The organism is Psychrosphaera algicola, assembly GCF_028401425.1.
In the GTDB taxonomy this organism is placed as follows: domain Bacteria; phylum Pseudomonadota; class Gammaproteobacteria; order Enterobacterales; family Alteromonadaceae; genus Psychrosphaera; species Psychrosphaera algicola.
Window position 1 is genome coordinate 749,730 of sequence record NZ_JAQOMS010000002.1, and the last position, 57,671, is coordinate 807,400.

A 57,671-nucleotide genomic window follows, 5' to 3' on the forward strand; every position below is an offset into this window, starting at 1 on the left:
GGATCAGACACTTTCATCATTGTCGCTTTTAGATGAGCGGAGAACAAAACACCAGACGCTTTAGCATCTGCAATTTCTGCAGTTAAAAATTCTTGCAGTTTTTTAACACTTAAAAACGTGCCGTCGACAATCTCTTTCGCTAATACAGGAATAGACTCTTTTAAAACAGTGACGGAACCGTCTGTTGCGACAAGCTCGACTTTCAATGAACCGTCATTAGCAATTGTTGCTGATTTTTCATTTTCGAAAAAATCGCCATCTTTCATATGTGCAACATGTGATTTTGAATCTTTCGACCAAGCCCCCATCGAGTGTGGGTTTTTCTTAGCATATTGCTTAACAGCACCTTGGTGCTCTGCGGTCCGAGTTACCTTCACGTAAAACAGGATTTACCGCTGAACCTAATACTTTAGAATAGCGAGCACGGACATCTTGCTCTTGCTCTGTTTTTGGCTCTTCTGGAAATTCAGGTAATTTATAACCTTGCGCTTGAAGTTCTTTAATTACCGCTTTCAACTGAGGAATAGATGCTGAAATATTTGGCAATTTGATAATGTTTGCTTCAGGCGTTTTTGCAACTTGACCTAAATAGGCAAGTTCGTCTTCAATTCGTTGGTCTTCTGGCAAATATTCTGCAAAATTAGCGATGATACGGCCCGCAAGTGAAATGTCGCGAGTTTCTACGTCTATACCAGCAGTCGCACTAAATGCTTCTACAACTGGTAAGAAAGAATAAGTCGCCAAAGCCGGCGCTTCATCTGTTTTTGTATAGATGATTTTAGATGTCATTGATTTTCCCTACATTTTTTGCAGTCGAGTGTCGGTCGCAAAATTTCGGACGACTAATCCGTTTTGTTGTGTTTAAACTACAAAACAACTGAGACCGACAAGTTTAACAGTATGAAAATCGTTCAATATTTGTTCAATACTCAACGAAATCAATTTTAGTCTGAAATTTGGGTGTGAATACTATAAAATACTGGCCATTAATGAAAGAGTTTTATCAGATTAGGTGTTATGTATTTTTCTAATAAGTCCGACACAAGAAATATAAAGAAACCTGCCAAGGGTGTTATCCGTAAAGCATCTTCGGGAAATAAAAGTAAAAAACCAAACCAATTTGGTGCAACTATGGCTCGGCGGAAAACAACCAAACCTAGTAATGCATCAACCAAGGTTGAGCCGACAACAACTAAAATAATATTGTTTAACAAACCTTTTAATGTGCTGACCCAATTTACCGATGCTGATGGCCGTGAAACCCTAAAAAATTATATCGATATACCCGCGGTATATCCGGCGGGAAGATTAGATAGAGACAGTGAAGGCTTGCTTGTTTTAACCAATAACGGAAAATTGCAAAATAAAATCTCCAGTCCTAAATTTAAAACAACCAAATGCTATTGGGTACAGGTCGAAAACATTCCAAATGATGAAAAATTACAACAATTGCGTGATGGCGTAGAGCTTAAAGATGGCTTAACTAAACCCGCCGAAATTAGGATAATTGCGCAACCTGAACTAGTAGGGCCAAGAAATCCACCAATCAGAGAGCGGCAATCAATACCAACATGTTGGTTAGAAATCACCATTAGTGAAGGTAGAAATCGTCAAGTCAGGCGAATGACCGCTCATATTGGACACCCTACGCTAAGGTTAATTCGATATCGTGTTGGAAACTGGACGTTGGACGGTATTGAAACAGGTACATTCAATGTTATTGAACAAAAGTAATACCGTTTTCGGTTTGGTATTCCACTTTATTTTATGCGGTTTTAAAAATATGTTGTAAATACGATCAACGGCTCCAAAAAAGAGAACGTACAAAAATATTGAGACTAGAAATATTGAGGCTAAATAAAACTGATTAAAAGCATGATTAGCAACGACATTTAGAATGTCCATGCCCAAGGCACTCTCATCCAAATAATATGATGCCTCCGCTCTTCAAATATCGTTAACTAAATCAGGTACAGCACCAACACAAGTCCCACCTTCGTAAAAAAATTTAGGTTGGTAATTGCGGCAATGCGCTGTAAATTCGGCAACAACAAGATTGTTGGGTAAAAGTGCAATTACAAAAGCCAATCAGTGGCCAATTTGTCATTCTTACTGTATTGATAACGTGTTGGATACGTTCCAATGCAAATCATTTTTTCAGAACTAAACACGGAATTAATATGCGATTTTTTAAGGCTACTTGTTTATTCATTTTGAGCTTAACTAACATTTTTGCGGTTCATGCGAATGAAGAATCGGTACATTATGAAGTTTTCTTTTCGAAACAACTAAACGAAGAGCGCAGAATACTAGTTAAGTTACCCAAAAACTATTTTTCAAATACTGAAAAAACATACCCAGTTATTTATCTGCCGGGGTCAAAAGATGACTTGTCATTGTTAACAGGTTTGTTAAGCAGGCTTGTCGAACAAAATGCGGCGCCTGAAGTCATAATTGCCGTCATTGAAAACACTGACAGGACTAGAGACTTAACGCCAACGGTAAACCAGGATCCTAGAGGCCCTGTCGGACAAGGGGTGGTGGCGACAAATACCTCAATTTTGTTGAAATGGAATTGATCCCGCGCATGGATAAAACTTACCGAACACATGATTATCGAATTTTCTCTGGTTCGTCTATTGGTGGGCTTTTGGTCATACACGCTTTGCACAGCAGACCTCACCTATTCCAAGCGCATTTAGCGTTTAGCCCAGCGGTTTGGTGGGGCGCGAGAACAACCGTACAAGAGGCTAAAAATTCATATCCAAAACAAAACACTTTGATAACTATTTATATATGAACATCGGCGAAGAAGGTGGGGAAATGCGCGAAGTTTACGATGACTTTCATTCATTTTTGCAAAATAACAAACCCTCTGATTTAAAATTGGTTACCGATGTTTTTCCAAATGTGGCACATGCTTTAACCACCCCAGCAGGGTTATTTAATGCTTATCACAGCTTGTTTTTACCTATGCAGATGCCAATGAGCGCATATATCGGAAATCCAACTTCTATTGACCTATATTACAAGCGCCTATCGTCACAGTGGGGCATCGTCACGATACCACCAGAGGCAAATGTCAGGCAAATTGGCTATAACCTCATTAACCAGCAAAAATTTGAATCCGCTATTGAAGTATTTAAACACAATATTAAACTTCACCCTGATTCCGCAGATGCACAATACGGGTTAGCCTATGGTTATGAAATGAATGGCAACCTACAAGCAGCCCTGAAACAAGCCAATATCGCTTTAGAGGTGGTTGATAAAGAACATCCATATTTCAGTTTTTTTGTAAATGCGCAAGCAAGACTCAGATCAGAAGTTGCTAAACCTAAATAAATAACACAATAAAAGTACAGTAAACTTAACTACAGTGGTTGAATTTGTTCTACAAATGCGTGTTTTTTGAAAAACGTCATAGATGCTTTAAACACAGCTTTTGCTTGTTTGGGACGAGAATGACTTAAGCTATGTTCACCCCCTCGACTTCGATGTATTCAAATTCATGACCGCTGTTTTTTAATTCAAGTGCAAAATCTCGTGTCATTTGTACAGGTACAACATTGTCTGCCGTACCATGGACGAGGAAAAAAGGTGGGTCTTGTTTATCTAGATACGTTATTGGTGAAATGGCTGCGAGTGCAACCTGTTTATCTATTTGTTCGCTGTTGGCAAAGCGCTCAACTAATACAAAATCTTGGTACTCCTTGCGCCTAAAGTCGGCAAGACTTCCTGAATACGCGATAACAGCTCGTACCGAAGCATCATAGTTTGGGTAAATGCCATGATCATCAAATCCTTCTGCATTCCCTGTTACCCCAACCATAGTTGCTAAATAGCCACCCGCTGATATTCCGCTGACAATGATCCGGTTTGGATCTAGGTTGAATGCTTCTGAGTGTGCCTTTAAAAACGAATTGCAGACTTTACATCTTCAATAGCCGCAGGAAAACGATACTCAGGTGCTAGTCGATACATTACGCTTGCTGCAACAACGCCACGTTTTGCCATCTTTTCTAGATGTTTGTTAAATTTACTTTTATCCCCCTTGATTAACCCGCCGCCATGAATAAACACCATTACCGGAGATAGCGTCTTATTTTGCCGCGCTGGCAAAGCAATATTTATACGCAGTATTAGGCCATCGACCTTGCCGATGGGGATATCCGTTGTAAGGCCCGCAGGCAAATCTTCAAGTGGAAGACTAAATGAACTTGAACTTATAAAAATCAATGAAATCATGAATAAACGCATGGGACTCCTACAAATTTAACGGGTTTAATTTTTTAGCTGAAAACAGAACACCTGCGAGTCAATCTACCTTAAGGGTGATTTAAGTTAAAACCTAGTTAAAAGAGAGATTAGCACTTAATACCGCACGATTTTATCTTTACAAAGTTAAATATTTTGTTGATTTAGATCAATAAACAATTTAAGGTTTCAGAAATTACTGAACACTCTAAAACTACAAAACAAAAATAGGCACATTGACATGAGAATGACATCTAAAATCGAAGCATTTGTAATGCATTGTGGTGAAATGGGCAGTCGTTGGGGCTTTAATCGTACTATTGGTCAAATGGTCGGGTTGCTTGTCATAAACGAATCACCACTCACAGCAAATGACATTTCCGAAACCCTGAACATTTCTCGAGGCAATGTCTCTATGGGGATAAAAGAGTTGCAGTCGTGGCGATTAATTAAAACCCATCATATTCCCGGTGATCGAAAAGACTATTATGCTCCGGACGGATCTATTTGGGACCTTGCTACTCGCGTATTTGAAGAGAGACGAAAACGTGAAATGGACCCGACATTATCGTTACTAAGAACCGTAATGTTAGAAGAACCAGCCAACCAGCAAGAACAATTCGCACAGGAAAAGATGTTTGAAATCCACGAATTGCTGGAAACCGTGACTGTTTGGGCAAACGAACTTCAAACAATGAAACCGGATAATCTAAAAACGTTAATGAAACTCGGAGCCGGAGTCGGCAAAGTTTTAGATATGAAAGACAAAATTCTTAATAACAAAGTCGCAAAATAACTAAACAAGTCAATTCTTCTACCTAGGAGTATACGCCATGATTGATGTCGAGATTTTGTCGCGCATTCAATTTGCAATAAACATTAGTTTTCATATTTTATTTCCAACGATCACTATTGCGATGTGTTGGTTTTTAGTGTTTTTTAAAATACGATTTGATCAAACCGGCGATCCAGTCTGGATGAGAGCTTACCGATTTTGGGTCAAAATATTTGCCTTAACGTTTGCATTAGGTGTGGTTAGTGGCATTACCATGTCATTTCAGTTTGGAACCAATTGGCCCGGATTTATGGAGCGGGTTGGTAATGTTGCCGGACCTTTATTAGGTTATGAAGTATTAACGGCATTTTTCCTCGAAGCGACGTTTTTAGGCATTATGTTATTTGGCATAAAGCGGGTGTCTGCTCGTGTACATACGCTCGCCACCTGTATTGTTGCCTTTGGCACCACAATGTCAGCATTTTGGATCTTGTCGCTTAATTCTTGGATGCAGACTCCTCAAGGACACAAAATTGTCGATGGTATTGTCTATCCAGTTAATTGGATGGAAATCATCTTTAACCCTTCATTTCCATTTCGATTTTTTCATGTGTTATTGGCTTCCGCAATCACAGCGTCATTTTTAATTGCAGGGATCAGCGCCTATAGGATCAAACGCGGTGATACCAAAAGAGCGCCGTTACTCACGTTTAAAATAGCGGTTATTGCAGCGATGGTACTAACACCCATTCAAGCATTTGTTGGGGATTTACATGGCTTAAATACGTTGGAGAATCAGCCACAAAAAGTTGCTGCAATGGAAGGCGTTTGGGAAACGACAGAAGGGGCGCCTCTTTTGTTGTTTGCTATACCTGACGAAAAAATAGAACAAATAAATTTGAAATAGGGATCCCAAACTTAGCCAGTCTTATCTTAACCCACGATAAAAATGGCGAAATAAAGGGTCTTAACGAATTTGGAGAAAACCACCCTCCTGTTTTACCTGTATTTTTCAGTTTTCGTGTCATGGTTGGCATGGGTCTACTCATGATATTGGTTTCTTGGTTAGCCGGAAGTTATATCCTTCGCAAAAAAGCAGTCCCCAACTGGTTAACAACGACCTTTGTATGTATGAGTTTTAGCGGTTGGATAGCGACACTTGCTGGCTGGTATGTGACTGAAATAGGCCGTCAACCTTATATCGTTTCAGGCATTCTAAAAGTAAGTGAAGCTGTGACTGACTTGCCTACTGCACATGTTACAACAAGTTTGACTTTATATATTTTAACTTATGTGGGACTACTCGCGGCTTATCTACATACCATTTTTGTTATGGCTCGACGTGCGGTCGAAATAGAAGAAATAGACATTAGTGAGACTATTGTTTTAAAACAGCCGGCGTCAAATACATTGGAGAATCAGCATGTTTGATCAACATACCCTTGCCATAATTTACGTATGCTTAATGGGCCTCTCCGTAATCTTGTATGCAATTTTGGATGGTTACGACTTAGGAGTTGGCATGTTATTACCGTTAGATAACCAGTCAGAATCTGACATTATGGTCGCGAGTATTGGCCCATTTTGGGATGCTAACGAAACCTGGTTAGTTTTAGCGATTGGCTTACTATTAATCGCCTTTCCACAGGCACATAGCTTGATATTAAAGGAATTGTATATACCCGCTTCTGTTATGTTAATTGGGCTCATACTCAGAGGCGTGGCATTCGATTTTAGAGCTAAGGCTTCGTTTGGCCACAAACCTTCATGGGACAAAGCGTTCAAATTTGGTTCTTTTATCGCCGCGCTGTCACAGGGATTTATGTTAGGACTATTTGTTACGGGTTTCGACAAAAGTTTAGTCGGATACAGTTTTGCTATATTAAGTGCTTTAGGGGTTTGTGCGGCCTATTGCTTTATCGGTGCTATGTGGCTAACCATGAAGGCTGAAGGCGAGCTACAAATACGATCCATTAAAAACGGCAAAAAGATGCTTATCGTAACCTTTATCGGTGTAATTGCAGTATCGTTAACCAACTTAGCTTTAAATCCACAAATCTATTTAAAGTGGTTTACTTGGCCAAACTCAATATTTTTGGTCCCTATCCCGGTAATTTGTACCATTTTATTTGTTTTAACTTATATGTATCTGAAACACCTACAAAAATTTAAAGACCAGTTCCTAGGTCTGCCGTTTATCATGACAGCGCTCATATTTGTATTTAGCTTTGCGGGTTTAGGTTACAGTTTTTTCCCGTATATCGTACCTCAACACCTCACTATATGGGAAACAGTGGCGGCGCCAGAATCTTTGAACTTCTTATTATATGGTGCAATCGTTGTTGTACCAACGATATTAGCGTACACAGCTTATTCTTATCGAGTATTTTGGGGAAAGTGCAAGAACTTAGGTATTATTAAGCTATAACGTAAATTCCCTTAATATCAGGCTGGCTGAGTTCTCTCCAGCCTTTTATGATCGCTTTTCCACTAAATAAATATTGCTAATCAATAACAAAATTAACACCCCAAGCGATACATTTTTAATGTCAGCTGTGGTAAAATCCGCGCCAATTTTAAGCGTATAGGTTTTTTGTCCCAATTCATGTCTGAAAGTTTCTCTGAGAATTCGACTAAAAAAGTCATCGTAGGTATGTCTGGCGGCGTAGATTCGTCGGTTTCTGCGTATTTATTGCAAAAGCAAGGTTATCAAGTTGAAGGCCTTTTCATGAAAAATTGGGAAGAAGACGACGACTCAGAATATTGTTCTGCTGCTGAAGATCTTAAAGATGCGCAGGCAGTATGCGACAAACTTGGCATTGAACTGCATACCGTTAACTTTGCGTCAGAATACTGGGATAATGTTTTTGAGCATTTCTTAGAAGAATACAAGTCGGGTCGAACACCAAACCCTGACATTATGTGCAATAAAGAAATTAAGTTTAAAGCGTTTTTGCAATTTTCCGCAGAAATTTTATCTGCTGACTATATTGCAACTGGCCATTACGTCAGACGGACAGCGGATGACAACAATGCCCAAATGTTACGTGGACTTGATTCTAACAAAGATCAAAGTTACTTCTTATACGCCGTAAATCAGGCACAAATAGGACAAACCTTATTCCCTGTTGGCGAGCTAGAAAAACCAGAAGTTAGACGTATTGCTGAAGAACAGGGTTTAATAACAGCAGATAAGAAAGACTCGACTGGCATTTGTTTTATCGGTGAACGCAAGTTTAAAGACTTCTTACAACAATACTTACCAGCGCAACTATAGGTGACATTGAAACGCCTGAGGGCGAAGTTATCGGTCAACACGAAGGGTTAATGTATCATACGTTAGGTCAACGAAAAGGCCTGCTAATTGGCGGTTTAAAGGAATTTAAAGATCAACCTTGGTTTGTTGTCGATAAAGACGTCGAGAGAAACGTGCTTATCGTTGGTCAAGGTAAAAACCACCCTTTGCTGTTTTCTAATGGACTACACGCATCACAATTAAATTGGGTCGATAGCAAAGGTCCACAGGTCGAATCTAGGTTAACCGTTAAAACAAGATACCGCCAAGATGATATCGAATGTACCGTTTTCCCTGATTTGGAAAATGGCACGATTAAAGTGATATTTGATTCACCTCAACGAGCGGTAACGCCGGGGCAATCAGCAGTATTTTACGATGGTGAAGTGTGTTTAGGTGGCGGGATCATTGAGAGTTATATTCGATAAATGATGGAACAATCGCAGCGCGCCCAAACAATCGCATTATCGGCCGTTTGCCTGTCGGCTCAGTTAATTCAACTATTGGCCAAAGGCAAACCTTACGATAAAACTAACTTTAATGCGCTTTTAAGCGGCATTATGATCACCTCACCTAAGACTGTATTTGATGTATATCCGTCTATTGTTGAGCTAAGTGATGGTTGCGACCTGCTCGTCCATCAATTGTCAGGACAAACAACAACACGCGACGTAGAAGTTACGCGCTATGTTGCAGGTATAATGTCTTTGGCAAAAAATTATTAAAATCAAATTCAGCACTAAATCAATTGACAACATCACTTGAAAACGTTGAACGCCGTTTAGAACATTTTGAATTAACCTCGCCTTCTGTTGTGCAAAACTTTGCAGACAGTTATCGCGAAATTATCAGTCCAATCGGGCAAAAAATTCAAATCATTGGCAACCCAGACATATTAAAACAACCGGACATTCAAAATAAAGTCCGAGCCTTGTTATTAGCAGGCGTACGCGCCGCTGTTTTATGGCGTCAACTAGGCGGCCAAAGAAGACACTTTTTATTGAATCGCAAACGCATATTGCAAGACGCACTATCGTTTAAAAATGAATTAACATCCATTAGTTAGGAATAGAGGAAAGCAACGTCATGCAACTATCTGCACTTACTGCAATCTCACCAGTTGACGGCCGTTACGGCAATAAAACTGAAGAATTACGTCCAATTTTCAGTGAATTTGGTCTGGTAAAATACCGTGTTATCGTTGAAGTACGTTGGTTACAAAAGTTAGCGAAAACGGCTGCAATCCAGGAAGTACCTGAATTTTCTGCAGAAGCTAATGCTCTTTTAGATGCAATCGTTGATAACTTTTCAGAAGCCGATGCCCAGCGTGTTAAAGACATTGAAGCTACAACAAATCACGATGTAAAAGCCGTTGAATACTTTTTAAAAGAAAAGGTTGCTGACAATGCAGAATTAACTGCAGTTAACGAGTTTATTCATTTTGCTTGTACCTCTGAAGACATAAACAACCTTTCACATGGTTTAATGTTATCTGCTGCTCGCAAAGACGTTGTTTTGCCTTACTGTGACAAAATTCTGTCTGAGTTAAAACGCTTAGCAAACGAATACAAATCTATGCCGATGATGTGTCGTACACATGGTCAACCGGCAACACCATCTACTATGGGTAAAGAGATGGCAAACGTTTATGTTCGACTACAACGTCAACGTGAACAAATTGCTAACGTTGAGATGTTAGGAAAAATTAATGGTGCTGTTGGTAACTACAATGCACACATTTCTGCTTACCCAGAACATGACTGGCATCAACACGCTGAAGAGTTTGTAACCTCACTTGGTTTAACCTTTAATGCGTTTACTACCCAAATTGAACCACATGACTACATCGCTGAAATCTTTGACGCAATGGCGCGCTTTAACACGATATTAATCGATTTTGATCGTGATATCTGGGGTTACATTGCAATGGGTCACTTTAAGCAAAAAACCATAGCAGGCGAAATCGGCTCTTCAACAATGCCTCACAAAGTTAACCCAATAGACTTTGAAAACTCTGAAGGTAACTTAGGAATTGCTAATGCTATTTACGGTCACCTAGCAACAAAATTGCCAATCTCGCGCTGGCAACGTGATTTGACTGACTCTACAGTACTACGTACTTTAGGTGTTGGTGTTGCACATTCAATTATTGCTTATCAAGCCACGTTAAAAGGCATTAGCAAATTAGAAGTTAATGCCCAAAGTTTGCTTGATGAATTAGACAATAACTGGGAATTGTTAGCAGAGCCAATTCAAACCGTTATGCGTCGTTACGGTATTGAAAAACCTTACGAAAAATTAAAAGACCTAACTCGTGGTAAAAAAGTTAACCAACAAGTTATGGCTGAATTTATCGATGGTTTAGACCTTTCAGATAGTGTTAAAGCTGAACTGAAGTTATTAACACCGGCAAACTACATCGGCCGTGCTGTCGCATTTATCGACGAATTAAACTAAGTTTATATTCGTAAAAAGAGCCAGTCTATTGACTGGCTTTTTTATTGCCCATCATCCTACAAATTAAGAAGTCACTTTATGAATATCAATTGGCAAACCATTTCAAAAGAAACATTTTTGAAAGACTATTGGCAAAAAAACCAATATTACTAAAAAATGCATTACCAAATTTTCCATCACCAATTGCACCCGATGAAGTGGCTGGCTTAGCGATGGAATCCTTTATTGACTCTAGAGTAATAACCAACTCAGATAACAACTGGAAAGTTGCACAGGGGCCTTTTGAGGACTTTAGTCAATTTGGTGAACGTTGCTGGAGCTTGTTGGTACAAGGCGTCGACAATTGGTTTGACTCTGTTGATGAACTTAAATCTATGGTTAATTTCATTCCAAAATGGCGAATTGACGATGTTATGATCTCGTTCTCTACACATAGGCGGAGGGGTTGGTCCCCACTTTGATCAATATGATGTTTTTATCGTTCAGGGTATAGGGAAACGACAATGGCAAGTTGGAGCGGTAAATAAAGAAATAGAACACATTGAAGCGGCAACCGACCTGCTCCACGTACCGGCTTTTGAACCGATAATTGACGCAACCGTTACCAATGGTGACATTTTATATATTCCCCTTTCTCACCTCATCAAGGCGAAACAATAGAAAGCGCTCTTGCTTACAGCATTGGATTTAGAGCGCCTTCGAGTCAAGAATTGCTAAGTGGTATTGCCGATCATATCATTGATCAAAACCTTGGATTAGACCGCTTCACTGACACGGTTATTAACAACGACACCTCTGGTTTTGGATTATCTCCTGCAAACATTACCCAATTGCAAAAACAGGTACTAGACCTAGTCGGTGACAAGGCTCAATTTGAACATTATTTATTAACTCGACTTACCGCAGCGACGCGAGAGTTGAATGTAGAACCCCTCGCGGAACGAATCCCAGCAGATTATGGTAACGAATTATTTAATAGCGAAATTGAAATTCAAAAAGTGCTTGGTGTTAAACTCGCAATTTCCAGCGACGAGGAAAATTTGACTTTATTCTGTGATGGTGAAAATTACCCGCTGAGTTCTCAACAAGTTGAATTTGCGAATAAATTAATTTCCTGCTCATCAAGCGAGACATTAATATTAAAAAACATGATTTTTGTATAGAAAATAGCCAACTTATTACTACACTTATTAATTACGGCTATTTTTTTATATTGGATGAACATGAGTTACAAGGTTAATAACGTTAATTGGCGTAGAGAAACCGATTATATCGAGGAGATAAAAGAAGTACGAAATAAGGTTTTTATTTGCGAACACAGAATTCCTGAAACGGAAGAGTTTGATAACAACGACATAAATTGTGAACACGTATTAGTTAGAAACGAAGACGATAAAGCGGTAGCAACTGGACGTATTTGTGAAAATGGGAAAATTAGTCGTATTGCTGTTTTGATGAAATATAGGAACACCAACGCTGCACAAAAGGTAATCCAACAATTGTTGTCTATTGCGCATAGGAAAGGGATCAATCAAGTTACCATAGATGCAGAACTTGATAACGTAAGTTATTTTACTAATCAAGGATTCAAACCTGTTGGAGGTGTTTATATGGAAACAGGGCTACCCAAGCAAACGTTAAGCTGTTCGGTAAATAGCTTTGTTTGCCCGCATGGAATATTGCACTAAAAACCTAAGGCTTCTAGTGCAAAAACGGCCTAACCCCAAAAGCTTTCTATTTCAAAAATTTGATAAAGTCTATCTGCACAAAAGTTAGTATCTGCAGCTTCCTGTTTTAGCTGTTCGATTACCGCTTCATCAGTTTCAACCTGTTGTTTTGTCACGAGTTGTTCGACTTCAATTTGCCAACGTAATGCAAAAGACCGCGCAGCTTCACGTGCCGAATTTGCCGCAGACACAGGGAGAAAGTCATGTTTAATTTCTCCACATACAACCCAAAATTGGTTGCCGTCAGTTGATTTTAGTTTCCAGAATGCAATGACAGGCGGTAAATAACGACTGTCTTTAGTATCAACAGACTCGGTAATGATCCCGTTTTGCGCTAATATTTTAGTCGCTTCTTGATATGATGCTTTGCACCACTGATTAATTTCTTCTTCAGTTAAGGTATTAGTTTTATTTTCAGACATTATATTTTTAATTGTTCGCTATTTTTTCAAGACTGTACTAATTAATGAGTAAGGCTACAAGCGCTATTTTATTTACACTTCAAACTGGTCGCACCAGATCTGTCTTTTTCTAAATACTGGTAGAGAAAAAGCAGCTTTGGTAGAGTCCTGCTGATCATATCTATTTACTGGAGCAGTTGTGTCTGTATTTTCTCAAGTCGAATTTGACAACCATGAACAGGTTGTTTTCTGTTCAGATCAAGAAACGGGATTAAAAGCAATTATCGCCGTTCATAATACTAATTGTGGGCCGGCAGTAGGTGGCTGTCGTTTTTGGAATTACGCCTCAGACGAAGACGCGTTAATTGACGTACTTCGTTTATCAAAAGGCATGACCTACAAAAATGCGTTAGCTGGATTAAATTTTGGTGGCGGTAAAGCTGTTATTATAGGTGATCCTAAAAAGTTAAAGTCTGAAGCCTTATTTAAAGCGTTCGGCCATAAACTTAATAACATGAATGGTACCTACTATTCTGCTGAAGACGTAAATATTACGACAGCCGATATTATGCAAGCCCATAGTGTGACAGATTATGTTGTTGGATTAGAGGGCCAAAGTGGAAACCCTGCGCCGTTTACAGCGCTTGGAACCTATCTCGGCATCAAAGCCGCTGCAAAACATAAGTTTGGTTCTGATAACCTTGAAGGATTAACGCTATCAGTTCAGGGTTTAGGTTCAGTAGGTATGTATTTATGTGAACGTTTACACAATGATGGTGCCAAGCTTATTGTAACTGACATAAACAATGACTCAATTGATTACGCTGTTACGCATTACGCTGCAACAGCGGTTGGTTTAAATGACATTTATGCTGTGGATGCAGACATCTATGTTCCGTGTGCACTCGGTGCGACCGTTAACGACGACACGATACCGCAATTTAAAGTAAAAATTATTGCTGGTTGTGCAAACAATCAGTTAGCAAAACCACATCATGGCGATGCGCTGAAAGATAAGGGAATTTTATATGCCCCTGATTATGCAATTAATGCTGGCGGCATAATTAATATCTTTTTGAGCAAGATGAAGATGGTTATAGTGCAGAAAAAGCGACAGCCAAGGTTCACGAAATTTACGATACCTTGTTAGAAATTTTTCAACGTGCTGACAATGAAAACCGCCCTACACATGAAATAGCAGATATTATGGCGCAGGAAATTATCGCCAAAGGCGGAAAGTACAAATAATATTTGTTTAAACGCCTCAATTTAAAAGCCGCTTTTTAGCGGCTTTTTACTCTCTCCTATACTTATCCCACAACAGTCAGTTTGGCTAACATCTATTTATACTTAAAAGGAAAAAGTTCAGCACCGGCCTACTAATAAACGTATCTAATACCATTTTGGTTAAATATCTGATCTAATATGGCTAGGTTCATCATAGTGGAATATTCGAAAATTGGCTCATACATCACAGTCACTATTAGCTCTTTCAAGAAAGGAGCCCAATGCAAGAAAACGAATGAGATTATTGGCTGTTTCCCATTTTGTCGCCGGGGAAAGTAGAACAAGCATCGCTAGACGTCTTAATGTCGCAAGAGGTAGCGTGAACTTGTGGGTCCAAAACTACCTAGCCGATGGTCTTGCTGGCTTAGAAAACAAACCTATATCCGGTCGCCCAAGAAAATTGACAAGTAAGCAGCTGGCAATTTTAACCCAATTTATTAGTAAACGATCGACGTCTGAACAAGGCGGGAGATTAACCGGCTCAGATATTCGAGATTTTATCGACAATGAATTTAATGTCCGTTTCAATCTAAGTCATGTCTACAGTGTAATACATAGCCTAGGCTTCAACTGGATCACCAGTCGGTCTAAACATCCAAAACAATCACAAGAAGCGCAAGACGCTTTTAAAAAGTTCCTGTTGGAAACGATCCTTAACACTCCACTGAGGGTTATGCCAGACGATGTAGATGTTTGGTTCCAAGATGAAGCTCGTTTTGGTCAACAAAACACGACGAGTCGTGTTTGGGCAAAGAAAGGAAGCAGGCCACGAGCAGTCAAACAGCAACAATTCGAGTACGCCTATTTGTTTGGTGCGGTTTGCCCAGCAAATGGTAAAACTGAGGCGATAATAACCCCATACGTAAACAAAGAAGTAATGACATTACATATGGAGCAAATATCAAAGGCGACAGCATTAGGTAGACATGCCGTCGTCATAATGGATGGCGCAGGTTGGCACACATTCGATACGGTTCAGCCATTTGATAATGTCACTCTCATCAAATTGCCACCGTATTCACCAGAGTTGAATCCAATAGAGCAAGTATGGAGTTGGATTAGGCAACATCATATCGCGAACCGATGTTTTGAAGGTTATAACGATATTGTCGACTCTTGTACGAAAGCATGGAACGATTTTATCAGCGATACAAAACGGGTGACAAAAATGTGTACGAGGGATTGGATATGCCTGACCTAATCTTTTTCCGAAATGGTATAATATTAGAATTTTATAACAAGTTAAACAGACATGGAACTAACCAAACGGCCTGCAATCCCCTTATTAACAGACCATTACAATTCCATTACTAATTCATAGCGGCCTCTTTATTGAGTAAATCTTTGAAGGTGACAAGCTAATGCTTCCATAATTTAAGAGAAGTAAAATGAATAAACACATTTCAGCATTTATGATTTTAATAATAAGTATTTTAGTATCTTTACTAGCAGGTTGTAGTGACGACAGCTCAACTAAGCCAACTGAAATTGCAAAGGAAGTAATTCAATGTTCAGAAGTTACAATTCCAGATGATATGGATTGTATGCCTTGGGACAATCGTGACATAACGGTATATGCACCAAGTTTGCCAATCAAGGGCATAGCAATATTGTTACATGGAGCACCTATGACACCAAAAAAGGTTAATACAATTTTTAATGCTAAATTACTCGGTGACACTCAAAGCTTACTTGTCGCTACGCCACAGGGAATTAATAGATTCTGGGGGTGGGACAGTGTAAACGACACAGAAAATAAATTAGGTGATGTTAACTTTTTAAGTAGTGTCATAGACCAATTGAAAATCGAATATAACATCACGAGCGACATTGTGTATTTTTAGGGTATTCCGCTGGCGGTTTTATGACATACAAACTTGCTTGTACTATTCCTGAAAAAATCACTGCAATCGTAGCGTTAGCAGGACAGTTTCGTGGAGAATTTGAAAAATGTTCTACTGCAACCCCGTCGCCATGCACCATATTCATAGCGATATAGATAATGAAGTTCCAATAACAGGTCGAGAATTGGGCCAGATAAGATCTGTCGAAGAAACCATAGCACACTGGCAATTAAAAAACGGTTGCAGTAATTCTTTTGAAACAACTCTACAGGCCAAAGTAACTGCAGTTAGCAATGGGACAACAACTCAAGTATGGCAAGATTGTTCTAAACCTGTAACCTTTTCAGAAATTGACAATGTTCCTCATACCTCAAATTATGACTCTGCTGCCCTACTTGAAATTTATGGCTGGATATTTAATTAAACTTAAAATTCTAGCAATGGAGTCGCAATCTCCCTAGTGCCAAATACAGAGGAGGTTCATAGATCGCTTTAAATTGGCTCATGATTTCAGGACATAAAACGTCCTCTGCATTTTGAAGGAGATCTCAAATATCGCTTCGCGATTTTGAGATGACGAGTTTTTCTTGCAGTAAACGTCATTTCATAGCTTGTAATATGAGTCGAGCCTTAGCGATATTTGGAACCTCCAACCGAGTGCAGAGGAAGTTCATAATTCGCTTTAAATTAGCTCATAAGTTCGGAATAAAAACGTCATTCCAAAAGAGCTTTAGCGATATTTGGAACCTCCAATCGAGTGCAGAGGAAGTTCATAATTCGTTTTAAATTAGCTCATAAATTCAGAACAAAAAACGTCATTCCAAAAGAGCCTTATACCATTTCATTTTAAATTGTGATCTAATAACAGCACTTACAGTCTAATCGTTTATAAATGTGAAAGTAAATTCTAAAAATGATGTTTTGGCCTTAGCCAAAGCTGAACAAAACGCACGTAAAAAGTTACGCCTTTTGGCCGTTTACCATTTTCTAGATGGTAAAAATAGAACCCAGATAGCCAGTATGCTAGTCGTAAGCCGGCGTATCGTTAATGAATGGATTAAGCGGTACCTTTCCTTTGGCTTAGATGGATTGGAAAGTAAAAAAGCAAAAGGACGAGAACCGTATCTAAACGAGATCCAAAAACTAAAATTAGCCAAGTTTGTTGAAAAACAATCCGTTAGCGCAACAGGCGGCAGATTGACTGGTGAACGAATACACCGTTACATCGTGGATAACTTTGGCGTAACTTACCACCCGAATTCCGTCTACAAATTACTCGAATCTTTAGGCTATAGCTGGATAACGAGTCGCTCTAATACCATTTCATTTTAAATTGTGATCTAATAACAGCACTTACAGTCTAATCGTTTATAAATGTGAAAGTAAATTCTAAAAATGATGTTTTGGCCTTAGCCAAAGCTGAACAAAACGCACGTAAAAAGTTACGCCTTTTGGCCGTTTACCATTTTCTAGATGGTAAAAATAGAACCCAGATAGCCAGTATGCTAGTCGTAAGCCGGCGTATCGTTAATGAATGGATTAAGCGGTACCTTTCCTTTGGCTTAGATGGATTGGAAAGTAAAAAAGCAAAAGGACGAGAACCGTATCTAAACGAGATCCAAAAACTAAAATTAGCCAAGTTTGTTGAAAAACAATCCGTTAGCGCAACAGGCGGCAGATTGACTGGTGAACGAATACACCGTTACATCGTGGATAACTTTGGCGTAACTTACCACCCGAATTCCGTCTACAAATTACTCGAATCTTTAGGCTATAGCTGGATAACGAGTCGCTCTAAGCACCCAAAGCAGTCTCAGAATAACCAAGAGACTTTTAAAAAAGTTCACCCTGAAACGATCCTTAACACTCCATTTAATGTTATGCCTAAAGATATGGATATATGGTTTCAAGACGAAGCAAGGTTTGGACAGCAAAATACAACGACAAGAGTTTGGGCAAAAAAGGGACTAGGCCAAGAGCGGTCAAACAGCAACAATTTGAATATGCGTATCTCTTCGGCGCAGTCTGCCCACGCAATGGAAGGACAGAAGCGCTGATCACTCCATACGTTAACAAAGAAGTAATGACATTGCATATGGAGCAAATATCAAAGGCGACACCAATAGGCCGACATGCCGTAGTTATCATGGATGGTGCAGGCTGGCATACGCTCGATACGGTACAACCATTTGATAATGTGACGCTAATAAAACTTCCACCATATTCACCAGAACTGAATCCAATCGAACAAGTATGGAGTTGGATGCGTCAGCACCATTTAGCCAATAAAAGTTTTAAAGGTTATGACGACATTGTGAACTCATGTACAAAAGCATGGAATTGCTTCATTAGCGATACAAAAAGAGTCATTAAAATGTGTACTAGGGCTTGGGCTTCAGTGGGAACAAATTAAGGTGGATTGGTATAAGCACCCAAAGCAGTCTCAGAATAACCAAGAGACTTTTAAAAAAGTTCACCCTGAAACGATCCTTAACACTCCATTTAATGTTATGCCTAAAGATATGGATATATGGTTTCAAGACGAAGCAAGGTTTGGACAGCAAAATACAACGACAAGAGTTTGGGCAAAAAAAGGGACTAGGCCAAGAGCGGTCAAACAGCAACAATTTGAATATGCGTATCTCTTCGGCGCAGTCTGCCCACGCAATGGAAGGACAGAAGCGCTGATCACTCCATACGTTAACAAAGAAGTAATGACATTGCATATGGAGCAAATATCAAAGGCGACACCAATAGGCCGACATGCCGTAGTTATCATGGATGGTGCAGGCTGGCATACGCTCGATACGGTACAACCATTTGATAATGTGACGCTAATAAAACTTCCACCATATTCACCAGAACTGAATCCAATCGAACAAGTATGGAGTTGGATGCGTCAGCACCATTTAGCCAATAAAAGTTTTAAAGGTTATGACGACATTGTGAACTCATGTACAAAAGCATGGAATTGCTTCATTAGCGATACAAAAAGAGTCATTAAAATGTGTACTAGGGCTTGGGCTTCAGTGGGAACAAATTAAGGTGGATTGGTATTAGCGATATTTGGAACCTCCAACCGAGTGCAGAGGAAATCAACCTGAGCTTTTGAAATTGTTTAACGCCAAAACGAAAAAATCCCTTGAACTTTCGTTCAAGGGATTTTTCGAATGGGAGCCTGACGGTGAGCTACTCTCGCATGACAAATGCCACACTACCATCGCCGCAGCTGCGTTTCACTTCTGAGTTCGAAATGGAGTCAGGTGGTTCCACAGCGCTATTGCCACTATAGGCAAAAGCTGTTTTTGGTACATGGATGTACTTATGTCGCGAAGCTAGGGATGGCTAGGAGCGACGTAATCAACATCAATATACTCAAATTAATTGATTTAACATTCAGAAAGCTCGTACCGCCTAAGGCAATACGGTATAAATAAGATTTGTATTCACACATTCAATAATTTCGACCATCAATGTCTTAAGAACACTTAAGCGTTGTATGGTTAAGCCTCACGGGCAATTAGTATAAGTTAGCTTAATGCCTCACAGCACTTCCACACCTTACCTATCAACGTTGTAGTCTTCAACGACCCTTTAGGACAGTTAAACTGTCAGGGATGACTCATCTCGAGGCTCGCTTCCCGCTTAGATGCTTTCAGCGGTTATCGATTCCGAACGTAGCTACCGGGCAATGCCATTGGCATGACAACCCGAACACCAGCGGTTCGTCCACTCCGGTCCTCTCGTACTAGGAGCAGCTCCTCTCAATCATCCAACGCCCACGGCAGATAGGGACCGAACTGTCTCACGACGTTCTAAACCCAGCTCGCGTACCACTTTAAATGGCGAACAGCCATACCCTTGGGACCGACTTCAGCCCCAGGATGTGATGAGCCGACATCGAGGTGCCAAACACCGCCGTCGATATGAACTCTTGGGCGGTATCAGCCTGTTATCCCCGGAGTACCTTTTATCCGTTGAGCGATGGCCCTTCCATACAGAGCCACCGGATCACTATGACCTACTTTCGTACCTGCTCGACGTGTCTGTCTCGCAGTTAAGCTTGCTTCTACCATTACACTAACCGTACGATGTCCGACCGTACTTAGCAAACCTTCGTGCTCCTCCGTTACTCTTTGGGAGGAGACCGCCCCAGTCAAACTACCCACCAGACACTGTCCGCAACCCCGATAAGGGGCCAACGTTAGAACATCAAACATACAAGGGTGGTATTTCAAGGTTGGCTCCACCTGAACTGGCGTCCAAGTTTCATAGCCTCCCACCTATCCTACACATGTAGGCTCAATGTTCAGTGTCAAGCTGTAGTAAAGGTTCACGGGGTCTTTCCGTCTAGCCGCGGGTACACAGCATCTTCACTGCGATTTCAATTTCACTGAGTCTCGGGTGGAGACAGCGTGGCCATCATTACACCATTCGTGCAGGTCGGAACTTACCCGACAAGGAATTTCGCTACCTTAGGACCGTTATAGTTACGGCCGCCGTTTACCGGGGCTTCGATCATGAGCTTCTCTTGCGATAACCCAATCAATTAACCTTCCGGCACCGGGCAGGTGTCACACCCTATACGTCATCTTTCGATTTAGCAGAGTGCTGTGTTTTTAATAAACAGTTGCAGCCACCAGGTCACTGCGACCGGCTTCAGCTTAAGGAGCATGTCCTATCACCAAAACCGGCGTACCTTCTCCCGAAGTTACGGTACCATTTTGCCTAGTTCCTTCACCCGAGTTCTCTCAAGCGCCTTAGTATTCTCTACCTGACCACCTGTGTCGGTTTAGGGTACGGTTTTCAATCATCTGAAGCTTAGAGGCTTTTCCTGGAAGTATGGCATCAATGACTTCTACTCCGTAGAGTATCGTCTCGTATCTCAGTTCTAGCCGCCCGGATTTACCTAAGCAGCCAACCTACATACTTTCACACGGACAACCAACGCCGTGCTCACCTAGCCTTCTCCGTCCCCCCATCGCAATGATTAAAAGTACAGAAATATTAATCTGTTTCCCATCGACTACGCATTTCTGCCTCGCCTTAGGGGCCGACTTACCCTACCCTGATTAGCATGGGATAGGAACCCTTGGTCTTTCGGCGTGGGAGTTTTTCACTCCCATTATCGTTACTCATGTCAACATTCGCACTTCTGATATGTCCAGCAACCCTCTCGAGTCACCTTCAGCCACTTACAGAACGCTCCCCTACCTAGCGTAATAAATTACGCTACCGCAGCTTCGGTGTATTGCTTAGCCCCGTTACATCTTCCGCGCAGGCCGACTCGACTAGTGAGCTATTACGCTTTCTTTAAAGGGTGGCTGCTTCTAAGCCAACCTCCTAGCTGTCTAAGCCTTCCCACATCGTTTCCCACTTAGCAATAACTTTGGGACCTTAGCTGGCGGTCTGGGTTGTTTCCCTCTCCACGACGAACGTTAGCACCCGCCGTGTGTCTCCCGGATAGTACTTTACGGTATTCGGAGTTTGCATGGGGTTGGTAAGCCGGGATGGCCCCTAGCCCAAACAGTGCTCTACCCCGTAAGTATTCGTCCGAGGCTCTACCTAAATAGATTTCGGGGAGAACCAGCTATCTCCCGGTTTGATTAGCCTTTCACTCCTAGCCACAAGTCATCCCCTAACTTTTCAACGTTAGTGGGTTCGGTCCTCCAGTTGATGTTACTCAACCTTCAACCTGCTCATGGCTAGATCACCGGGTTTCGGGTCTATACCTTGCAACTAGACGGGCAGTTAACCCTCGCTTTCACTACGGCTCCCCTATTCGGTTAACCTTGCTACAAAATATAAGTCGTTGACCCATTATACAAAAGGTACGCAGTCACAGAACAAGTCTGCTCCTACTGCTTGTACGTATACGGTTTCAGGTTCTATTTCACTCCCCTCACAGGGGTTCTTTTCGCCTTTCCCTCACGGTACTGGTTCACTATCGGTCAATTGGGAGTATTTAGCCTTAGAGGATGGTCCCCCTATCTTCAGTCAAGGTTTCTCGTGCCCCGACCTACTTAATATGTCCAATATAGCTTGTCGTGTACGGGACTATCACCCTTTACTGTGCAACTTTCCAGATGCTTCCACTAAACTATACTGATTCGGCTGTTTCCCTTTCGCTCGCCGCTACTCAGGAAATCTCGGTTGATTTCTTTTCCTCTGGGTACTTAGATGTTTCAGTTCTCCAGGTTTGCCTCGCATAGCTATGTATTCACTATGCGATACCCTAAAAGGGTGGGTTTCCCCATTCAGAAATTCTGGTCTATAACGGTTTTTATCACCTTAACCAGACTTATCGCAGATTAACACGTCTTTCATCGCCTCCAATTGCCAAGGCATCCACCGTATACGCTTATTCACTTAACCATACAACCTTAAGTATTCTCATACTGTCAGTCGTAGGTTATGCCATTTTGATTGCACTCGCTAAAAGTACAATCGACATAAATAACGCTTGAGTTTTCTTCTTACAGTGATAATCAAAATTATTTTTTAAATTGTTGAATAACAAATTAAATAAACAATAATGTTTACCTTATTTATCAGCTTTCCAAATTGTTAAAGAGCAATGCGTTTATAAAAAACACTAAAGAATAACTTCTCAATGAGAATCTATTATTTAGCACTTTCTTACGAAGAAGGTTGCCACTTTAGCGAGTACATAAGTTGTCAGGAAGGTCCCCTTCCGGTTAAGCAACTTATTACGCCCACCTGCTAGTCAGGTGCTTGTGGTGAATGGTGGAGCTACGCGGGATCGAACCGCGGACCTCTTGAATGCAAATCAAGCGCTCTCCCAGCTGAGCTATAGCCCCAATTAAATACCAAGACGTTTCTAATCAAGGCAAACGCTGAGGACGTTTAGCCCGCTAAACGACGAAGCGTTTAACGCAGAGTAGGAGCGTATTGGTAGGCCTGGCAGACTTGAACTGCCGACCTCACCCTTATCAGGGGTGCGCTCTAACCAGCTGAGCTACAGGCCTCTTGCTTGGTCTTTTGCCCTTATGCTGCCTTGCTCGAAACTCGCTCGGTTACTATCAGACGATAGCGCCCTTCGACTCGTTTCTTCGCGGCGTTGCCTAAGCACAAAATCCACTGCGCAACCCTAAGGTTACACACTACAAGCTCTCACTTGTAGATGACTTGTAGCTTACTTCTTGCTCACAATATGTAATTAATTATCTGTGTGGACACTTCGCATGTGCGACTTTTCGTTAAGGAGGTGATCCAGCCCCAGGTTCCCCTAGGGCTACCTTGTTACGACTTCACCCCAGTCATGAACCACAAAGTGGTGAGCGTCCTCCCGAAGGTTAAACTACCCACTTCTTTTGCAGCCCACTCCCATGGTGTGACGGGCGGTGTGTACAAGGCCCGGGAACGTATTCACCGTGGCATTCTGATCCACGATTACTAGCGATTCCGACTTCATGGAGTCGAGTTGCAGACTCCAATCCGGACTACGACAAGCTTTATGGGATCCGCTTACTCTCGCGAGTTCGCAACCCTCTGTACTTGCCATTGTAGCACGTGTGTAGCCCATCCCGTAAGGGCCATGATGACTTGACGTCGTCCCCACCTTCCTCCGGTTTGTCACCGGCAGTCTCCTTAGAGTTCTCAGCATTACCTGCTAGCAACTAAGGATAGGGGTTGCGCTCGTTGCGGGACTTAACCCAACATTTCACAACACGAGCTGACGACAGCCATGCAGCACCTGTCTCAGAGTTCCCGAAGGCACTAATCTATCTCTAGAAAATTCTCTGGATGTCAAGGGATGGTAAGGTTCTTCGCGTTGCATCGAATTAAACCACATGCTCCACCGCTTGTGCGGGCCCCCGTCAATTCATTTGAGTTTTAACCTTGCGGCCGTACTCCTAGGCGGTCTACTTAATGCGTTAGCTGCGCAAGACATCTCTTAAGAGACGAACTGCTAGTAGACATCGTTTACGGCGTGGACTACCAGGGTATCTAATCCTGTTTGCTACCCACGCTTTCGTACATGAGCGTCAGTGTTGATCCAAGGTGGTTGCCTTCGCCATTGGTATTCCTTCAGATCTCTACGCATTTCACCGCTACACCTGAAATTCTACCACCCTCTCTCACACTCTAGCCATCCAGTTTCAAATGCAGTTCTAGGTTGAGCCCGGGGCTTTCACATCTGACTTAAATGGCCGCCTGCGTACGCTTTACGCCCAGTAATTCCGATTAACGCTCGCACCCTCCGTATTACCGCGGCTGCTGGCACGGAGTTAGCCGGTGCTTCTTCTGCGAGTAACGTCAAATCTAGCAGGTATTAACTACTAAACCTTCCTCCTCGCTGAAAGTGCTTTACAACCCGAAGGCCTTCTTCACACACGCGGCATGGCTGCATCAGGCTTGCGCCCATTGTGCAATATTCCCCACTGCTGCCTCCCGTAGGAGTCTGGACCGTGTCTCAGTTCCAGTGTGGCTGATCATCCTCTCAGACCAGCTAGGGATCGTCGGCTTGGTGAGCCTTTACCTCACCAACTACCTAATCCCACTTGGGCTTCTCTAAAGGCGAGAGCCGAAGCCCTCTTTAAGCCGTAGCTACTATGCGGTATTAGCAGTCGTTTCCAACTGTTGTCCCCCACCTAAAGGCAAATCCCCAAGCATTACTCACCCGTCCGCCACTCGTCATCAAACTAGCAAGCTAGTTCATGTTACCGTTCGACTTGCATGTGTTAGGCCTGCCGCCAGCGTTCAATCTGAGCCATGATCAAACTCTTCACTTAAAAGTTTAATCGGCTACTTAATAAAAATACTGTTCAAATAAATTTGTGCAGACATTCTATATAAGTAGCTTTATACATATATATTTGTTGTCACTACTCTACGGAGTGCCCACACAGATAATTAATTACAAATTGTTAAAGAACGTTTCGAACCCCGAAGGTTCTGGTTAGGACTGACTATCAATTTAGTCGCTCAAGGCTGCCTTAACCGGGAGGCGCATAATACACTCTCCAATTTTGGTGTCAACCCTTTATTTAATAAGTTTTTAAAGACTTTTTAAACACTTGATTGACGCCCTCTTGCCGCTGACGTTTGTCGTTGGAAGAGGCGCGCATTTTAGGGAAACCAAAAAATTGTGCAACCCCTAATTTCAATTAAATTCACTTTTTTGTTTGTTCGGTTAAATATCAATCAAAACGATTGTAATACGTACTAAATAGGTACAAAAAGCTTGGGTCACACCTTTAGAGAGTCGTAATTCAATAATGGATAAGAGTCCAAAAGTCCGGAAATTAACTATAGTAAACTTCCGGTTTAGTGCAAATTAGAATGTAAAATTTTCCAAATTAGGCGATTAATACCTATTTAGAAGAAAATTGCTCAAATATACTTGAGAAGTCTTTTTGCCATTACCTGATTTTTGATGAATTGAGTACAAGTTTCGAGTTAAAGCTCCTAATGGCGTTGTACTTTGTGAACCAACAGCAGTATCCATGGCTAGCCCCAAGTCTTTCAACATCAAGTCTGTCATAAAACCACCTTGGTATTCATTACTTGCAGGTGAAGTTGGCATAACACCCGGACATGGGTTATATACGTCTAATGTCCAATTACTACCAGAACTCTTGGACATGATTTCAGATAAGACTGTTGGGTCTAGTCCATTGTCTACACCAAGTTGTAATGCTTCAGATGTGCCAACCATTAAAATACTCAGCAGCATATTGTTGCAAACCTTCGCAACTTGACCAGCGCCAACCTCGCCAGCGTGAAAGATGTTTTTACCCATTACTTCTAACAAAGGTTTTGCTTGATTAAAGGAAGATAAAGAACCACCAGTCATAAAACTTAATGTTCCAGCTGTCGCGCCCGCTACCCCACCCGAAACAGGTGCATCAATAAAATTGATTTGTTTATTGGCTAAAATAGCCGCGACAGATTGCGCTGTTGCAGAGTCAATAGTAGAGGAGTCGATGACAAGTGTGCCAACATTAAGATAATTAATGAGTCCGTCTTCACCAATATATAACTCTCGGACATGTTTTCCCGCAGGCAACATACTAATGACGACGTCACAATCTTGAACGATATCCTTTGGCGTATCTGCAGTAGTAGCACCTAATGCGACAAGTTGTTCCACCGCTTTCGGAAATAGGTCAAATACATTCACTTCAAAACCAGCTTTAAGTAAATTAGCAGCCATAGGGCCGCCCATATTGCCTAAACCAAAAAATGCTATTTTCATCATAATATTCTTCCTTATTTGCCCAAATCTTTTAACGGATGTAAATCTGTTGTCCAAGGAGAGGTAAACATTTTATTTAACATCTGAGGATCTACATCGTGCACCGTTTCGTAAAACCAACTAGGGCAGTAATCTTTATCTATTAATAGTGCACGCACACCTTCAGCAAATTCGCCAATGGCTGAACAATTACATGACAATCCAAGTTCCAGTCGAAAACAATCGGCTAATGACAATGATTTACCCAAAGCCAACTGTTTCATTATTATATGTGCTGTAAGCGGGCTCCCTTTGCTAGGCTGTCCTGCGCTTTTAACATCCATTTATCATCACTAGCATGGTCGATAATTAATGTCACAGCGGAGCTAACATCTTCTGTTAATGCTAAATCGCTCAACAAAGTGTTAAATCGACTTATATTGCCAACAGGCATATGTACCTTAGTCTTTTTGTTCAAATTTAACGAGAACATCGGAAAGCTTTTGGTGGTTTAGAGCTTCAGTATCGCCCCACTTCACTAAAAGTACTTCTTCAATTAGATCACCTTGATGCTCACTCAATACAAAATGATCTGCAAGTTGTACAAATTTGGCGTCACTGCCATTAATTGATGCCCCTGTTAGCGCTAAAAAAGCCCCGCACCTTTTGGCATTTTGTTTAAGAAGTAAGTACCACCAACATCCGGATATAGGCCAATCGTAATCTCAGGCATGGCAATTCGGGATTTTTGGGTAACAACCCGATGACTTGCTCCTGCAAATAGTCCTAAACCGCCTCCCATAACAATACCGTGACCCCAACATAAAATGGGCTTTCCGAATGTATGAATTAAGTAATCTAGTTCGTATTCTTGTGTGAAAAACGTTTCTATATAAGGTGCAATAGCCGATTTACCAGCTTCGACAGTTGCTTTATATAGTTGAACAACATCACCTCCAGCACAAAATGCTTTTCCGCCGCTGCCCTCTAACATTACCAAAGCAATATCTGAACGTTGTTGCCATTCTAATAACTGCTTGGTGAGTAACTTCACCATTTCTAGGTTTAGTGCATTTAACGACGTCTCTACATTTAGTGTCGCAATGCCAATCTTTTTACCAGAAACACTTTCTAACTCACGAAATAAAACAGGTTCATTCATTTGAATCTCCTTGTTATTCATTCATCCATATTGCAGGGCGTTTTTCTAAAAAGGCAGTGACGCCTTCTTTCTGATCTTTGGTATCGAATAAAGCGACAAATTGTTCACGTTCATTGGCCAATGCAGCATTAATTGAGCCGTTGCGTCCTGCTTGAATTAGCGATTTACAAGCTGTTATAGAACTCGGGCTTTGTTCAGCTGTTTTCTCTGCTAACGCCAAAGCTGTATTGTATGCCCCACCTTTCGCGACAACTTCTTCAACTAAACCAATTTGCAGTGCTTTTTCTGCTGTTAAGCGCTCACCACATAGGATCATGCGTTTTGCCCAGCCTTCACCGACAAGCCATGACAAATGTTGCGTTCCACCAGCACAAGGCAATAGTCCAACTTTAGCTTCAGGTAATGCGAGTTGCGCCTGCTCTTCACAAACACGAATATCACACGCTAGCGCAACCTCTAATCCGCCCCCCATGGCATAACCATTAATTGCAGCTATAGATACTCCTTGGAAATCTCGTAATGCCTCAAAAGCAGCACCAAAAACACGAGCCATGTCTGACGCAACACCTTTGTCCCCGTCGGCAAACAATTTTAGATCCGCCCCCGCAGAAAAGAATTTTTCACCTTCGCCTGTAATGACTAATGCATAAACGGCTTTGTTAATATTAAGCGCCTCGACCAACGTTTTAAGTTCCGATAGCGACTCAAACGTCCACGTATTCGCTGGAGGGTTCGCGATCATAATTGTGGCAACGTGCCCAGAGATAGATAGTTTTAATAAATCAGACATTTGTATTCCTTATTTTATTTCTGCTGCGGCTTCATCTAAAAGACGACGAGCGATGATCAACCGCATTATTTCATTTGTGCCTTCAAGAATTTGATGCACGCGAACGTCCCTAAAGTGACGCTCTAATGGGTATTCTTTGATATAGCCGTAACCTCCATGAATTTGCAGTGCTTCATTACACACTTGAAATCCAACATCCGTCGCAAATCGTTTTGCCATTGCGCAATACGCCGATGCTTCAGGGTCATTTGAGTCAAGCTTAAACGCAGCTAGACGGATCATTTGCCTTAGCTGCAACTAATTCTGTTGCCATGTCTGCTAATTTAAACTGCAGTGCCTGAAACGCGGCTAATGGTTTGCCAAATTGCGAACGTTCTTTCATGTAATGAATAGCAGTATCCATTGCCTGTTGTGCTGTCCCAACAGAACAAGCACCTATGTTAATTCGGCCACCGTCAAGCCCTTTCATAGCAAATGAGAATCCTTGACCGAGTTCACCTAATAGATGATCCGTTGGAATACGGACATTATCAAACGTAATAAGACGTGTTGGTTGGGCGTTCCATCCGAGCTTTTCTTCTGCTTTACCATAAATCACGCCTTCCGCATCTGCCGGTACAACAACGGCAGAAATGCCTTTGGCCCCTTCGCCGCCCGTGCGCACCATTACAACAAGGACGTCAGTTTCTCCAGCGCCAGAGATAAACATTTTAGAACCGTTAATCACAAAGTACTCGCCATCGAGTTTAGCGCTAGTTCTTAATGACGCCGCATCAGAACCCGCACCGGGTTCTGTGAGACAATACGACGCAAGTTGTTCACCCATTACAAGCTTCTCACACCATGTTGATTTAACCGACTCAGTTCCCCAAGTTGATATCATCCAAGTCGCCATATTATGAATAGTCAACATGGCTGTAGTTGCCGTACAGCCCATGGAAAGCTGTTCAAATATGAGCGCAGAGTCTAATCGACTTAACCCCATGCCACCGGCGTCTTCTGGCGAATACAAACCACAAAAGCCAAGTTCACCGGCTTTTTGCATCACATCTTTTGGAAAAATATGCTCTGCATCCCACTTGGCCGCATTAGGTGCAAGCTCAGAATCAGAAAACTGTTTTGCCAAGTCGACAAATGCTTTTTGATCTTCATTTAAATTAAAATCCATCGTTTAACCCCTGTCTGCTTTGGCGCTTTTATTTTAACGTAATCGACATGTTAGGACCTGACGCTGCTGTTTCTTCGTCAAACCAGCGAGATGTAATCGTTTTAGTTTCTGTATAAAACTTAACTGCTTGTTTACCATACGCATGCTGGTCTCCGGCAAACGAACCTTTCCAACCTGTAAACGAAAAGAATGGCAATGGCACCGGAATAGGAATGTTGATACCAACTTGCCCCACTTCAATATTGTGTTGATATTTACGAGCTGAACCACCAGATGAGGTAAAAATAGACGTTCCATTACCGTATGGATTACGGTTTATTAGGTCTATGGCGTCGTCAAGCGTATCTACGTTCATGGTTAAAAATACAGGACCGAAGATCTCTTGTTTATAAATTTCCATTTCTTCGGTTACATCAGTAAACATAGTTGGGCCAACCCAGTTACCATTTGGAAATCCAGGGACTTCGCAGCCACTGCCATCTAATACACAAGTCGCCCCTTCTTTTTTACCTTGAGCAATTAGCGATTCAATTCGAACTTTTGCTTGAGGTGTAATTTGTGGACCATAGGCGGCTTCAGGATCGGTATAATGACCCGGGCGTACGGAGGCAAGTTTTTGTTGAATTTCTGGGATCCATTTTTGTGCTTCACCAACAAATACAGCGACCGAAATTGCCATGCAGCGCTGACCTGCAGCCCCAACAGAGGCTCCAACGATGTTATTAACAACGGCGTCTTTATTTGCATCTGGCATAACAACCATGTGATTTTTCGCACCTAAAAACGCTTGAACGCGTTTCATGTTGTCTGTACCTGTCTTATATATATATTGACCAACACCTACTGAGCCAACAAATGAAATGGCCTTCACTTCAGGTTCGTTTAACAAAATATCCACTTGTTCTTTGTCACCGTGAACAACTTGTAACACACCTTTTGGTGCGCCGGCTTCTTCAAATAATTCAACTAAGCGTGTTGGTGTTAATGGATCTTGTTCAGAAGGTTTTAAAATAAATGTATTACCGCAGGCCACAGCTAATGGGAACATCCATAATGGGATCATTGCAGGGAAGTTAAACGGGGTGATACCCACACAGACGCCTAAAGGTTGGGTATAACTATATGTGTCAATATTGCGCGCTACGTTTTCAACGGTTTCGCCCATCATCATTGAAGGAATATTTGCTGCATGTTCTACAACTTCAATACCACGCCAAACATCGCCCATCGCGTCTTCTTTCGTTTTACCTAATTCTTCGCAAATAATACCGGCGATCTCTTCTTGGTGTTTTTTCAACAAATACGCGTAATTCATCATAACCCGAGCTCGTTGAGGAACCGGGACTTCTTTCCACGTTTTAAATGTTTGCTTTGCACTCTCTATTGCCGCGGTCATTTCCGCTTTGGTTGCACACGGAACTTTGGCTATAACCTCTTGAGTCGCTGGGTTTGTTACGTCTATCGTTCTAGTAGATTTAGAATCTACCCATTCGCCGTTGATAAATAGTGGAACCTGTTTCATGCCGTAGCCTCTTTGATGCAAGTGGTCGTTATTATTAATTTAGTTCTATATGACTAAATAAGATACTTGCATTAAAGCAAACTATTTTTCTAATTAGAATTGAATAAATTGCTTTTATGATGGACTATATTGGCACAAACCATTCAATTACGTAACGATATGAGTACACCTTCTAACTGGCCTCTTTCCGCAGGTAGCGTGCGCTATCTTGTGCCCCGTGGAGTAGTTGAAAAACTCGACGTGAACCCAATTAGCCATTTACTGTACCCTACAGCATTTGGTTATTACGAACATGCGCGTGAACATAAGGTTATACGCAATTCCCATGACGACCACTTGTTGATGTTTTGTGTCGATGGAAACGGTCATATTGAAACAGCACAAACCACCACCGAACTTGCTGCCCAGCAAGTGGTTATATTACCCAAAGGCATGGCGCATTCTTATTGGGCAAATGCAAAGTCACCATGGACTATTTATTGGGTTCATATTCAAGGTGCGTTATTTGAAAATATATTAGATATTGTTGGGTTTACGCCAACCAACTTAGTTTTTAACGTTCATAACAAAATACAATATGAAGAAAACTTTCGGGCATTGCTCGAAATACGTAAATTGAGTTACCAAACTAATGCATTTTATTTAGCCGGTGCCATAATCCAACGATTACTCATCGAACTGAGTGTGCAATATCCAAATAGCAGCCGTAACAAAAAACAATTACAGTTCCAACAGATAGACATTTATCTACAACAAAACATTGCTAAAACATTAACATTAGATGACATGGCTGTGGCGTTTGGGTTATCAAAATTTTACTTTGCAAAAAGTTTCAGCTTATTGTCGGCGTTAGTCCTGTTCGCTATTTTATTGAAAAGAAAGTCCATTACGCCTGTCAATTACTGGATAGCAATGACAACTCGATTAAAACTATCGCAAAACAACTTGGCTACGATGACGCCTACTATTTTTCAAGATTGTTTAAAAATATCATGGGGTTATCCCCACAACAGTATCGTAACTCAGATCATGGACGTTAAAAATAGCCATTGATGCTCAAACTGTCATAAACCTGTCATAAAAAATCGCAATAATGCACCGCGTCATTACAAGGTGTAGAGCGGAAAATATGTCACATAAAATACTCATTATCGAAGACGAATTTGCGATCAGGGAAATGTTAACCTTTGTCATAGAACAAGCCGGTTACAAAGCGGTTGCTGCAGAAAGTTACAACGAAGCACAACAATATCTTTTAGAAGAAACGCCAGCGTTGATTTTATTAGATTGGATGCTTCCTGAAATGAGCGGTATTCAAATTGCCAAAAAATTGAAGCAGTCTGATAACTTTAAGAACATACCAATCATAATGTTAACCGCACGTAGCGAAGAAGACGATAAGATCCAAGGATTAGACGTTGGCGCTGACGATTACATAACTAAACCATTTTCACCAAAAGAACTTGTTGCCCGTTTAAAAGCCGTCTTAAGACGAACACAACCTACGGCAACAGATGATCCAATTGAAATTATTGGATTGCGTTTAGACCCATCAAGCCATAGGGTCACACTTGAAGGCGGTGATCTGCATTTAGGTCCCATGGAATTTAAACTACTTCACTTTTTTATGACACACCAAGAGCGTGTTTATAGTCGTGATCAGCTACTGGATAACGTTTGGGGAACCAATACTTACGTTGAAGACAGAACTGTTGATGTTCACATTCGTCGCCTAAGAAAAGCACTGCAAACACACGATAAACTAATACAAACCGTTCGCGGTTCAGGTTACCGTTTTTCAACTCGTATAGATTAATTTATATGAATCACTCCCCATCCATCTGGCAGATAACGTCGCGATTATTTTGGTATTATCTGCCTATTGCAGTTGTTGGATTTCTACTTAATATTTGGTATTCAGTAACAATTGCGTTTTGCTTGATTGTAATTATTTCCAATTATCGCCAGATGTTAAAACTCACGCACTGGTTATGGCATCAAAGAGGTATTTATCCACCGAAAGCTCATGGATTATGGTCGAGTGTTTTTGATGGGATCTATGGCCAACAAAGACGAAACGCCAAAAAACGAACTGAATTAAGCACGATAGTTAGGCGTTTTAGACTCGGTGCCGAGTCATTACCAGACGCAGTATTATTGTTTGACGAACATCGACATATATTATGGTGTAATCAACTCGCCCAGGATATGTTGGGGTTAAAGTGGCCAACGGACAAAGGCAATCGACTCGATAACCTCGTTAGGCATCCCGCCTTTATTGATTACTTAGATGAAGAAAACTTTAGTGCTCCCTACGACATTCCTTCACCGACTAAAGAACACATTCGACTTGAAGTTCGTGTTGTACCTTATGAAACAAATAAATGGACCCTGTTGATTAGAGATATTACCCACCTACATCAATTAGAACAAATGCGAAAAGATTTTATCGCTAATGTGTCACACGAGCTTAAAACCCCCTTAACGGTCATGCGGGGTTATTTAGAGATGACACCAAACAAAAATGATCTATCGGAAGAAATGTGGCAAAAAGCGCAAATGATGATGATGCAACAAGCAACGAGAATGAATGACTTAGTTGAACAGTTATTATCACTTTCAAAGCTAGAAGGTCAAAATCCAGATTTCGCCCCTGCATTTGTCGACGTGCCAAGTTTATTGGAAATTTTAACTAATGAAGCAAAATCTATATCAAATGGTCGACATATTATAGAAACTAATATTGACGATGAACTTTGCTTGTTAGGACTTTCAACAGAACTTAGAAGCGCATTTTCCAATTTGGTTTTCAACGCAATAAGATATACGCCCGATAATGGAAAAATCACTATAAATTGGCATAAAACACGTACGGGAAACGCTAAATTTTCGGTTATAGATACCGGCCCTAGTATTCAAGCAAGTCATATCCCACGGCTAACCGAAAGATTTTATCGCGTTGATGAAGCCAGAGCTCGACATACTGGTGGTGCGGGATTGGGACTATCAATCGTCAAACATGCACTTAATCATCATCAGTCAAAACTAGAAATTTCCAGCGAACTAGGAAAAGGCAGTGAATTTTCATTTCAATTCCTGCCAACGTTAGTAGCATTAAGGGCTGTTAACCAAGCGGTAGGTTAGCCCATTTAAACAGCTACTCCTTTAATTGATGGAAAGACGACATTGTATCGTCTGATGTTTTGTCAATCCGCCTAACCTACAAATGAAGCACATCTGCTAGCAATAACATTGGCCTAACTTAAAGCTGTTTCATTTGCTGGAGTTTAAAATCTAGTGACTTTTTAACTGAAGGCCATTCTGAATTTATTATTGAAAATACCACAGTGTCGCGCAAGACACCGTCCGCTTCTATCGTGTGATTACGGAGTATGCCGTCTTGCTTTGCCCCAAGTCGTCTTATTGCTGCTTGTGACTTGACATTATGCCAGTGGGTTCGAAACTCAACAGCAATGGCCAGTTGCTTTTCAAATGCATGTTTAAGCAGTAACTGTTTACATTCGGTGTTTACCGACGTTTTTTGAAACGACTTTGCATACCAAGTAAAGCCTATTTCCAACCGCTTATTTTTTGCCACAACGTTACAAAAACGAGTGCAGCCAATAATTTTGTTGGTCGGTTTATGCCATACCGAAAACGGTAAAGCCAAACCTAATTCCTGATCAGCAAGAGCACGCTTAATGTAATCCTCAATTGTCGATTCAGACGGCACGCCAGTGAACCATAACTCCCAAAGATTACCATCTTGCGCTGCAGCTAGCAGCGCCTCTAAATGAGCTATTTTTAATGGCAGCAACTTTACTGTTTCATGTTCTAGTTCAATAGGTTCTAACCAATTCACGTGCTTTACTCGCTTTGTTTTTTGGGACAGTTCCAATATTGCCTTGAGTTTTCAGGAGTAACAACCATCGAGATGCAAAAAATAAAATTAGGCAATGCAAACTTATGTAAACGTTTTGCAAAATCCAAATGTTGGTTCAAATAAAGTCATAAGACAAAAACATGTTAAAATTATTTGAACGTCACACACCAATTTCAACGATTAATGTCAAAATGGAGCTGTATTAATGACTTGCCCCCACGCCGGAAACTACCGAGAAGTTGAAGCATCTATTATCACTGATTTTAAACAGGATATGAGTTACGGCGATTACCTGCAATTAGACAAAATATTGTCTGCTCAGCAACCTCTGTCGACTGAACATGATGAAATGTTATTTATTGTTATTCATCAATCAGGCGAATTATGGCTCAAATTAGCTGGGCACGAGTTGTCTGCAGCAATGGACATGATTAAGTCACAGCAATTTGGACAGGCTTTTAAGGTCATATCGCGGGTAAAGCAAATTTTTCTACAACTGACTCAAGCTTGGAATATCTTATCAACTTTGACCCCTGTCGATTACTTAAAGTTTAGAGATGTTTTAGGGCATAGCAGTGGGTTTCAGTCATATGGATATAGAAAACTGGAATTTATGTTAGGTAACAAAAATTTAGAATTACTAAAGGTTCATGAAGCGACCCCTGAGATACATGCTGAATTAACTGCATTATGCCATGCACCAAGTATTTATGAGCTCACTCTGCAGGTCATGAGCGCCCAAGGACTAAAAATTGATGACATTGCTATCGACCGTAATTTTGCTGAACCTTATGTCCGAAATGATTCAGTATTAGAGGCTTGGAAAGAAGTTTATCACCATTCTGACAAATACTTTGAATTATACGAACTGGCTGAAAAATTAATGGATATTGAAGACGTATTTCAAAACTGGCGATTTAAACATATGTATACCGTTCAACGTGTCATAGGCAACAAAATGGGCACAGGTGGTAGTTCTGGTGTTTCATTTTTGAAAAAGCCCTAGATATAAATTTTTTCCCTGAACTTTTGGAAGTTAGAACTTTATTATAAAAACGGCATATTAACTAAGGCCCCTATTAAATTGGCCTTAGTTAATCTTGATTATCTAGCCTAAGACTTGTTTGATCATGTCAGCAAGTACTTTAAAGTCAAAAGGCTTAGACATATAGTCGTCCATACCGGCGTGCAAACAACGTTGTTTGTTTTCTTTTGACACATCTGCCGTGAGTGCAATGATATAAGATGGCTTTAATTTTTTTAACAACTCAACATCTCTGATACACCTAGTTGCATCATAACCATCCATTCCTAGTAACATACAATCCATCAAAATGAGTTCAAAAGGATGCTGTTCAAACATTGCCACTGCCTCTTCACCACGCTCAGCTCGCACTGCGCATAGGTCCAATGACTTCAAAAAGCGCTCTGCAACAAGATAATTGATATCATTGTCCTCTACGACCAATATCTTTTTTGTTCAAACGAATCTGTTTCATGGTATTTCAACTCTTCTGCTTTCAGTTGTACTTCATCATGTAAAGCAATGGAACCAATTGGCTCCATTTCAAACGCAGCAACAAGCTGGCTAATACACAAAGGCTTTAAAATAACCCGCGTAATATGGTGGGTGGTAAAAAGTAATCCATCTTCTGGATATTGATCACAAATCAAAATACGGGCGCAAGACTCTGGGATCACATTATTAACCGACATAATAAAATTTAGACCTGAGCCGCGTTCTTGTTTTTCGTCTACGATCAGATAGTCAATTTGAAAATCGGCTGGTCGATTGGCACCAATAAAGTGTTTCGCATCCAGTTCCGACAAGAAAAATGATACATTCGCACCTTGTTGACGAAAATAATGATTCGCCACTTTCAAACTCGTTTCATTTTGAATAACAATAACGACATTTTTATTCTCAAGTTCGGGGATTACCGGGACCGTATTTCGACTTTCGGCTAGTTCGACCTTAAGGACAAATTTAAATTTACTTCCCTTCCCAACTTTCGATTTTATGATCAGGCGCGAATCCATTAATTCCAATAAAGATTTACATAACGACAACCCGAGTCCTGTCCCACCATATTCCCTCGTTGTAGAACTATCAGCTTGCTCAAAAGAATTAAAAATATGCTTTTGTTTACTCGATTCAATACCAATTCCAGTGTCCGATATGCAAACTTCTAAATTAGCCGCATTATCACCAACAAATTCGACAGCACAGGATAACTTTACTTCCCCTGCGTCGGTGAATTTAATCGCGTTAGACAATAAGTTTCCAATAACTTGAGTTAGTCGAATATCGTCAATAATAGCGGTCAAATTATCTAGTTCTGTGGTATCTACGACAAGCTCAAGTCCTTTACGACAAGCGTTACCATAGTGAGACAGCGCGACATTGGAAAACAAAGTCGCTAAATTGGTTTCAACCGGATGAAGAAGTAACTTCTCAGCTTCAATTTTTGAAAAGTCCAAAATGTCGCTGATGATCTCCATCAACAAGTTGCCGCTGTTATAAATTGTTGCGACCTTTTGTTTCTGCAAAGGGTTTAATTCTGTCTGTGACAGCAATTGGCCCATGCCGATGATGCCATTAAGCGGGGTTCTTATTTCATGGCTCATATTCGCCAAAAATTCACTTTTTGCCAAATTTGCTTGTTCTGCTTGATTTTTAGCCAGCTCTAACAAGCGCTGTTTTCGTTCAATCGTATTTGAAATAAACCTCGAAAAAACCACTGCGACTAAGCCAAATATAATGATGCTGATCATCATGACTAGATTCATTTTACTTGTAAGATTAGCGACATTTTCTTCAATCGACGCTCTTGGGATAAGACCTATAAAGCTCCATTCTAAATAATCAGAATAATATTGGGTAACTAAATATTCTTTGTTGTTGATATCGACATATTGATTTGGTGCTTGAGCCAATGGCGATGACATAGCGCTAAGAAATGATCCACCGGAGATATCTTTAATAAAACCAAATACATTATTCTCCTCCAGTGTGTCTGCAAGGATACGCCCTTTCTGCTCTACAACTATGATTCGAGCATCTTGTCCAAAATCCAAGTCGCGTAACATTTTGGTGAAACCTTTTAAGGTGATATCCATACCGAATACCCCTATATTATTATCCTCATCATCTTTAATTAATCGAACAGTTGAAATGAGCGCAGTATTGTCGGGTTTCCAATAGTAAGTTGGGGTGCGAACAACCTCCCTCCTGCGGCTAATCCCGTCTTATACCAAGGACGTGTTCTTGGGTCGTAATTTTTTCGGTAGAGCCAAGGGGCCACTGCGTATAACCGCCTTCCTCGGTCCCCATATAAGCGTAAGCAAGCTTTGGATAATTGGTAGATAACGTTTGAAACAAGTTAAATAGTCTAACTTCTTCTTCGCTACCGAGTAACGGCTGCATTTGTACTGCGTTACTCTCTAAGTATTTAGTTAAGTTACCCTTTACACTTTGAAACCTATAGTCACCACTGACATAACCCACATTGTTTTTGTACTGTGAGAATATCAAACTAACACGGTCTTCTATTTGCTTTACATCTTTTTGAAATCCATTTTCAAATGACTTTGAGGCGTAGGCCTTGGCTTCTTGACTCTCCAAGTAATTTGTCACTAGCAATGGTAAAACGACGGCAATTAGAAAAGCCGCAATAAGTTTAATTCTAAAATTTAGCATAAGTAGGCCAAATAACCTCCGATAATTCTCAAGCATTCAAACAAGCACAAATAAACCGGATGACTAATTTTAGAAAGTTCTGGAGGAAGCCACATTAAGCAATTCAACAGGCGACTTAACACAAAACAATGTCAATCTTACAAAGTCATCCAGAACTTTAAGTAAACTATAGCCTGCTATTAGGTAATTAGGAAACTCAAACAAAAAATGTCTTTAATTATGCATTAAATGAACTTTATATTTTTAACGTATTTTACTATTTTGAAATGGAATTGCTTTGCCTTTTGCTCTGGCAACTGCGATTCTTTGATTTCGCTTCGTTAGCACGCGAACTTGCAACAATGATTCGGACGCCAACATAGCACGCTCTGAACGATGCCACTTGGTTGTATAAAGTCGCTTAATTGCACTTATCGCATCAGGCGAACGATTCATTAACCTATTTGCAAAGTCTCGACAGCTTTGATTTAAGTCATTTGTCACGTCCGTTATAATTCCTAATTCTTTCGCTTTTGAGGCGTCAAACTCTTCTGCCGTCATCGCAAGTTTCATTGCTTGATCCATAGGTAACAAGTAACTTAACGCTTTATTTCCTCCCATATCAGGAATTAATCCCCAATGATTTTCCATGATGCTGAAACTGGCAGTATGTTCGGCAATTCTAAAGTCGCCACCCAATGCGATCTGTAATCCTCCGCCCCAGCATCGTCCACTTATCGCCATAATCACAGGAACGGCGAGACCTCGCCATTTGGTCGACACACGCTGAGCCAAGTTTGAATTACCAGGTAACCATTTAAATAGTAAACGAATGCCACTCATCGGTTTTTTAATAATTGAACCGACGTCTAAACCAGTACAAAAATCAGGGCCTTCGCCTTTTACAACAACACAACGAACATCATGATTAGATTTAATTAACTTAATCGTTTTATCAAGAGCTTTGAACATCTCCATATCGAGTGCATTTAACTTTTCTGGCCGGTTAAGAGTCACCCAGGCGATGCCATCGTCATCGATGTTAAGTAAAATTCTGTTTTGGATATTTTTCATATAGTTTAATCAGCTTTTCATCTGGTCTGACAAGATGCCATAAATTCACTAAAATTGCACTGTTCTTTGATGGCAATCAGTTACATAGCAATCAGTTCTATTTTTATTTTATAAGTGAGCAAATAGCCAAATAAACTAGCCTTAAATAACAAAAAGCCAAATCGCAAATGGCCAGCAAGTTATGCCGATGACTCTAAAGTAAGGTCTGAATTTATCGGCAGACCAATTCGCAAACGCTCTGTGTCGTTTTTCGCCAATCATAAAAAGACCAATACCTACCCCGATAAAACCAAAGGCAATTAGATTGATAATTAGTGGCGAAGTGGTTTTAACAGAATCACTCAAAAAGAGTAATCCAGCAATGAGTCGCGCCACAATTTCAAAAGGATGGAAGTAACGCCATTGGGAAAATGAAATTATTTTTATTGAAAATGCGTGTGGCGCATACGCCATATAAACACAAAACATCAAAAAAGACCGGCAAATAAGTCGACAAACATTGAACAGCCCTCTTAGTAATTTAATATTAAGTTACGCTATTTATTTCGACTTTAAAAATAAAAAAGTCGGACAATATTACTTAAAATATCTTGCCCGACTTAATTCAACATTTATTCGATTTAGTCTGACTCAAAAATATCTTCTATTTTTAATGAGAACAACTTAGCCGCTTTGAAGGCAAGTGGTAAACTTGGATCAAATTTACCTTTTTCAATTGCGTTAATGGTTTGCCTTGATACTTCTAATCGTTCAGCCAAGTCGGCCTGCGTCCAATCTCGTTCTGCTCTCAATACTTTTAGTTTATTTTTCATTGGTACTTCCTTAAACCAATTATTGTGCTGACCAAATACGTTATACCGATGAGCATAACCAAATGCGATATCTCAGCGTCTGACTCGATGACATTAGCGATATCCAAATTTGAATAGGCTAAACCAAATACAAGACCCACTCCAAGCGCAATTGCCATGGCGTTAAGTTGTACCTTTTGCTGCATCTCATCCAGACCAGCCAGATGTTTTTTATTAGCCCAAATCATGCCAATACCAACAAGTAAGTTAATTGCCACAGATATTGAACTCATTGTTGTATTGCCATCCCAGATAAACACCGGACCAAAACTAGCAATCGCCATTGTGATTAACTAAGGCAAACGTCCAAGCTGCTAGTCGCTTTGTATTGTTAATATTTTGCTGTTTCCAATTATTGTTTTGTTCACTCATTTGTAATCTCCGCTTGTCATAAAGTAAAACACACTTTACATAAAGTAACAGCAAAACAACTAAAGTCAAGTATACTTAACAAAAAGATTGGTATTGATTACTTATTGTTGAATAAAATTAAAGGTCAAACAACGCAACCAGACATTATTTTCTCATAGTAATTTAGCCATTTGACACCCAAATGGATAAATTAAACTCCGCTGTAGCGGTGAAAAGCAGTAGGTGAAGTAGAATGTAATTTAAACATAATGTCGTAAATTAAATGGCCTGAGGACGCCAGCACATAGTTTACGAAATGAAATATAAAAATATGGCCCATAGAACCAGAAGACCGGCCACTGGCAGGCAGTGACCAACCATTTTTAAATGATGCGAAGTTAACCTTGGTTAAATTCCACTTCCAGTTGTTCTAATGTTTTTCCTTTGGTCTCTGGGAAGAGTTTAACAACAAAGATTAAGCTGAGTAACGCAAATAATCCGTAGAGTAAAAAGGTCATTGAAGCACCTAAAGACTCAAGCTCTATGGGGAATACTAAAGTAACGACAAAGCTAACAACACTGTTTATCACACTGACAAACGAAATCGCCACGCCACGTAAGTGATTTGGAAATATCTCAGAAAACAACACCCACATCACTGGCCCTAAAGAGAATGCAAAAGAAGCGACAAACGCTAATATACCAAATAAGACCAATCCAGCATTCATGTCTGTTGAGACAGCAAGTAACTCACTTTGTAATTTGTTATACGTATTGTCATCCAAGTATTGCTTAATTTGTTGTTTAAAAACCACATCAGATTCAAATGTGATATCAACAACATTTCTCAAATCGACTAGTTGCGCCTGTGGTAACTCATTATGAGTGGTAACAACCTGTTGGTAGTCGATTGCAGATAGTTTATAGGTCGCTTGATTAAAACCATACGAACACAACGTCATCGACACGAATACGCCAGCAAGGCCAATAATTAACAAAGGTTTACGGCCCAGTTTGTCGATAAAATACATTGCCAATACGGTAAAGACGACATTTATTAACCCAACAAATATTGCCTGAGCAAACGCAGCATCTGTGCCGACACCGCTCTGTTCAAATATGCTCGGGGCGTAAAAGAATATCGCATTAATCCCTGTTATTTGCTGTGCGATACCAACAATAAGTCCGATGCTCAAAGCTAATCTCAATTTAGAGCTAAACAAGGATTGTAAACTTGTTAGCAGACCGGTGGACTTTTCCTTTGCTGAATCTTCAATCTGGCCAATCTCTAACTCTATTTCAGCGACCGAGTTTTTATCTCGTAATGTCGTCAGTACGTGTTTTGCGTCATCTTTATTATTTTTTAACAACAACCATCGTGGGCTTTTTGGGATCAAATACAATAGTCCTAGCCAAATTATCGCAGGTATAATTTCTAGCCCTAACATCCAGCGCCAGATATTGTCCTGCAGTCCAATCATCTCAGTAAATGTAGAAGTAGTTTGACTCGCTTGAAACAAGTAGTAATTGGCAAAATAAGCTGCAGAGAAACCAATAACGATATTGAGTTGGTTCACAGAAACCATCTTACCTCGCTTAGCGGCAGGTGAAATCTCGGCGATATACATAGGAGCAACCATTAGGGAACAGAAAGCTAACCCCCCAACAAATCGGGCAATGACCAACATCCAATAACTAGTCGCCAATGCAGAAAAAACAGCGGATACTAAATAGAGCAAGGCAATAACTCGAAGCAAATTTCGTCGGCCAAACTTATCGGCCAGGGGACCCGCGACTAATATTGCCGCTGTAGCGCCTAATGTTGGAGCACTAACAACAAACCCGAGTTCAATTGGAGAGAGATTAAACTCTTCAACAATATATTGGATTGCGCCTGATATTACAGAGGCGTCAAAACCAAAAATAAACCCACCTAATGACACACAGATTGTGTAAAACATGACTCGTGATATTGGCATTTTTTATTATTCTCTGTTGTTTATATTAGCCACGCCAACAAGAATGTAAGCGCTATCATTTATTCATTATGAACTAAATAGAATTGAATAAAAACCGCTATTATTAAAGTTGAGAAAAATAATTAAAAGTTAAATTTTGCAGAAGATAGAAGAAGTCTGAAAATTGAATGCCAGCAAGTGTTGCTGGCATTCGAAGACAAATCATTTGATTAACCGAATAGTACTCGGTTCACTTGATTTTCTAATAGTTCTTGCTTGCCACTTTGATGGCGAGGAGAAAGATTATTAGTCACTGTATGGTTTGCCAACGATTCTAACGTGAAGTCACCAGACGTAATGCCTTTACCTAAATCACCGCTCCACCCTTTATAGCGATTCGCAACCGCTTCAGACAGGAAGTTCTTTTCTAACATTTGAGCACCTTTTTTCAGGGCTAATGCAAGGTGATCCATGCCACCAATATGACCAATAAACAAGTCACTTGGGTCGCTAGATTGACGACGTAGTTTAGTATCAAACAAGAAACCACCCGTTTTAAAGCCACCCGCTTTCAAAATGTCACACATAACCATAGTTAATTCTGGTACGTCTATAGGGAACTGATCAGTATCCCAACCATTTTGAGCATCTCCGCGGTTAGCATCGATAGAACCAAATAAACCTAATGAAATTGCCGTTGCGATTTCATGCTGGAATGAGTGCCCTGCTAACGTCGCATGATTTACTTCAATGTTAACTTTAATTTCATCTTCCAAACCAAACTGTTTTAAGAAACCATAAACGGTTGCAGTATCATAATCATACTGATGTTTAGTAGGTTCTTGTGGTTTTGGTTCAATAAGTAATGTGCCTTTAAAGCCAATCTTATGCTTGTGCTCAACAACCATTTGCATGAAACGACCCATTTGTTCACGCTCTTGACGTAAATCAGTATTAAGTAACGTTTCGTAACCTTCACGACCGCCCCACAATACGTAGTTTGAACCGCCAAGACGTTTAGTCGCGTTCATCGCATTGCAAACTTGCGTTGCTGCATAAGCAAAAACTTCTGGGTTTGGATTAGTTGATGCACCAGCGGCATAACGTGCGTTACTAAACGCATTTGCCGTGCCCCACAATAACTTCATGCCAGTTTCTTCTTGTTTTTGTTCAAGAACGTCTGTCATTTCTGCAAAGTTATTAACATATTCTTTAATACTATTTCCTTCTGGAGCAACATCAATGTCGTGGAAACTATAATACGGCACACCTAATTTTGAGAAAAACTCAAATGCGACATCCGCTTTTTCTTTTGCTCGGGTCATAGCGTCACCAGCTTGTAACCAAGGACGATTGAACGTGCCTTGACCAAAAACGTCCGCGCCGTCCCAACAAAAGTTATGCCAATAACATGCACCAAATCTTAGATGTTCTGCCATTGTTTTACCCAAGATAACTTCTTCGGCATTGTAATGATGGAACGCGAGTGGATTATCACTGTCAGTACCTTCAAACTTTATTTTTTCGATATCTTTGAAATATTGAGTCATCTAAGACTTCTCCTGCTCATGTGCAAAAAGCACCTTAACTTATGATGTCGCCATCATCGCCAAGAAAGTGTGCTTCAACAATTATGTTTTTTAAAAGCGGACTTTCGCTTTTTAGTGGTTTGGTTTTATTTCGTTCTTTTTCTAGTTTTAATGAATTGAAACCAGATATTTAGGCTAGATTGATTCAGCTAAGGCATAACCTCAGTTACTAACCAAGGTTATGATTTTGCTTATTCGAGGTTTAAAAAGTGGGACTAGCGCGTTATATAATTTTCTAAACTTAACTTGTCGTTGTTTAAAATGTTCATGTTGCGCTAAGTTTGGCTTGTGCAACTCAACCATTGGCGGCACAGGGCAGATATCACGGAGTGCTTTATCTGTTTCAACCCCAAGTTGTGCCAAACGTGCAGCACCAAGTGCAGGACCAACTTCGCCACCCGTTCTAAAGCTCACTGGACGACCTAATACATCAGCTACCATTTGACGCCAGTACGGACTCTTAGCTCCGCCACCAATTAATGTAATATCGTCAGGAATTAATCCGGTTGAATGTAACGCGTCTGCACCATCAGCGATTGCAAGCGCGACCCCTTCCAATACGGCATAGGTCATTTCTTCTTGGCTTGTTTCACCTGTTATGCCAAAAAGCTTCCCTGTGCATGTGGGTTGTTGTGGGGCGTTCGTTCACCAGCGAGGTAAGGTAAAAATACACATGACGTTGTTTTATCAAACTCAGTTTTTGCATGTTATCCAACAACTCAACAACTGATTTACGGGCAATATTGTCTGCAAACCACTGCAAACAACTCGCCGCACTTAACGTAACGGACATCAAATGCCAAGAATTGGGCAATGCGTGACAAAAACTATGTACCGCAGAATCTGCGTTCATGTGGAATCCGTCTGCAGCAGCAAAATAAACGCCAGATGTTCCTAGCGAAATCATCGCCTGACCATGGGATTGACGATACCAAGTCCAATAGCACCTGCCGCATTGTCACCAGCCCCAGCAACGACAGGGACAGAATTTAATCCCCAACGTTTCGCTAATTCAGGATTTAAATGGCCTGTAATTTCACTTCCTTCAAACAATTCCGGCATTTGCGTTTGTGTCAAACCGCAAGCGGCTAACATAGCGTCATCCCAGCATCGCTTGCCGACATCTAGCCAACAAGTGCCTGCCGAATCTGACATATCACTGGCAAATACGCCGGTTAATAAAAAACGTAAATAGTCTTTAGGCAAAAGGACTTTTTCGACTTTGGAAAAATTTTCAGGCTCGTGATTTTTAACCCATAATAGTTTTGGCGCGGTGAACCTATAGGCATAACGATATTGCCGGTTATTTCTCTCGCGTTTGGAACAGTTGCTTCAATATCAAGACACTCCTGTTCACAACGCCCATCATTCCAAAGAATTGCAGGTCTAATTATGTCATTGTTCTTATCTAACAATGTCGCTCCATGCATTTGTCCAGAAAGTCCAATAGACAAAATATTGCTCAACGATTGCTTTGCAGAAAGTTGATCAAAACAATGTTCAAGTCCTGTCCACCAATCTGACGGAGCTTGCTCAGACCAAAGGGGTTTTGGTCTTGATACTGAAAATTCACTAGAAGCCGAGTCTACTATTTCGCCTGCCGTGTTCATTATGACTAATTTGATACTTGACGTACCAAGATCGATTCCCAAAAACATACGTTCGCCTTTTTGATTTTGATGTTTACACTTCTTTGTATATCGCAAACACCAATTTAAGTTGCGCCTATGGTTTTAAAATTCGTCTCTTCGCACAATTACGAAATTTCATAAGCACGTTTACATTTTCGCCAAATCGCTTTATTAACGTTACGAATACCCTTATTGTAAGTTTGACAATAATAAAAAACATAAATCAAACAGGTACGGATTATGATAATTCGTGAGGAGAGCAATCATGTTTCAATCAAGGCACAGTATTACCTTGTTGTTTAACGCAAATAAAGTGTACGACCGTCAAGTTATTGAAGGTATTGGCCACTATTTACAAACCTCTAAAGTTGACTGGGATATCTACTTAGAAGAAGACTTTCTAACCCGCCTAGAAAATATCAATGACTGGGCTGGTGACGGAATTATTGCAGATTTTGACGACGCCGAAATTCGTACTGCATTAGCTGATTTAACAGTCCCTGTTATCGGTATTGGAGGTTCTTATCAAGATAAAAATGACTATCCTTCTGGCCCCTATGTAGCCACTGACAACTTAGCTGTCGTTGACGCAGCGTACAATCACCTCAAACAAAAAGGACTAGAGCAATTTGCATATTATGGATTGCCACATGATAAAGATCACCGTTGGTCTGAGGAACGAGAAAAAGCAATTTCCGAGTTAACAAAACAAGATGGATATAACTGCCAGGTTTATCTTGGTCACAACACTAGCCCAGATACATGGCAGTATTCGATGAATCGACTTGCTGATTGGATCCAAAGTTTGCCTAAACCCATTGGTATCGTTGCGGTTACTGATAGCCGTGCTCGTCACTTGTTGCAGGCCTGTGATCATTTAGGTATCGCAGTACCAGATCAAATATCAATAGTAGGTATCGATAACGACGATATTGCCCGGTACTTAAGTAGGATCAGTTTGAGTTCAGTAACTCAAGGTTGCTTTGAAATGGGTTATAAAGCCGCTAAGTTTTTACACCGAAAATTAGATGGTATCGAAATTAAAAACAACATTATAAAGGTACCTCCAACAGGGGTTGCCGAGCGTCAATCATCAGATTTTAAAGCATTAAATGACCCGCATGTTATTCAAGCGATGCAGTTTATTCGCCAAAACGCTTGTCGCGGTATTAAAGTTGATCAGGTCACCGATTACGTTGGGATTTCGAGAAGTAATTTAGAAAATCGATTTGTTGCGGAGCGTGGACACAGCATCCACACTGAGTTACACAATGAAAAACTCGCCAGAGCATGTAAAATGTTAAAAGAAACAAGTGTACCAACGAAGGAAGTCGCGTGTATTTGTGGTTACCCATCATTGCAGTATATGTATGCAATATTTAAAAAGCATTTTGATGTTACCCCAACTCAATTTAGGGATAATCATAATAAAAACAAAGTTGCTTCATTAGCATATGAGCACGAGTTTTAACTTATTCCAAGCACCATTTATAGGCGCCATATTTAGACGCTATTTATTGCATAAATAGCGTCTAAAACTCAAAACCTCGGCTCAATTTAAACAGCTGGCTGTCAACATTAGCCAAATCTAAAACCACGTCAAAATGATTACGAGACTCGATCTCTAGAACGCTATTTACAATACATTGTTGTTCTAGGTGAGCAGCAAACTCCTTCGACTGTCGTTTAAACTCAGACGTTTCATTGTTGCCAAAGGCGATAACAAAAGGGCAATTATTTTTAAACTTAAGTCTAATCGGGCTATAGACAGCAATTTGATCCTCAGGAAGACGTAGAACGTCATTAATATCGGTATTTGTAATTGGCTCTATGTCGTAAATACCGCTAATTGCAACAACCCCTTTAACCAAATTTTTAGGAAGCGAAATTTTGATGTCATTATCCGAACGCCATTTAGGCCAATGAGTCGCACACATCATCGCTGCAATATGTGCTCCACCTGAGCTACCTATGAGTACGATCCTTTTTGGATCAAAGCCAAAAGAGGAAGCATTTTCATAAAGATAAGCTATTGCTCGACGATTTTGCTCGATAATTTCAGCCAAATTAACATCGGGTAGCAGTGCATAGTTAATCACCGCAAAATAGTCGCCATGTTGCTGAAAATTCGTAGCCGCAAACCCAGAGACTGATTTATCTAACTCTTGCCAAACTCCCCCATGGAGGTAGATATAAAGTGTTTTACTGTTTGTAACATCACAATGCGGCACAAATAAGTCGAGTTTTTCAGCATCTGAAGAACCGTAAGGCAAGTTTTCTAACACACTTTGTGTTTCCTCGCCCACCAAAGTGCCTGCGCACTTCTTTCCGCGTAGCGGGCTATATACACTTGAATATCTTCAATGCAACTACTAGGGGAATACTCTTTTTCTAATTCTAATTTTTCGAGTTTTCTATACATTTGGATACTATATTGACACACATAACATCAAGAAAATCACAACTGATAAACAGCTGCAATAATATGCACAAAATCATTCCCCATTTGACGTACGAATTTGTTTACAAACTAAAGCAGATCACATAGAACGGCCTACTTATTGGCATTGCGCCTTATGTCATGTATTGGAAAAAATACAGCTAATTTACAGATCGATTCTATTTGCCAAAATCGGCAGTTTTACGTTAAGCAAAACTTAATATTGAGGAAGGTTATTAAATTAATATAGGTTTCATCAGTTTATTTTTAATGGGTATAATGGCGCATTAGCTCCCTGTTACTCATAAGAGATTTATGCTTTCTAAAAATCAGATGAAATTAGCACGTTCGTTAGGTCAAAAAAATTCAGAAAAAGTCTAGGACAGTTCCTTGTGCAGGGGGAAAAGAATGTCCTAGAATTATTGCAATCAACGCTCAAAGTTGATCAAATTTTTGCCACAGACTCATTCGTAAGTCAGCATGAAACACAAATTAGAGGTTTGCAGGTTACCGTTACTGACGAGGTGACGTTATCTAAAATAAGTACATTAGCTGCTAACAATACCGTTATCGCCATCGTTACGACGCCCCCCAATGTATCTTTTCAAGACCGTGGTTTAACCATTGCATTGGATGGTGTCTCAGATCCAAGTAATTTAGGGACGATTATTCGAGTTGCTGATTGGTATGGAATACAACAAGTCGTATTAGGGACAAATTGTGCTGACCCTTATAATCCAAAGGCTATAAGCGCAACCATGGGCAGCTTTACTCGCGTTGAAATTGTCTTCGCTAATTTAGCCGAGATATTACCTACAACAAATCGGCCTGTTTATGGTGCATTTTTAGAAGGTGAAAACTTACATCAAGCGACACTTTCAAATGAAGCAATTATCGTAATGGGCAGTGAGTCACACGGAATTAGTAGAGAGGTTGCCGCGTACATTAACAAACCAATAACTATTCCACGTTTTGGTTTTGCAGAATCACTCAATGTTGCAATGGCTACAGGGATTATTTTAGATAACTTTATTCGCTAGGACTAACAGTTGGCCTTATTCGTTACAGGCATGTAAATGAAGTTTTAACGACCAAACATTTAGTTGCGTTATTGTTAGCCACCAGATGTTCAACAAGCAAACAAAATGTGACCAAATAAAATTCTGAAGTCCGATTATCAGTATTTTAATTGATCACAATCGTTTTGTTGATTGTGTTGTTACTTGCGACTTTTTCTAATTTAGCTAACAGACTCGACGTATCCCAACGTTCACCACCTATGGCTTGCACTTCGCTATAAAACTGATCAACAAGCGCTGTTAATGGCAAATGACTGCCATTTTTACGGGCTTCACTTAGGGCAAATCCTAAATCCTTGCGCATCCAGTCAACGGCAAAACCATGTTCATATTCTCCTTGCCACATTGTTTTATGACGGTTGTCCATTTGCCAACTGCCCGCGGCACCTTGAGATATTGCTTCGATAACTTCAACGCCATCTAATCCAGCGCTCCGAGCAAAATGAAGCCCTTCAGCAAGTCCTTGCACAACACCTGCAATACAAATTTGATTAACCATCTTAGTCAATTGACCGGCGCCAACCTCACCTAGTCGTTTAGAGAATTTAGCAAAACTATCTATTACGGGTGCTGCAAAATCGTAATCCGCCTGTTCCCCACCAATCATAACCGTAAGCACGCCGTTTTCAGCACCTGCTTGACCACCTGAAACAGGGGCATCTATAAACCTAATGCCGTGTTCGTTGGCTTTGGCATTAACTTCTCGAGCAACTTCAGCTGACGTTGTGGTGTGATCGACAATTAACGAGCCTTTGGCTAATCCGGCTAATACACCGTTGTCACCATATATGACCGATCTTAAGTCATCGTCGTTGCCAACACATACAAACGCTATTTCACAATCTTCTGCGGCAGTTGCCGGCGTTAAGGCCATATTGCCACCGTATTGCTCTACCCATAATTGGGCCTTGCTGGCGGTACGGTTATAGACAGTGACATCGTGACCTGCATTTAACAAATGTCCAGCCATTGGAAATCCCATGACGCCCAAACCGATAAAACATATTTTCATAAAACAATTCCTGTGAAAAAGTCATTATTCCTGACTTTATTGATTTAAATCTATTAACAACACTACTATTTACGTTACGGTGTTTATATTCACTCTATGTGCTCAGGATAAACCTATTATGTCAAAATTTACAGTCGCAGTATTCAGCAGTAAACCTTACGATAACCAAAGTTTATTGCAGTGCACAACAGATGACATTGAATTTCAATTTTTTGAAACTCGATTGACTGAAGCTTCTGTACTAATGGCACAAGGCGTTGATGCAGTCTGTGTTTTTGTAAATGATATTCTCAATCGTGAAGTTTTAACGCAATTGAAAAATATGGGGATCAATAAGATCGTATTGAGATGCGCCGGTTTTAATAACGTTGATTTGTCTGCTGCTAAAGAACTAGAAATGTCCGTCGCTCGTGTCCCAGCCTACAGCCCAGAAGCTGTCGCTGAACATACAATTGCATTGTTGTTAACCTTAAATAGAAAGCTGCACAAGGCCTATAATCGAATAAAAGATAATAACTTTAGCCTAACTGGATTGATGGGTTTTAACCTTAGTGGTAAAACAGTGGGAATTATTGGCACAGGTAAAATTGGCGTCGCTACGACCCAAATCCTTAGAGGATTTAAAGCGAATGTAATTGCCTATGATCCAAATCAATCCGAGGAATTTAAAGCGCTTGGCGGTGAATATGTCTCAATTGATGTTCTCTATAATCAATCAGACATAATCAGCTTGCACTGCCCTTTATCGCCAACAACACATCACCTCATTAACGACCAAGCACTGGAAAAGATGAAACAAAATGTCATGTTAATTAATACCAGTCGCGGAGCATTAATCGATACTCAAAGTGTGATTAAACATCTTAAAAATAAAAAAATTGGGTATCTTGCGCTAGATGTTTATGAACAAGAAAGCGAATTGTTTTTTGAAGATCACAGTTTTGATATCCTTCAAGACGACACTTTTCAACGCCTTTTAACCTTTCCAAATGTATTAATAACCGGACATCAAGGTTTCTTTACAGCAGAAGCTTTGGAGCAAATTGCATCAATCACCATTAGTAATATTAACGATTTAAAAGCGAATCGCCCCTGTATTAACAGTTTATAGTTTTGTTCTATATTGCAGTATGACGCTGAGTGAGATACCGTGCTACCGATGTAAACGTTTAACCAACTTATCGGGTGCAGATGTCATTACCCTATTGGTCCATGTTTAAGTTAACGAAAATGCCAAAATAAGGCACAACATTCAAAGTGAATTCTACATGCATATATTAATTACAGGCGCATCTTCTGGAATAGGCAAAGCCCTATCTATTTTATTATCAAAAGATGGTCATACCTTAAGTCTTTGTGGTCGCTCGAAGCAAAAACTTGCATCGACGCTAACCCAATTGGAATTACCAGCAGCAAATCACGCAAGCTTTTGTATAAGTGATTTTGAGGCGGTAAATGATTTCTGTGTTAACTCAATTGAGCATTCAGGCGCCATTGATGTCCTAATTAATTGTGCAGGGCTAAACTCGGCTCGAGGTGCGGGTCACGAATTACCCATTAACGAATTAGATTGGATGATGAAAATAAACTGTTATGCACCAATCCAATTTATGCAGTCCGTATTGCCAGATATGATTGCGCGACAACAAGGTTTTGTCATTAACGTAATGTCAACGACATGTCTATTCTCAAACCCCGGAATTGCGGGCTATTCTGCGAGTAAAGCGGCATTTGATTCTTATACTAAAATAATGCGCAAAGAACTCAGGGAAAATAATATTAAAGTGAGTTCAATTTACCCAGACGGTGTCGATACCGATTTTAGAGAAACTAGCCGACCTCAATACCTATCCCCTTACGATGTAGCCGTCGCGATAAAACATGTCATTGATATGCCTGAAAATGTGCAACCTCACGAACTTGTTATCCGTCCGCAATGTGAAGAAAACTTCTAGCCTATGTCTTCTCGACTAATCTGGTGAAATTGAAGATTCGATTATAGACCTCTCATTCGAGCGTTCTATAATCGTCTTAGATGTCGATTGTCCCTGTCAGATATACAACGGCCTGTCCTGAAACTAAAATTTGCTCACCAACAATAGAACAAAACAGTTCACCCCCTCTAAAAGAGGCTTGGTAAGCTTTTAACTCAGTTTTGTTTAATTTTTTAGACCAATATGGTGTTAAACCAGAATGAATGGAGCCGGTTACAGGGTCTTCATCACCACCATTCGCAGGCCAAAAATAGCGTGAGACAAAGTCATATTTGTCGCCTGTTGCGGTTACAACAACATCCAATGGTGCCAAGGATTTTAACGCTTCTGACTCATACTGCAACGAAGTCACATCTTCTTCTGTTTCAAAAATAGCAAAATAAGCCTGCCTATTTTTTAATACTTCAATTGGTTTCTTGCTTAAACCTGCAAGTAATTCTGATGGAATATCTAACACTGGTTCTGGCTCTTGATTAGGAAATTTCATTTCGATAAAACCAGTAGGTTGTCTAGATATAAACAAGTCTCCAACTTTATCTGTACTAAATTGTATTTCACCTGTTACTTGGTAATACTCAAATAATACAAATGACGCGGCTAATGTTGCATGACCACAAAAGTCGATTTCAGTAATAGGAGAAAACCACCGAATATCGTAAGCATTATGCCCCTTTATCGAAATAAAAGCGGTTTCAGACAGATTATTCTCGATTGCGATTGACTGCATTACACCGTCATCGAGCCAAGTATCTAACAATACGACGGCTGCAGAATTACCTTTAAACTGTGTGTTGGTAAATGCGTCTACAATATAAATTGGCAACTTCATTTTTATCCTTAAACCTTTGTGGATAGTTACTTAGGTAAAGCAAATATGATCATTCTAATTAATGAACTATAAAGCAAAAACATGGTTTTGGGATATAAAACAAAAACTTATTGTGCGGCAATTTTAAATAATTGAGTGCCAATTTGCACCGCAGCTGAGGGGTAATGCAAGATAACAATACCGCTAACGGGAGAAACGATTTCTTTAATTGCTTCCTGCGTATCAAACTCGAGTGAATTTAACACTCTTGCCAATACTTGTCCTTTTTGCACAATTTGCCCGGGTTTGGCCAAATATTCAACCATGCCAGCGTATTTTGAAAACAATGTACGGTATTGGCTTAAGTCAGTAATCGTAACATCTTTTGCCGGTAACGGTTTAAAGCCATCGATAAACTGATGAGTCTGCAAATAGTTTAATATACCGTCTGCGTCCATTTTAGCCTGTTCAAGACAGATGTTTTCCTGTGAACCAAGTTCAACGGTATAAGCTTGTACCCTATACTCAAATGTTAAGCCCTGTTTCGCAAAGAGTTCTGCCAATTTTACTAATGGAGTAAAACTGGCTTCGTCGAGTGCACCGGCAAACTTTTCTGGAATTGAAATAACGGTTTCAATTTGAAATTGAGTTGCCTGCTCTGCGAGAAAATTAGGGCTATAGATATGTCGAGTAGAAGATGGACCCGTATGTAAATCTAATACAAGATCCGCTTCAATCGCCATATTTTGCAACGTTGAATTTAAGTATTGGGCGGTGTTTACGCCCCATTGGGACTCAAGTTTATTTTCGAGTTGTTGTTTTAAGAACAATCGTAATTTAAACACAATGTCGTCTTCCATTGCATTTTTAGAGCCTTGCTGTGCAAACGCTTCAGTAATCTTAGGTAAATCTAATGTGGAAAAAACGCTTCTATTTGCTGCTCATCGTAATGATAAAAACGATTCCAATTATTACCATTCGTTGCGTCAAACCGGCCTTGCAAATATTCGCCTGCTCGTTGTGTGCGTCCAAACGGATTGCAATTTGGGACGAGGACAAAATTAGCATTGAGATGACACTCCTGCAGTTTTTGAATTAACTTTAGAATGACCGCACTGCCCTGCATTTCAGCCGCGTGCACTGCACTTTGAATATACACAGTACGTTGTGCTACAGCAGTTTCCGGGCTTAACCGATAAACAGGAATGCCAATCTCTTGACCGGCGATATCCTGATTTAAGGTAAGCAATTGCTTTTCAATTTTTATCATTAGGTGATTACAACATGTAGCCTTTATTACGCAGCAAAAAGATCGTCGTGTATTCTACGAACAATGTTTTCTGCGGATGCTTGTTCTACTAAGAAGCACACATTATGTTGCGAGGCACCATGACAAATCAAACGCAATTGATCGTTTTCAACTGTTCTAAATATACTGCTAATACGACCTGTGCCATCTTGGCCACTATGAATGTGATTACCAATAACCGCAACAAGTGCCAAGTCAGACTCGACCTTCACTGAACAGAAATCTTTAAGGTCACGAATACAAGCGTCTGTTAAATCAGCCATCGGTGTATTAGGTGGGTTATCAATTGTTAATGCGACAGAAATTTCAGACGTTGTGATCAAATCAATTGATAGTTTGTGTTTTGCTAAAATCGCAAATACGCGCGCCAAGAACCCCGTTGCATGTAACATTTCAGGACTTGTTACCGTGATCAATGTTTGATCTTTTCTAAGTGCTACAGCACGAAATGCCGGTTTATGACTGACTTCTTTCGAAATCCAAGTGCCACCGGCATTTGGCTCTAAGCTAGAACCAACAAACACTTTCACGCCACTTCGAATTGCTGGTATTAACGTCGCTGGATGTAAAATCTTAGCACCAAACGTGGCCATCTCAGCCGCTTCATTAAAGCTAATCTCACCGATTGGTCGGGCTTTGTCGGTGATACGTGGGTCAGTAGTATAAATCCCCGTTACGTCTGTCCAAATTTGTAATGCAAAGGCGTCAACCGCTTCTGCAAATAATGCAGCGCTGTAATCCGAACCACCACGTCCTAGTGTAGTTGTATTGCCAAAACTGTCCTGACCAATAAACCCTTGAGTAATAACAACTTTTTCTTTCAAAAGTGGTACCAAAACATCCGTAGCATGTTGTTTAGTAACGGCAAGATTTGGCTCTGCTTTGCCAAATGTACTGTCAGTTTTAAGCACCTGACGACCGTCAAATGACGTTGCTACATCGGCGTTTGCAACCTTGTTCATTACCGCTGCAAATAACTGACTCGACATTCTTTCACCAAAAGACAAGATTTCATCTTTCAATTTAGTGGAAGTTAATACGTCGTCCTGCGCTGCAACTTCAGCAAGTTGCCCCAACAGTTGTTCGATAACTTGTTCTAAATCTTGCGGGCGACCCAAGTCATTTAGAATTGAATTTTGTATATTTCTGATCTGTTGCAAAACGCTTTCGCGCTCATTTGCGCTTAGACTCTCATTGCCAAGTTTAACCAAAAGGTTAGTTACGCCAGCGGATGCTGAAACGGCAACAAGACGGATATCGTTATTATCCAAAATAATTTGAGCGCAACGGCTCATCGCTTCAAAATTTGCGACACTTGTGCCACCAAATTTGGCAACAGTTAAAGATTGTAATGAGTTAGACATTCAGTCTTCCTTAATAAAATTTATAGAAATCAATTTATTAAGAAGAACAAGGCATATTTAGGTAGGACTTACAAAGTAAGACGTCTTTACATGCCAGAAGCTCTCCACCTTAATAAACATTGTTTATTAAATATCCAAAGTGACAACTGCAAGGATTCAACCTTGCGAGCCGAAATCACTTATTCTCAACTAAGTGCTTTCTCGGCGTTGTGCCCCATCATTAACTTGCCGCGAGATTGAGATCTCTTCAGTTAACTGCCTGACCAACGCGCCTCTTCTGGTGTTGTCGGTTAATAACTTAACCAACAACCTGTTCCAAACCTGCTGGAACGCGTGTATTAAACAAAAAATTAGAGTAAAAAGTCAAGAAATCATTCAAACTTTTTAAACTAATACATAACTAATTAAAAACAATATAAAAACAATTTGATTAGATTTTCTCTAAACTAATGCAACCCACACTGTATCCGGCCCCAAAACTGCACAAAATCCCTTTATCTCCTGAGGTAAAATCATCTTTGTATTTATGAAACGCAACAATAGAGCCCGCTGACGCTGTATTCGCAAATTCATCTAAAATTAACGGCGCATCTAAAAACTCAGGTTCACGGCCTAATAACTTTTTAGCCGCAAACAAATTCATATTTATATTAGCTTGATGTAGCCACATACGCTTTACATCTGTAACTGGCCAATTGTTTTTTCTTAAATGCTCAGTAATCACTGTGGTCACCATTGGCAATAATTCCTTGAATACCTTTCGGCCTTCTTGAAAAAAGAAACTATTGTCGGCAGGCAAAGATTCGTAACAATGGTCCACATAACTATGGTTACAGCGGATGTTATTTGAGAACTTAGTAACTTGACTGGTGTTAATGATCTTAAATTGATTGTCTGACGTTGCAGTCTCTGTCGATTCGATGATTAATGCAGTTGCAACATCACCAAATATAAAATGGCTATCACGGTTAGAATAGTCTAATTGTGGCGTAGTGAACTCCGGGTTTACGATCAGAACCGTTTTTGCTGAACCACTTTTAATCGCATTTACCGCATTAATAAGCGCAAACGTTGCCGTAGAACAAGCAACGTTCATATCAAAACCAAATCCTTGAGCCCCAAGAATACTTTGCACTTCGACTGCCATAGATGGGTACGAGCGCTGCATATTTGACGAACCTAAAATGACTAAGTCGATATCTTCGGCATTTTTGTTTGCGTCTTTTAATGCTTCTTTGGCAGCTTCAACTGCCATCAAAACCATTTCAGGCGGTGTATCGACATCATTCTTCACAAGCTTTGGGTGCATAACATTAATGTCAGTAACACCGTCTTTACACATCATATAACGTGATTTAATGCCTGAAGCTTTTTCTATAAATTCTACACTGGATGTTTTTTGGCTTCAACAGTTCCACCTGCAATTTCAACGGCGTTTTCGCTATTAAACTTCTCTGAAAATGCATTTAATACATCTACTAACTCTTGATTAGACACTTTATAAGGAGGCACAAATAGGCCAGAACCTGAAATTACAACACTCGTCATATACAACTCGAATTCTTAATTATATCTTATGGTTATTATTCGCCTTACGAACCCAAAGTGCAACCTTTTCGAAAAATAAAGACAATTAAACTCAAAATAACTTTAGATACCGGAAGTTAATTAGTCATCTGACGTGTTGAAGCGAAATGTTAAACACCCTAAAACTTATATTTATTGTGGCGAGCATTTGCACTCATTAGATTATTACAGTGATT

Annotated in this window: 45 protein-coding genes, 2 tRNA genes, 3 rRNA genes, 13 pseudogenes and 1 riboswitch (1 of these 64 only partly in view); of the genes and pseudogenes, 29 read left to right on the plus strand and 34 right to left on the minus strand. The window is 40.4% G+C overall.

From position 1 onward, the window contains the following. A pseudogene (locus tag PN838_RS04025) lies at nt 1–789 on the minus strand (NADP-dependent isocitrate dehydrogenase); it reaches 1,435 nt to the left of the window's first position. 342 nt (nt 790–1,131) lie between these two features. Between PN838_RS04025 and PN838_RS04030 the strand changes: the two are divergent. Beyond that, entirely contained in the window at nt 1,132–1,734 is a 603-nt protein-coding gene (locus PN838_RS04030; RefSeq protein WP_272182511.1) for a pseudouridine synthase, read from the plus strand. Nucleotides 1,735–1,947: 213 nt separating this feature from the next. On the opposite strand, the gene PN838_RS04035 is transcribed toward PN838_RS04030, so the two are convergent. Next, nucleotides 1,948–2,088: a hypothetical protein gene (locus tag PN838_RS04035; RefSeq protein WP_272179834.1), complete on the minus strand. Its 141-nt coding sequence runs from the start codon at nt 2,086–2,088 to the stop codon at nt 1,948–1,950. A 92-nt stretch (nt 2,089–2,180) separates the two neighbouring features. Between PN838_RS04035 and PN838_RS04040 the strand changes: the two genes are divergently transcribed. Genes PN838_RS04040 through PN838_RS04045 form a run of 3 tightly spaced genes read left to right on the plus strand, consistent with a single transcriptional unit; the run spans nt 2,181 to nt 3,345 of the window. Continuing rightward, nucleotides 2,181–2,579, plus strand: coding sequence for an alpha/beta hydrolase-fold protein (locus PN838_RS04040; protein WP_272179835.1), 399 nt, complete (start codon nt 2,181–2,183; stop codon nt 2,577–2,579). Nucleotides 2,580–2,587: 8 nt separating this feature from the next. Then, on the plus strand, nt 2,588–2,800 hold the full coding sequence (locus PN838_RS26970; RefSeq protein ID WP_370661086.1) for an alpha/beta hydrolase-fold protein: 213 nt from the start codon (nt 2,588–2,590) through the stop codon (nt 2,798–2,800). Between the two features lie 23 nt (nt 2,801–2,823). Beyond that, nucleotides 2,824–3,345, plus strand: coding sequence for a tetratricopeptide repeat protein (locus PN838_RS04045; RefSeq protein WP_272179836.1), 522 nt, complete (start codon nt 2,824–2,826; stop codon nt 3,343–3,345). A 127-nt stretch (nt 3,346–3,472) separates the two neighbouring features. Here PN838_RS04045 and PN838_RS26975 read toward each other — a convergent pair. After that, nucleotides 3,473–4,128 (minus strand): annotated as a pseudogene (locus PN838_RS26975) (alpha/beta hydrolase); the annotation flags it as partial. Nucleotides 4,129–4,498: 370 nt separating this feature from the next. On the opposite strand from PN838_RS26975, the gene PN838_RS04060 reads away from it, so the two are divergent. From PN838_RS04060 to PN838_RS04100, 10 genes and pseudogenes are all read left to right on the plus strand, one after another. Next, on the plus strand, nt 4,499–5,053 hold the full coding sequence (locus PN838_RS04060) for a GbsR/MarR family transcriptional regulator (protein WP_215962309.1): 555 nt from the start codon (nt 4,499–4,501) through the stop codon (nt 5,051–5,053). A gap of 37 nt (nt 5,054–5,090) precedes the next feature. Further along, nucleotides 5,091–6,463: pseudogene (locus PN838_RS04065) on the plus strand (cytochrome ubiquinol oxidase subunit I). After that, complete coding sequence (gene cydB / locus PN838_RS04070; RefSeq protein WP_272179838.1) at nt 6,456–7,460, plus strand: cytochrome d ubiquinol oxidase subunit II; 1,005 nt, start codon at nt 6,456–6,458, stop codon at nt 7,458–7,460. Before PN838_RS04065 ends, cydB begins: the two are co-directional and overlap by 8 nt. A gap of 177 nt (nt 7,461–7,637) precedes the next feature. Further along, nucleotides 7,638–8,755, plus strand: a pseudogene (gene mnmA, locus PN838_RS04075) (tRNA 2-thiouridine(34) synthase MnmA). Between the two features lie 3 nt (nt 8,756–8,758). Then, nucleotides 8,759–9,393 (plus strand): annotated as a pseudogene (gene hflD, locus PN838_RS04080) (high frequency lysogenization protein HflD). A gap of 20 nt (nt 9,394–9,413) precedes the next feature. After that, a complete protein-coding gene (purB, locus tag PN838_RS04085) occupies nt 9,414–10,784 on the plus strand; it encodes an adenylosuccinate lyase (protein WP_215962304.1) in 1,371 nt (456 codons plus the stop codon). A 128-nt stretch (nt 10,785–10,912) separates the two neighbouring features. After that, nucleotides 10,913–11,245 carry a cupin domain-containing protein gene (locus PN838_RS04090; protein WP_272179839.1) on the plus strand — a complete coding sequence of 111 codons (333 nt, stop codon included), beginning with the start codon at nt 10,913–10,915 and terminating at the stop codon, nt 11,243–11,245. Between the two features lie 28 nt (nt 11,246–11,273). Then, complete coding sequence (locus PN838_RS26980) at nt 11,274–11,444, plus strand: JmjC domain-containing protein (protein WP_370661087.1); 171 nt, start codon at nt 11,274–11,276, stop codon at nt 11,442–11,444. Nucleotides 11,445–11,494: 50 nt separating this feature from the next. Then, a complete protein-coding gene (locus tag PN838_RS04095; protein ID WP_334313272.1) occupies nt 11,495–11,947 on the plus strand; it encodes a hypothetical protein in 453 nt (150 codons plus the stop codon). 60 nt (nt 11,948–12,007) lie between these two features. Continuing rightward, nucleotides 12,008–12,472 carry a GNAT family N-acetyltransferase gene (locus PN838_RS04100; protein ID WP_272179840.1) on the plus strand — a complete coding sequence of 155 codons (465 nt, stop codon included), beginning with the start codon at nt 12,008–12,010 and terminating at the stop codon, nt 12,470–12,472. Nucleotides 12,473–12,501: 29 nt separating this feature from the next. Here the strand turns inward: PN838_RS04100 and PN838_RS04105 are convergent, their stop codons facing one another. Further along, nucleotides 12,502–12,933, minus strand: coding sequence for a DUF4826 family protein (locus tag PN838_RS04105; RefSeq protein WP_272179841.1), 432 nt, complete (start codon nt 12,931–12,933; stop codon nt 12,502–12,504). A gap of 178 nt (nt 12,934–13,111) precedes the next feature. Between PN838_RS04105 and PN838_RS04110 the strand changes: the two are divergent. The 7 genes and pseudogenes from PN838_RS04110 to PN838_RS04140 form a co-directional block, all read left to right on the plus strand. Beyond that, nucleotides 13,112–14,160, plus strand: a pseudogene (locus PN838_RS04110) (Leu/Phe/Val dehydrogenase). Nucleotides 14,161–14,434: 274 nt separating this feature from the next. Beyond that, the gene (locus tag PN838_RS04115; RefSeq protein ID WP_272179842.1) at nt 14,435–15,400 is read left to right on the plus strand and encodes an IS630 family transposase; all 966 of its coding nucleotides are present in this window, start codon (nt 14,435–14,437) and stop codon (nt 15,398–15,400) included. Nucleotides 15,401–15,587: 187 nt separating this feature from the next. Then, entirely contained in the window at nt 15,588–16,043 is a 456-nt protein-coding gene (locus tag PN838_RS04120; protein ID WP_272179843.1) for an alpha/beta hydrolase family protein, read from the plus strand. Between the two features lie 130 nt (nt 16,044–16,173). Beyond that, complete coding sequence (locus tag PN838_RS04125) at nt 16,174–16,467, plus strand: alpha/beta hydrolase family protein (protein WP_272179844.1); 294 nt, start codon at nt 16,174–16,176, stop codon at nt 16,465–16,467. Nucleotides 16,468–16,937: 470 nt separating this feature from the next. Then, nucleotides 16,938–17,375 carry a helix-turn-helix domain-containing protein gene (locus PN838_RS04130; RefSeq protein ID WP_272179845.1) on the plus strand — a complete coding sequence of 146 codons (438 nt, stop codon included), beginning with the start codon at nt 16,938–16,940 and terminating at the stop codon, nt 17,373–17,375. 44 nt (nt 17,376–17,419) lie between these two features. After that, a protein-coding gene (locus PN838_RS04135; RefSeq protein WP_272180397.1) for an IS630 family transposase occupies nt 17,420–18,456 on the plus strand; the annotation gives its coding sequence in 2 pieces (ribosomal slippage) (nt 17,420–18,002 and nt 18,002–18,456; 1,038 coding nt in all). Then, nucleotides 18,431–19,087, plus strand: a pseudogene (locus PN838_RS04140) (IS630 family transposase); the annotation flags it as partial. The gene PN838_RS04135 and the pseudogene PN838_RS04140, both read left to right, overlap by 26 nt. Before the next feature lie 132 nt (nt 19,088–19,219). Here the strand turns inward: PN838_RS04140 and rrf are convergent. The 12 genes and pseudogenes from rrf to PN838_RS04190 form a co-directional block, all read right to left on the minus strand. Next, a 5S ribosomal RNA gene (gene rrf / locus PN838_RS04145) occupies nt 19,220–19,334 on the minus strand. Nucleotides 19,335–19,542: 208 nt separating this feature from the next. Further along, nucleotides 19,543–22,418 (minus strand): 23S ribosomal RNA (locus PN838_RS04150). Between the two features lie 370 nt (nt 22,419–22,788). After that, nucleotides 22,789–22,864, minus strand: a tRNA-Ala gene (locus PN838_RS04155). Between the two features lie 92 nt (nt 22,865–22,956). After that, a tRNA-Ile gene (locus tag PN838_RS04160) sits at nt 22,957–23,032 on the minus strand. Between the two features lie 232 nt (nt 23,033–23,264). After that, nucleotides 23,265–24,799: ribosomal RNA gene (locus tag PN838_RS04165) — 16S ribosomal RNA — on the minus strand. Together the 16S, 23S and 5S rRNA genes with 2 tRNA genes alongside form the textbook arrangement of a ribosomal RNA operon. 582 nt (nt 24,800–25,381) lie before the next feature. Then, nucleotides 25,382–26,268: pseudogene (mmsB, locus tag PN838_RS04170) on the minus strand (3-hydroxyisobutyrate dehydrogenase). Between the two features lie 11 nt (nt 26,269–26,279). Beyond that, on the minus strand, nt 26,280–26,528 hold the full coding sequence (locus PN838_RS26000; protein ID WP_334313273.1) for an enoyl-CoA hydratase/isomerase family protein: 249 nt from the start codon (nt 26,526–26,528) through the stop codon (nt 26,280–26,282). A 2-nt stretch (nt 26,529–26,530) separates the two neighbouring features. Beyond that, nucleotides 26,531–26,698: a hypothetical protein gene (locus tag PN838_RS26005; protein WP_334313274.1), complete on the minus strand. Its 168-nt coding sequence runs from the start codon at nt 26,696–26,698 to the stop codon at nt 26,531–26,533. 7 nt (nt 26,699–26,705) lie between these two features. Then, nucleotides 26,706–27,427, minus strand: a pseudogene (locus PN838_RS26015) (enoyl-CoA hydratase/isomerase family protein). Further along, nucleotides 27,420–28,196 carry an enoyl-CoA hydratase gene (locus PN838_RS04180; RefSeq protein ID WP_215961995.1) on the minus strand — a complete coding sequence of 259 codons (777 nt, stop codon included), beginning with the start codon at nt 28,194–28,196 and terminating at the stop codon, nt 27,420–27,422. The pseudogene PN838_RS26015 and the gene PN838_RS04180 overlap by 8 nt, the downstream one beginning before the upstream one ends. Nucleotides 28,197–28,205: 9 nt before the next feature. After that, nucleotides 28,206–29,364: pseudogene (locus PN838_RS04185) on the minus strand (acyl-CoA dehydrogenase family protein). A 28-nt stretch (nt 29,365–29,392) separates the two neighbouring features. Continuing rightward, nucleotides 29,393–30,886, minus strand: coding sequence for a CoA-acylating methylmalonate-semialdehyde dehydrogenase (locus PN838_RS04190; protein ID WP_215961997.1), 1,494 nt, complete (start codon nt 30,884–30,886; stop codon nt 29,393–29,395). Between the two features lie 159 nt (nt 30,887–31,045). Between PN838_RS04190 and PN838_RS27815 the strand changes: the two genes are divergently transcribed. The 3 genes from PN838_RS27815 (at nt 31,046) to phoR (ending at nt 34,030) form a co-directional block, all read left to right on the plus strand. Further along, complete coding sequence (locus PN838_RS27815; protein WP_272179847.1) at nt 31,046–31,939, plus strand: AraC family ligand binding domain-containing protein; 894 nt, start codon at nt 31,046–31,048, stop codon at nt 31,937–31,939. 76 nt (nt 31,940–32,015) lie between these two features. Continuing rightward, nucleotides 32,016–32,702 (plus strand): phosphate regulon transcriptional regulator PhoB, encoded by a 687-nt coding sequence (gene phoB / locus PN838_RS04200; protein WP_215961999.1) that lies wholly within the window; start codon nt 32,016–32,018, stop codon nt 32,700–32,702. A gap of 5 nt (nt 32,703–32,707) precedes the next feature. Further along, nucleotides 32,708–34,030: a phosphate regulon sensor histidine kinase PhoR gene (phoR, locus tag PN838_RS04205; RefSeq protein WP_272179848.1), complete on the plus strand. Its 1,323-nt coding sequence runs from the start codon at nt 32,708–32,710 to the stop codon at nt 34,028–34,030. A gap of 118 nt (nt 34,031–34,148) precedes the next feature. Here the strand turns inward: phoR and PN838_RS04210 are convergent, their stop codons facing one another. Beyond that, nucleotides 34,149–34,748, minus strand: a complete 600-nt coding sequence (locus tag PN838_RS04210) for a GNAT family N-acetyltransferase (protein ID WP_272179849.1) — start codon at nt 34,746–34,748, stop codon at nt 34,149–34,151. Between the two features lie 226 nt (nt 34,749–34,974). On the opposite strand from PN838_RS04210, the gene PN838_RS04215 reads away from it, so the two are divergent. After that, nucleotides 34,975–35,775 carry a tryptophan 2,3-dioxygenase gene (locus PN838_RS04215; protein ID WP_272179850.1) on the plus strand — a complete coding sequence of 267 codons (801 nt, stop codon included), beginning with the start codon at nt 34,975–34,977 and terminating at the stop codon, nt 35,773–35,775. Nucleotides 35,776–35,877: 102 nt separating this feature from the next. Here PN838_RS04215 and PN838_RS04220 read toward each other — a convergent pair whose 3' ends face one another. The 10 genes and pseudogenes from PN838_RS04220 to xylB form a co-directional block, all read right to left on the minus strand. Further along, nucleotides 35,878–36,237, minus strand: a complete 360-nt coding sequence (locus PN838_RS04220; RefSeq protein ID WP_272179851.1) for a response regulator — start codon at nt 36,235–36,237, stop codon at nt 35,878–35,880. Then, entirely contained in the window at nt 36,228–37,889 is a 1,662-nt protein-coding gene (locus PN838_RS04225; protein WP_334313276.1) for a sensor histidine kinase, read from the minus strand. Before PN838_RS04225 ends, PN838_RS04220 begins: the two co-directional genes overlap by 10 nt. 118 nt (nt 37,890–38,007) lie before the next feature. Then, on the minus strand, nt 38,008–38,469 hold the full coding sequence (locus tag PN838_RS04230; protein WP_272179852.1) for a hypothetical protein: 462 nt from the start codon (nt 38,467–38,469) through the stop codon (nt 38,008–38,010). 243 nt (nt 38,470–38,712) lie between these two features. Further along, nucleotides 38,713–39,522: a crotonase/enoyl-CoA hydratase family protein gene (locus PN838_RS04235; protein WP_272179853.1), complete on the minus strand. Its 810-nt coding sequence runs from the start codon at nt 39,520–39,522 to the stop codon at nt 38,713–38,715. Between the two features lie 141 nt (nt 39,523–39,663). Continuing rightward, the gene (locus PN838_RS04240) at nt 39,664–39,993 is read right to left on the minus strand and encodes a hypothetical protein (protein WP_272179854.1); all 330 of its coding nucleotides are present in this window, start codon (nt 39,991–39,993) and stop codon (nt 39,664–39,666) included. Nucleotides 39,994–40,142: 149 nt separating this feature from the next. Next, on the minus strand, nt 40,143–40,334 hold the full coding sequence (locus PN838_RS04245; protein ID WP_272179855.1) for a helix-turn-helix transcriptional regulator: 192 nt from the start codon (nt 40,332–40,334) through the stop codon (nt 40,143–40,145). After that, a complete protein-coding gene (locus PN838_RS04250) occupies nt 40,331–40,657 on the minus strand; it encodes a hypothetical protein (RefSeq protein ID WP_272179856.1) in 327 nt (108 codons plus the stop codon). The genes PN838_RS04245 and PN838_RS04250 overlap by 4 nt, the downstream gene beginning before the upstream one ends. 465 nt (nt 40,658–41,122) lie before the next feature. After that, nucleotides 41,123–42,703: a sugar porter family MFS transporter gene (locus tag PN838_RS04255; protein WP_272179857.1), complete on the minus strand. Its 1,581-nt coding sequence runs from the start codon at nt 42,701–42,703 to the stop codon at nt 41,123–41,125. Nucleotides 42,704–42,912: 209 nt separating this feature from the next. Then, complete coding sequence (gene xylA, locus PN838_RS04260; RefSeq protein ID WP_215962009.1) at nt 42,913–44,232, minus strand: xylose isomerase; 1,320 nt, start codon at nt 44,230–44,232, stop codon at nt 42,913–42,915. Between the two features lie 201 nt (nt 44,233–44,433). Beyond that, nucleotides 44,434–45,929: pseudogene (gene xylB, locus PN838_RS26020) on the minus strand (xylulokinase). 238 nt (nt 45,930–46,167) lie between these two features. Between xylB and PN838_RS04285 the strand changes: the two are divergent. After that, nucleotides 46,168–47,373, plus strand: coding sequence for a XylR family transcriptional regulator (locus PN838_RS04285; protein WP_272179860.1), 1,206 nt, complete (start codon nt 46,168–46,170; stop codon nt 47,371–47,373). A 61-nt stretch (nt 47,374–47,434) separates the two neighbouring features. Here PN838_RS04285 and PN838_RS04290 read toward each other — a convergent pair whose 3' ends face one another. Further along, entirely contained in the window at nt 47,435–48,208 is a 774-nt protein-coding gene (locus PN838_RS04290) for an alpha/beta hydrolase (RefSeq protein ID WP_272179861.1), read from the minus strand. Nucleotides 48,209–48,657: 449 nt separating this feature from the next. Here PN838_RS04290 and PN838_RS04295 point away from each other — a divergent pair. After that, nucleotides 48,658–49,382: pseudogene (locus tag PN838_RS04295) on the plus strand (RNA methyltransferase). 145 nt (nt 49,383–49,527) lie between these two features. Here the strand turns inward: PN838_RS04295 and PN838_RS04300 are convergent. Further along, a complete protein-coding gene (locus PN838_RS04300) occupies nt 49,528–50,433 on the minus strand; it encodes an NAD(P)-dependent oxidoreductase (protein ID WP_272179862.1) in 906 nt (301 codons plus the stop codon). A gap of 118 nt (nt 50,434–50,551) precedes the next feature. Here PN838_RS04300 and PN838_RS04305 point away from each other — a divergent pair, with 118 nt between their 5' ends. Both PN838_RS04305 and PN838_RS04310 read left to right on the plus strand, forming a co-directional pair. After that, on the plus strand, nt 50,552–51,544 hold the full coding sequence (locus tag PN838_RS04305) for a 2-hydroxyacid dehydrogenase (RefSeq protein ID WP_215962015.1): 993 nt from the start codon (nt 50,552–50,554) through the stop codon (nt 51,542–51,544). Nucleotides 51,545–51,701: 157 nt separating this feature from the next. Further along, nucleotides 51,702–52,388 carry an SDR family oxidoreductase gene (locus PN838_RS04310; protein WP_272179863.1) on the plus strand — a complete coding sequence of 229 codons (687 nt, stop codon included), beginning with the start codon at nt 51,702–51,704 and terminating at the stop codon, nt 52,386–52,388. A gap of 76 nt (nt 52,389–52,464) precedes the next feature. Here PN838_RS04310 and PN838_RS04315 read toward each other — a convergent pair whose 3' ends face one another. The 5 genes and pseudogenes from PN838_RS04315 to PN838_RS04335 form a co-directional block, all read right to left on the minus strand. Then, on the minus strand, nt 52,465–53,256 hold the full coding sequence (locus PN838_RS04315) for a PhzF family phenazine biosynthesis protein (protein WP_272179864.1): 792 nt from the start codon (nt 53,254–53,256) through the stop codon (nt 52,465–52,467). A 107-nt stretch (nt 53,257–53,363) separates the two neighbouring features. Next, the gene (locus PN838_RS04320; RefSeq protein ID WP_272179865.1) at nt 53,364–54,095 is read right to left on the minus strand and encodes a succinylglutamate desuccinylase/aspartoacylase domain-containing protein; all 732 of its coding nucleotides are present in this window, start codon (nt 54,093–54,095) and stop codon (nt 53,364–53,366) included. A gap of 50 nt (nt 54,096–54,145) precedes the next feature. Further along, complete coding sequence (locus tag PN838_RS04325; protein ID WP_272179866.1) at nt 54,146–54,505, minus strand: M14 family metallopeptidase; 360 nt, start codon at nt 54,503–54,505, stop codon at nt 54,146–54,148. A gap of 26 nt (nt 54,506–54,531) precedes the next feature. Then, nucleotides 54,532–55,908 carry a lysine-sensitive aspartokinase 3 gene (gene lysC, locus PN838_RS04330; RefSeq protein ID WP_272179867.1) on the minus strand — a complete coding sequence of 459 codons (1,377 nt, stop codon included), beginning with the start codon at nt 55,906–55,908 and terminating at the stop codon, nt 54,532–54,534. Nucleotides 55,909–55,997: 89 nt separating this feature from the next. Then, nucleotides 55,998–56,193, minus strand: a riboswitch (Lysine riboswitch). Nucleotides 56,194–56,338: 145 nt separating this feature from the next. Continuing rightward, a pseudogene (locus PN838_RS04335) lies at nt 56,339–57,456 on the minus strand (beta-ketoacyl-ACP synthase III). Between the last annotated feature and the right edge of the window lie 215 nt (nt 57,457–57,671).

Excerpts from the sequence above, each read along its gene's own strand:
- PN838_RS04030 (WP_272182511.1), top strand. The coding sequence starts at position 1,132 with ATGGCTCGGCGGAAAACAACCAAACCTAGTAATGCATCAACCAAGGTT.
- PN838_RS04040 (WP_272179835.1), top strand. The coding sequence starts at position 2,181 with ATGCGATTTTTTAAGGCTACTTGTTTATTCATTTTGAGCTTAACTAAC.
- PN838_RS26970 (WP_370661086.1), top strand. The coding sequence starts at position 2,588 with ATGGATAAAACTTACCGAACACATGATTATCGAATTTTCTCTGGTTCG.
- PN838_RS04045 (WP_272179836.1), top strand. The coding sequence starts at position 2,824 with ATGCGCGAAGTTTACGATGACTTTCATTCATTTTTGCAAAATAACAAA.
- PN838_RS04060 (WP_215962309.1), top strand. The coding sequence starts at position 4,499 with ATGAGAATGACATCTAAAATCGAAGCATTTGTAATGCATTGTGGTGAA.
- cydB (WP_272179838.1), top strand. The coding sequence starts at position 6,456 with ATGTTTGATCAACATACCCTTGCCATAATTTACGTATGCTTAATGGGC.
- purB (WP_215962304.1), top strand. The coding sequence starts at position 9,414 with ATGCAACTATCTGCACTTACTGCAATCTCACCAGTTGACGGCCGTTAC.
- PN838_RS04100 (WP_272179840.1), top strand. The coding sequence starts at position 12,008 with ATGAGTTACAAGGTTAATAACGTTAATTGGCGTAGAGAAACCGATTAT.
- PN838_RS04105 (WP_272179841.1), bottom strand. The coding sequence starts at position 12,933 with ATGTCTGAAAATAAAACTAATACCTTAACTGAAGAAGAAATTAATCAG.
- PN838_RS04115 (WP_272179842.1), top strand. The coding sequence starts at position 14,435 with ATGAGATTATTGGCTGTTTCCCATTTTGTCGCCGGGGAAAGTAGAACA.
- PN838_RS04120 (WP_272179843.1), top strand. The coding sequence starts at position 15,588 with ATGAATAAACACATTTCAGCATTTATGATTTTAATAATAAGTATTTTA.
- PN838_RS04125 (WP_272179844.1), top strand. The coding sequence starts at position 16,174 with ATGCACCATATTCATAGCGATATAGATAATGAAGTTCCAATAACAGGT.
- PN838_RS26000 (WP_334313273.1), bottom strand. The coding sequence starts at position 26,528 with ATGAAACAGTTGGCTTTGGGTAAATCATTGTCATTAGCCGATTGTTTT.
- PN838_RS26005 (WP_334313274.1), bottom strand. The coding sequence starts at position 26,698 with ATGCCTGTTGGCAATATAAGTCGATTTAACACTTTGTTGAGCGATTTA.
- PN838_RS04180 (WP_215961995.1), bottom strand. The coding sequence starts at position 28,196 with ATGTCTGATTTATTAAAACTATCTATCTCTGGGCACGTTGCCACAATT.
- PN838_RS04190 (WP_215961997.1), bottom strand. The coding sequence starts at position 30,886 with ATGAAACAGGTTCCACTATTTATCAACGGCGAATGGGTAGATTCTAAA.
- PN838_RS27815 (WP_272179847.1), top strand. The coding sequence starts at position 31,046 with ATGAGTACACCTTCTAACTGGCCTCTTTCCGCAGGTAGCGTGCGCTAT.
- phoB (WP_215961999.1), top strand. The coding sequence starts at position 32,016 with ATGTCACATAAAATACTCATTATCGAAGACGAATTTGCGATCAGGGAA.
- phoR (WP_272179848.1), top strand. The coding sequence starts at position 32,708 with ATGAATCACTCCCCATCCATCTGGCAGATAACGTCGCGATTATTTTGG.
- PN838_RS04215 (WP_272179850.1), top strand. The coding sequence starts at position 34,975 with ATGACTTGCCCCCACGCCGGAAACTACCGAGAAGTTGAAGCATCTATT.
- PN838_RS04225 (WP_334313276.1), bottom strand. The coding sequence starts at position 37,889 with ATGGATATCACCTTAAAAGGTTTCACCAAAATGTTACGCGACTTGGAT.
- PN838_RS04230 (WP_272179852.1), bottom strand. The coding sequence starts at position 38,469 with ATGCTAAATTTTAGAATTAAACTTATTGCGGCTTTTCTAATTGCCGTC.
- PN838_RS04235 (WP_272179853.1), bottom strand. The coding sequence starts at position 39,522 with ATGAAAAATATCCAAAACAGAATTTTACTTAACATCGATGACGATGGC.
- PN838_RS04245 (WP_272179855.1), bottom strand. The coding sequence starts at position 40,334 with ATGAAAAATAAACTAAAAGTATTGAGAGCAGAACGAGATTGGACGCAG.
- PN838_RS04250 (WP_272179856.1), bottom strand. The coding sequence starts at position 40,657 with ATGGCGATTGCTAGTTTTGGTCCGGTGTTTATCTGGGATGGCAATACA.
- PN838_RS04255 (WP_272179857.1), bottom strand. The coding sequence starts at position 42,703 with ATGCCAATATCACGAGTCATGTTTTACACAATCTGTGTGTCATTAGGT.
- xylA (WP_215962009.1), bottom strand. The coding sequence starts at position 44,232 with ATGACTCAATATTTCAAAGATATCGAAAAAATAAAGTTTGAAGGTACT.
- PN838_RS04285 (WP_272179860.1), top strand. The coding sequence starts at position 46,168 with ATGTTTCAATCAAGGCACAGTATTACCTTGTTGTTTAACGCAAATAAA.
- PN838_RS04300 (WP_272179862.1), bottom strand. The coding sequence starts at position 50,433 with ATGAAAATATGTTTTATCGGTTTGGGCGTCATGGGATTTCCAATGGCT.
- PN838_RS04305 (WP_215962015.1), top strand. The coding sequence starts at position 50,552 with ATGTCAAAATTTACAGTCGCAGTATTCAGCAGTAAACCTTACGATAAC.
- PN838_RS04310 (WP_272179863.1), top strand. The coding sequence starts at position 51,702 with ATGCATATATTAATTACAGGCGCATCTTCTGGAATAGGCAAAGCCCTA.
- PN838_RS04315 (WP_272179864.1), bottom strand. The coding sequence starts at position 53,256 with ATGAAGTTGCCAATTTATATTGTAGACGCATTTACCAACACACAGTTT.
- PN838_RS04320 (WP_272179865.1), bottom strand. The coding sequence starts at position 54,095 with ATGGAAGACGACATTGTGTTTAAATTACGATTGTTCTTAAAACAACAA.
- PN838_RS04325 (WP_272179866.1), bottom strand. The coding sequence starts at position 54,505 with ATGATAAAAATTGAAAAGCAATTGCTTACCTTAAATCAGGATATCGCC.
- lysC (WP_272179867.1), bottom strand. The coding sequence starts at position 55,908 with ATGTCTAACTCATTACAATCTTTAACTGTTGCCAAATTTGGTGGCACA.